This is a genomic window from Streptomyces sp. RPT161, assembly GCF_027533845.1.
Taxonomy (GTDB): domain Bacteria; phylum Actinomycetota; class Actinomycetes; order Streptomycetales; family Streptomycetaceae; genus Streptantibioticus_A; species Streptantibioticus_A silvisoli_A.
This window is the reverse complement of record NZ_JAPZVN010000001.1, coordinates 570,897-625,818: the sequence shown is the minus strand read 5'-3', so window position 1 is coordinate 625,818 and position 54,922 is coordinate 570,897. Positions and strand designations below refer to the sequence as shown.

Sequence of the window (54,922 nt, the reverse complement as noted above, 5' to 3'; positions counted from 1 at the left end):
GCGGCTGAGCCGGCCGAGGCGGTGAGCGGGGAGAATCCGCTGGCGTTGCGCCTGGAGCAGATGATCCTGGGCGCCGAACGCCACTACACGCCCTTCCAGGCGGCGCGCAGCGCCGGTGTCTCGATGGAGTTGGCGTCGCGCTTCTGGCGGGCGATGGGCTTCGCCGACATCGGCCAGGCCAAGGCGCTCACCGAGGCCGATGTGCTGGCGCTGCGGCGGCTCGCCGGTCTGGTGGAGGCCGGGCTGCTCAGCGAGTCGATGGCGGTGCAGGTGGCCCGGTCCACCGGCCAGACCACGGCCCGGTTGGCCGACTGGCAGACCGACTCCTTCCTGGAGGGTCTCACCGAGCCGCCGGAGCCGGGGATGACCCGGGCCGAGGTGGCCTACCCGCTGGTCGAACTGCTGCTGCCGGAGCTTGAGGAGTTCCTGGTCTACGTGTGGCGGCGTCAGCTCGCCGCCGCCACCAGCCGCATCGCCCGGGCCGACGACGAGGAAGCGGTCAGCCGCCGGCTGGCCGTGGGCTTCGCCGACCTGGTCGGGTTCACCCGGCTCACCCGCCGCCTGGAAGAGGAGGAACTGGGCGAGCTGGTGGAGGCGTTCGAGACCACCTCCGCGGACCTGGTGGCCGCCCACGGCGGGCGGCTGATCAAGACGCTCGGCGACGAGGTGTTGTTCGTGGCCGACGATCCCGGGGTCGCCGCCGAGATCGGGCTGCGGCTGATCGAGACCATGACCGGCGACGAGACGATGCCCGCGCTGCGGGTCGGCATGGCCTTCGGGACGGTGACGACCCGGATGGGCGATGTGTTCGGTACGACGGTGAACCTGGCGAGCAGGCTGACCTCGATAGCGCCCCGGGACGCGGTCCTGGTGGACGGCGAGTTCGCCGAGGCGCTGGGCGCCTCCGGCGAGGCGCCGGTGTCCGAGGCGGACGCGTCGGAGGACGAGAAGTACCGCTTCGCGTTGCAGCCGATGTGGCGCCGCCCGGTCCGCGGGCTCGGCGTCGTGGAGCCGTGGCTGCTGTCACGCAGGGAGTGAGGGGCGCCCGCGGCGCGCATGGGCGCGCCGCGGCTCGGTGCGTGTTCGGGGGTGACCCGCGGAGCGTTCCCTGAAATGATCCTCCCGTTTACGATCGTTAACACCTCGGGCCGGGAGGGCGGACGTATGACGGAGCAGAGGTACGGGGAATGGGTGGCCGTGCGGGCGCACGGCGCGCACGTCGCCGAGCTGGTGCTGGACCGGGTGAAGGCGATGAACGCCATCTCCACCCAGATGGCACGCAGCCTTACCGAGGCTTGCGCGGCGCTCGCCGCCGACCAGGACGTACGGGCGGTGGTGCTGACCTCCACGCATGAACGGGCGTTCTGCGTGGGCGCCGACCTGAAGGAACGCAACTCGCTCACCGACGCCGAGTTGGTCCGGCAGCGCCCGGTGGCCCGCGCCGCGTACACCGGCGTCCTTGAGCTGCCGATGCCGACGATCGCCGCGGTGCACGGCTTCGCGCTGGGCGGCGGGTTCGAACTCGCGCTGTCCTGCGATGTGATCGTGGCGGACGCGACGGCGGAGGTCGGACTTCCGGAGGTGTCGGTCGGCGTCATCCCGGGCGGCGGCGGTACACAGCTGCTTCCGCGCCGGGTCGGTGCCGCCCGCGCCGCCGAGCTGGTCTTCACCGCGCGCCGGGTGGGCGCCGAGGAGGCCGCCGCACTGGGCCTGGTCGACGTGCTGACCGAGCAGGGCAGGGACCGCGAGGACGCGCTGGCGCTGGCGGAACGCATCGCCGCGAACTCCCCGGTGGGGCTGCGCGCCGCCAAGCGCGCGCTGCGGCTGGGCCAGGGCCTCGGCCTGCGCGAGGGTCTTGAGGTGGAGGACGCGGCCTGGCGCTCGGTCGCCTTCTCCGCCGACCGCGCCGAAGGCGTCCGCGCCTTCAACGAGCGCCGTCGGCCGGAGTGGCCCGGAGCGTAGGGGCTTTTGGGGTTTACGCCCGCTCGGCCGTTCGCCGTCGGGCTTCGCCTGCCGTCGGCGCGGTTGGCTTCGGGCCGGGGCGTGCCGGGGTGTCTCCTCGCTCCGCCCGCGTTCGGGGGAACCCGGCACGCCCCCTGTCGCGGTGCGCTGCGGAAGGGGCGCGCGGATCCGCCCGCCGTGCGCAACGGCACGCCAAGGCGGAGGGAAAAGCGGGCGAGCGGTGGGTAAACCCCCAAACGCCAGCGCGAACGCGCCCGTGGCGGGAAGCAGTGCGAGGCTGGCCCCAACAAAGCCGCAACGAAGCGCACCGGACGCGGGAAGCCCCCAACGCCAGCGCGAGCGAAGAGGCGGAAGGATGGGCGAAGAGGCCAATGCCAACCACCGGTTGATGGCCGTAGTCGGGATTGCCCAGGCGGTGGCCACCGCGCAGACCCCGTTGGACGTGGCGCGCGCGTCGATAGGGCGCGCGCGCACCGCCCTGGGCGGCTCGTTCGCCGCCCTCTCGGTCTGGGAGCGCGACCCCGGCTGGCTGCGTGTCCTGGTCAACGACGGCGACCTCGCCCCCGGCGAGGAACCGCTCCCGGAGCACGAGACCTACCCCATACGCGACTTCCCGGACGTCGTCGAGTACCTGCGCCGCGAGTGGGCCAACGGGGGCGAGCCGCACGCCTGGGTGGAGACCGTCCACGGCCGGTACGCCCGCACCGGCTCTTACGAGCACCAGCGGATGGCCGACCTGAGCCGCAGGGGCCGCGGCTGCTGCATAGTCGCGCCGATCGTGCTGCACCACCGGGCCTGGGGCGAGCTGTACGTCACCCGGCACACCGACGCGCCGGTGTTCGGCCGGGCGGAAGCCGACTTCGCGACCGTGCTGGCGGCGGTGATCGCCGCCGGTGTGGCGCAGACCGAGCGCCTTGAGGAGGTGCGTCGGCTGGCCTTCACCGACCCGCTGACCGGCCTGGCCAACCGCCGCGCGGTGGACACCCGGCTGGACGAGGCGCTGGCCCGGCACCGGGAGCGGGGCGCCGTGGTGAGCCTGGTGGTCTGCGACCTCAACGGGCTGAAGCGGGTCAACGACAGCCTCGGCCACGAGGTCGGCGACCGGTTGCTGGTGGGCTTCGGCTCGGCGCTGTCGATGTGCGGCGCGCGGCTGCCCGGCAGCGTTGCCGCCCGGCTCGGCGGCGACGAGTTCTGCCTGCTGGTGGAGGGCGCCAGCGCGGCCGACGTGGAGCGGGCCGCGGAGGAGCTGTGCGCCCGGGCCCGCTGGCTGGGCCTGGGCGACGGGGTGGCCGTCGGCATCGCCTCCACGGACACCGACGCCGGTCCGGTGCGCACCGCCCGGCGGCTGTTCCGGCTGGCCGACGCGGCCCAGTACCGCGCCAAGGCGGACCGCTCCACCAAGCCCGTGGTCGCCGGGCGAGCTGTGGCCGAGCTGGCCGACGCGCCGCCCCGCACCCCCGCCGAGCGACGCAGTTTTCGCGGCCGCCGGCAGAACGACTCGTGACAGCTAGCGATTCAGTCTTTAGGGTGCATGAATATGGATATGCACAACGTGGTCTTGGGGCCGTCCGGGACAACCGCGGACGACGTGCTGGCCGTGGCCCGTGGCGCGGCCAGGGTCGAGCTGTCACAGCAGGCACTGGCCGGAATCGCCGCCTCGCGCGCGGTCGTTGACGCGCTGGCCGCCAAGCCGGATCCGGTCTACGGGGTCTCCACCGGCTTCGGCGCCCTCGCCGTCATGCACATCGGCCCCGATCTGCGGGCCCAGCTACAGCGCTCCATCGTCCGCTCGCACGCCGCGGGCATGGGCCCGCGGGTGGAGCGCGAGGTGGTACGGGCGCTGATGTTCCTGCGGCTGAAGACGCTGGCGTCCGGGCACACCGGCGTACGGCCGGTGGTTGCCGAGACGCTGGCGGCGCTGCTGAACGCGGGGATCACGCCCGTTGTCCATGAGTACGGCTCGCTGGGCTGCTCCGGCGACCTCGCGCCGCTGTCGCACTGCGCGCTCACCCTGATGGGCGAGGGCGACGCCGAGGGTCCGGACGGTGTCGTCCGGCCGTCCGGCGAACTGCTCGCGGAGCACGGCATCGAGCCGGTGGAGCTGCGTGAGAAGGAGGGCCTGGCGCTGCTCAACGGCACCGACGGCATGCTCGGCATGCTGCTGATGGCCTGCTCCGACCTGGCCGCTCTGTTCACCTCCGCCGACATCACCGCCGCCCTGTCGCTGGAGGCGCTGCTCGGCACCGACAAGGTGCTGGCACCCGAACTGCACGCTATCCGCCCGCACCCCGGGCAGGCGGCCAGCGCCGAGAACATGCGCCGCGTCCTGGCCGGTTCCGGGCTGACCGGACACCACCAGAGTGGCTTCGCCGGGGAGTCGGCGGCGCCGCGCGTGCAGGACGCGTACTCGGTGCGCTGCGCGCCGCAGGTCGCCGGTGCCGGACGGGACACCCTCGCGCACGCCCTGCTGGTGGCGGAACGGGAGTTGGCGGCCGCGGTCGACAACCCGGTCGTTCTGCCGGACGGTCGCGTGGAGTCCAACGGCAACTTCCATGGCGCGCCGGTGGGTTACGTGCTCGACTTCCTCGCGATCGCCGCGGCCGACCTGGGCTCGATAGCCGAGCGCCGAACCGACCGGCTGCTGGACAAGAACCGTTCGCACGGTCTGCCGCCGTTCCTCGCCGACGACCCGGGCGTCGACTCGGGCCTGATGATCGCCCAGTACACGCAGGCCGCGCTGGTCAGCGAGAACAAGCGGCTGGCGAACCCCGCGTCCGCCGACTCCATCCCGTCGTCGGCGATGCAGGAGGACCACGTCTCGATGGGCTGGTCCGCAGCGCGCAAGCTGCGGCACTCCATCGACAACCTCACCCGCATCCTGGCGGTCGAGCTGGTCGCGGCGACCCGCGCGATCGAACTGCGTGAGCACGCCGGTACGGGGTTGGCCGCGGCGCCCGCCTCCCGCGCGGTGGTCGCGGCCACCCGCGAGGCGGGTGTCCAGGGCCCCGGCGAAGACCGCTTCCTGGCCCCGGACCTGGCCGCCGCGGAGGCCTTCGTCCGCTCCGGCGGACTGGTCCGCGCCGCGGAGTCGGTGACCGGCCCGCTGGCGTAGTGGGCGTCGCTCGTCGTCGCGAGGGGAACCTCCTGCCGCCGCGACGACGAGCAGCCGCCGACCAGGACGAGCAGTCGCCGCTCAAGTGTCCCGGCGGTGCCGGACGCACCGCGCGGCGAAGGCCTACCCCACGGGAAGCGAAGCGGCCCGCCGCCGCGAGGCGACGAGCAGCCCCGCGCCGGCGGCGAGGAACGTCGTGCCGCCCACCAGGTACGGCGTCGTGTCGACGCTCCCGGTGTCCGCCAGGTTCATGGTGTCCGCCGACCTGCGCTCACCCAGGGCGGTGGTGTGTGCGGTGGCCACGTGATGACGCGTGACCCCCGGCCGGGCAGGCCCTGTCGCCGACGCCGAGGGGACGAAACAGAGGGCGGCGAGCAGCCCGCCCGCGACGGCCGTGGTGGTGGTGAGCGATCGGCGCGAGGCCATGGAACCCCCTTGCGAATACGGTGACTTCACCGTGGGCACCGATGGTAGTGAGATTTCCCGACCGCGGAAAAGTGCCGTGGTGATACCCGGCTCCGTTCGCCGTGTCCGACCACGCTCCGCTGCCACTCCGCCTACTCTCCGTCGCATGACTACGGAGTACGACAGCAGCGGCACCGACGAGACCCCGGCCCGGTACATCCGGCTCCAGGTGGACCTGGTCATGGAGATCACCGACAGCGAGGAGCTGACCCGGGCCGCGGTGGAGCAGATCGACGGCGACGAGTTCATGCCGGAGGACGAGCGCGCCCACGCCAGGGACGCCGTACAACGTGACGAGGCCGAGGCGCTGGCCTATCTCATCGATCCGTTCGGCCTGGTCAACGGCGTCTCCGGGATCGAGCTCGTACAGGCGTCATGGAGCAGCGCGCACACCGAGTACGACCCGGACGCCGACGACTGGGACCTGTACGAGGGGGAGATGGACGAGGAGTAGCGACCCGTTCCGGGACGGCCCCCGGGTTGTCCCGGAACGTGGCATTCCTCACAGTGCCTTGGGGGGCGGAACGGACTTAAGGGGGGTAGGTGTCTCCATTCGTACGAGACGTATTAACGGATGGAGATACGTGTGAAGTCGCCGCAGAGCGGTACCGGTGTCACCCCTGAGCAGCACCGCGGGCGCGGTGCGCGCCGTGGGCTGGCCGCGGTGTCCGTGGTGGTCGGCGGTGCGCTGCTGCTCACCGCGTGCGGGGGGTCCGGTTCCGCGGAGTCGAAGACGGCCGCGGTGGACGCGGCCGCCGCCAAGGACGCCTCGACCGCCAAGATCGCCATCTCACCCAAGGACAAGGCGACGAACGTCGGCATCAACAACGACGCCAAGGTCGCGGTGAGCGACGGCACGCTCACCAAGGTGTCCATGGCCGAGGTCAACGGCGGCAAGACGGTGCCCGGCAAGATATCCGCCGACGGCAAGAGCTGGAAGCCGGACGGCCAACTGGCCCGGGCCACCGCGTACAAGATCACGGCCGCCGCCAAGGACGCCGACAACCGCCCGGCCACCGCCAACTCGACGTTCACCACGGTCTCCCAGGCGAACAGCTTCATCGCGTACTACACGCCGGACGACAGCTCCACCGTCGGCGTGGGCATGCCGGTCTCGATCAACTTCGACAAGGCGATCACCGACAAGAAGGACGTCCAGTCCCACATCAAGGTCAGCTCCAGCAGCGGCCAGCAGGTGGTCGGCCACTGGTTCGGCGACCAGCGGTTGGACTTCCGCCCGCAGGACTACTGGAAGGCCGGTTCCACCGTCACCCTCAAGCTGGACCTGGACAACGTGCGGGGCGCCAAGGGGATCAGCGGTGTCCAGAACAAGACCGTCACGTTCAAGGTCGGTCACTCCCAGGTCTCCACGGTCGATGTGAACACCCAGACCATGACGGTGGTTCGGGACGGCAAGACCATCAAGAGCATCCCGGTGTCCACCGGCAGCCCCGAACACACCACGTACAACGGGCAGATGGTGATCTCGGAGAGGTTCGAGACGACCCGGATGGACGGCAAGACGGTCGGCTTCGGCGGTGAGTACGACATTCCGGACGTGCCGCACGCCATGCGGCTGAGCAACTCGGGCACGTTCATCCACGGCAACTACTGGTCCGACAAGTCCATCTTCGGCTCCAGTGCCACCAGCCACGGCTGCATCGGCCTCGACGACGTACGCGGCGGCGGCGACCCGGGCACGGACGCGTCGTGGTTCTACAACCACTCCCAGGTCGGCGACCTGGTCGTGGTGAAGAACTCCCACGACAGCACCATCGCCCCCGACAACGGCCTCAACGGCTGGAACATGTCCTGGTCGAACTGGAAGGCGGGCAGCGCGCTGTAGCCCTCCCGGCGGCGCCGAACGACCGCGACCGGTCGGCACCGGCGGGGCGACGCCCCGCACCCGTGCCGCCGAGGTGCCCCTGGAGCGTACGCTCCAGGGGCATTCTCATGCCTGTTTCATACGGGACTCAGAGAGCCCTAACGGCCGGTTCCTACCATTTCGCCGTCAGTCTCCCCATGTCTCCGCTCGCGGGGCGCCGACGGCGAGGGCCGGATGTTCTTCACCTACCTACGGCGTGAGCTGCGCCGCCGCGCGCGGGCGGCGTTCGCCATCGCCCTGGGGCTCGCCCTCGGCACCGGTCTGGTGGTCACCGTCTCCTCCGTCGCGACCGGTACCGGGCAGGCGAAGGGCCAGGTCGTCCAGTCGCTCTACGGCCGCGGCACCGACCTGACCGTCACCCCGGCGGCCTCCCCGCCCAAGGCCGACTTCACCGCGCACCCCGCCGGTCCGGCCGAGGGCGACGACCACGTGACGGTCCAGGGCGGCCAGTCGCTGGACTCCTCCGTGGTCAGCCGGGTGCGCGGGCAGAGCGGTGTGGCCGACGCGGCGGGCGGCCTCGGCCTGCGGATCGTCAAGGGCGGCGGCCACGACTCCCGGGGGCGCGGCCAGTCGCTCCCGGCCGGCGCCGACAGCACCGGCGAGATCAACGGCCAGCACGGCTTCGGCGGCTACGGCGGCGTCACCGCCGGGCACTCCGCCGGCGCCGCGCGGGGCGGCGGCCAGGCCACCGCCGACGACTACCGCGCGTACGGCGTCGACGTCTCCCACCCCGGCATCGGACCGCTGACCGCCGTCACGATCACCAGCGGTACGGGCTTCAGCGCCAAGCAGACCGACGACAAGGTCGCCGTGGTGGACCGCGACTACGCCCGGCGCACCAGCCTGTCCGTGGGCACGGCGCTCACCGTGCACGGCAGCACCTTCAAGGTCATCGGAATCGCCACCGCCGCGGATCCGACCGCCGATGTCTACCTACCGCTGCATCAGGCCCAGGCCCTCGCCAACGCCCCCGGCAAGGTCAGCACGGTCTACGTCAGGGCCACCGACCCCGGGCACGTCGGCACCGCCAAGTCGGCCATCCAGCACAACGTTCCGGGCATCCGTGTCACCACCTCGGCCGAACTCGCCGCCCACGTCACCGGATCGCTGTCCACCGCGTCCAACCTCGCCTCGACCGTGGGGAGTTGGCTCTCCGCGACCGTGCTGGCCGCCGCGTTCCTGGCGGCCGGACTGCTCACCTGGTCCGCGGTCGGGCGCCGGACCCGCGAGTTCGGCACGCTGCGCGCGCTGGGCTGGAGCAGCGGCCGGGTCGTCCGGCAGGTGGTGGGCGAGGCACTGGTCAACGGCCTGATCGGCGGCGCCCTCGGCATCACGCTCGGCCTGGCGGCGGCGTACGCCCTCACAACCGCCAGCCCCATGCTCACCGCCAGGGTGGGCAGCGCCGACAGGCTGCCGCACATCGCGCTGACCGCCCCCGTCAACGCCACCACCGTCATGGTCGCCGCCGCCCTCGCCGTCGGCGGCGGCCTGGTCGCGGCGGGCGTCGGCGGCTGGCGGGTCTCCCGGCTGCGGCCCGCGGACGCCCTGCACCGCGTCGAGTAACCCACCGAACCCCCACACCCCACGGAACGAGGCATGTACACACTGACCGGTGTCACCAAGCGCTACCGTCGCGGCGGCGAGACCATCGACGCCCTGACCGGCGTCGACCTGGTGATCGAGGACGGCGGTCAACTCGTCATCCAGGGACCCGCGGGCGGCGGCAAGACCACCCTGCTCCAGATGCTCGGCGGCCTGGACCGCCCCACCGAGGGCAGCGTCGAACTCGACGGCACCGACCTCGCCCTGCTGCCCGAGGCGCGGCTGACTCAACTGCGCAGCGAGAGCATCGGGTTCGTGTTCCGCACCGGCAACCTCATCCCTTCCCTCACCGCCCTGGAGAACGTCGAGACGGCCCTGGTCCCGCTGGGCCTGAGCGCGGCGCAACGCCGCCAACAGGCCACCGGGGCACTGGAGTCGGTGGGCCTGGCGGAACACCGCGGCGCCCTGCCCGCCGCGCTGTCCGGCAGCCAACGGCAACGGGTGGCGGTGGCCCGGGCGCTGGTGAAGCGGCCCAGGGTGCTGCTCGCCGACGAACCGACCGGTGATCTCGACGCGGCGGACCGGGACGAGGTGATGGGCCTGCTGGAACGGCTGTGGCGGGAGCAGGGGCTGACGTTCGTGGTGGTCACCCATGACTCGGCGGTCGCCCGCCGCGCACCCCGGCTGGCCACCATCAGGAAGGGCCGGGTGGCGGTGGAGGACCGCAGGCCAGCGGTGTGACCCCGCGCTCAGCCGGCGAGCCGGCCGATGTACAGCTCGCAGAACGCCGTGGCGGCGGCCGGGGAGTCCAGCAGCCGCCGCAGCCGTGCTTCGGCGATACGGGCCTGGAAGGGGTCGGGGTCCGTCGCCCCGTGCAGCACGTCGGCGAACCACTGCGAGAACTCCTGGTACTGCCACACCCGACGTAGGCACCGCGCCGAGTACCCGGCAAGCCCGGACCCGTCGCCGTCCCGCAGCCGCGCGGTGAGCGCCGAGCTGAGCGCGAACGCGTCATGGAGCGCGAGGTTCATGCCCTTGGCGCCGATCGGTGCCACCAGGTGCGCGCTGTCCCCGGCGAGGTGGAGCCTGCCGTACGACATCGGCTCCACGACGTAGTTGTGCATGTCGAGCACCTGCCGTTCGACGATCCGGCCCTCGGCGATCGGTGCGCCCGGCACCGCCAGCCGGGTGTGCAGTTCCCGCCAGACACGCTCGTGGCTCCAGTTCGCCGCGTCGTCACCGGACGGGCACTGGAGGTAGAAGCGGGTGATCCGCGGAGTGCGGGCCATATGGGCGGCGAAGCCGCGCGGGTGGATGCCGAAGACGACCCCCTCGGCGGAGGGCGGCGCCTCGACCAGCAGCGCCAGCCAGCCGATGCCGTAGTCACGGCTGGCGAACACGCTCTCGTGCGCCGGTATGTGGCGTCGGCAGACCCCGCGCGCACCGTCGCAACCAGCGATGTACGCGCACTCGACGCGGTGCCGCCCGCCGGTGTCCGGATCGGTGTACGTGACGAAAGGGCGCTCGGTGGTGAGGTCGTGCAGTCGCACGTCGTCGACCTCGAACCGGATGTCGCCGCCGAGCACATCGGCGTAGTGGGCGACCAGGTCGGTCACCAACTCCTGCTGCGGATAGACGAAATGGTGCTGCCCGGTCAGCCGCGCGTAGTGGATGTGGTGCCGCCGCGCATCGAAGCGGAACTCGAACGAGCCGTGCCGGCCAGCCTGTCGGAGCAGCCGCCCGGCCAGTCCGTACCGCTCCAGTTCGCGTACCGCCCACTCCTCAAGGAACCCGGCGCGTGGATGCCGCTCGATGAACTCCCGGCTGCGCGCCTCCAGCACGACGCAGTCAACGCCCCGCTGGCGCAGCAGGTTCGCCGTGCTGAGCCCGGCGGGCCCGGCACCGATGACCACGACCTGGGTACGGGTGGTTACCGTAGTCATCCGTGTGCCAGCCTTCATCCTGGTGGGGACATGTCAGCGGGGAAGTATGCCGTAGGAGGGGAAACACCGTGATGACGGGGAGTGGTCGGCGGGGCGTGCTGCGGACGCTGGGCGGTCTGCCCGCCGCGGCGACGGCGGTGACCGGTACGGTGGCGCTGTACATGGCGCTGGTGGCGTTCGGGAACATCACCGACTTCGGCACCAACCAGCAGTTCGTACGGCATGTCTTCGCGATGGACACCACGTTCCACGACAAGACGCTGATGTGGCGGGCGATCACGTCGCACGCGGTCGCGGACACCGCCTATGTGGCCATCATCGCCTGGGAGACGCTCAGCGCGGTCGTCCTGATCGCCGCAACGGCGCTGTGGACCCGCGCACTTGTGCGCGACGGCGACCTCGCCCGCGCCCGTGCCGCCAGCACGCTGGGCCTGGTGATGGTGCTGCTGCTGTTCGGCGCGGGCTTCGTCGCGATCGGCGGCGAGTGGTTCGCCATGTGGCAGTCGAAGGCCTGGAACGGCCTGGACTCCGCCGCCCGCGATATCCTCCTGGCAGGCGTCTCACTGGTCGTGGTCAGACTGCCGCACCGGGACGGCGAGTAACCGCCGGTCTCAGTCCCGCAGTTGCCACCACGTACAGCACCGGGCGGCCAGAGCGGCGACCCCACCGATCGCGGCCGAGGCCGCCAGACGCTGCCAGTCGCCGATGTCTGCGGGCAGCGCCACCGAGCCGCAGATCGAGGCGACGAGGGCCACCTTGGGAGTGTGTGATGACGGGGCGTAACGCACTGCCTTCATGAGATCACCTTAGGACGCCCCCACCGCGGCCCGGGCGGCTACCCCAGGTTCCGGGACTCGAACTCCCCGGAGTTGATGTGCCAGCTGATGACGCGTTCGGGGTGGACGCGGATGATCTCGTCGCTGAAGAAGTCCGGTGCGAGCGGCGGCTCGACACCGGTCAGCAGCTCTGCGCGGCCCCGGATCTCCACGCCCCGCCCCCAGCCCGGTTTCACGGCGCCCGGCTCGTCCGGCGTCATGTCGTCCACGACGAAGGCCACGTGTGGATTGGCCTGGGCGTTCCGCCATTTCTGGCTGCTACTCAGCCTGGGGCCGCCGATGTCGACCGTCCCGTCGGTATTGCACCGAAAACCGACCGGCCGCACCTGCGGCCCACCATCCCGTCCCACGGTGGCGAGCCTTCCCAGGCCCTGCCCCGCCAGATACGCCCGCTCCGCCTCCGTGAAAACCACCGTCCACCGCCCTACTCGCAGTACCGATCGCTGACACCCCGAACGTAGGACCTGAACCACGGTTCAGGTCAATGGCCGGACCGCCGCCCTGCCGCCTGCGGCGCAAGAGCCCGGATTTCCGATATCGCATACTCTGGGTGTTGTACGGAGCCGGTAGGCCAGAGGAAGCGAAGCCTCATGTCCGGTCTAGTCAACAAGAGCCTTGACTCACCTGACGAGGTGCGCCCCTTCGAAGAGGGCAAGGGGCAGCTGGAACTCGTCAACATCGAAGGCGGCGGCGCCGTCGGGCGGGCCACCTTCCAACCCGGCTGGCAGTGGTCCAAGCACGTCAAACCGATCGCCCAGACCGAGAGCTGCCAGGCCGCCCACACCGGATACACCATCTCGGGCCATATGAAGATCGTCATGGACGACGGCGAGGAGACGGTGATGGGTCCAGGAGACTTCACCATCATCCCGCCCGGCCACGACGCCTGGGTGGTCGGCGACGAACCCTGCGTCGTCGTGGACTGGCAGGGGTACGTCGACTACGCGAGGCGTTAGCAACTCCCTTGCCTTCATGTGGCCTGGTAACGCGGCCAGTTGGCTGGTTGCCCACGGTTCGGGCCTGGTCGAGGATCCCGCCGATTCCGGACGCGACGGGAGGCGCCGAGCCCGCGACCCGCCGCCTGTTTCGGCTGCGTCCTCCCAGCGTCCTTGCGCTCTCCGCGCACCCGTACGAACCGTCTGACGCGGGATGGCCCGTCACCTGTAGGGCGCTGTTCAACGTGAGGTGATGCTGGGCAGGCTCCCCCGGCAGTTTCCTGATCGTGTCGAGACCGAGAGGCAGCGCATGAAGCTCATCGTCCGGACAGGGGTCGCGGCAGTAGTGATCGCTGGGGCACTCGCCGCGGCCGTTGTCCCCGCTTCCGCAGCCGTGAGTGCTGAGAACGCCCCCGTGGCTGCCGGTGTGCACGCGGTGGTGGCCAACCCGCAGAGGATCAGCGCAGCCGCGTACAACCAGGCTCGCAGCATCCTGGCGCAGGCCGGAAGCCAGACGGCGGCCAAGTCACACCCCATCCACGGGCAGAAGGACGTGCCGGTCGGCTACGGCACCAGTCTGTTAGCCGCAGCACGTGACGAGTTCCGGCGGACGGACCGGAACCTCCCGGCGAAGGACAAGAAGTCCGACATGTCGATCCCGCATTACAACGCGATCCACGACGCGGCCCGGGTCATGGGCATCGACCGGTGGTGACACGGTAGGCCTCGCCGCCACACCCGGCCCCCGCACGCCCGACGGGGGTGTGGGGCCGGGTGTGGCGACCTCCCCGAAGCAGGCCCGCACGCCTCCGCGTTCGGTCGGCCCGGCCCGTCCGTCCTGCCGCGACGCACCTTCAACGCGGACTCCGCATGGTCACACGCCATGACAATCACCTTCCAGATTCCGGTGCGTTGATCTCTGCCCATACGACCTTGCCGACGCCCGCACGTGGCTCTACGCCCCACGAGTCAGCCAGCGAGGCCACCAGCGACAGACCCCGGCCGTTCACCGCATCCAGCGCTGGCGGGCGCTTTTCTGGACGCCGCTCGGATGCGTCGTGGACCTCAAGGCGCGTGCCGCGACGTGTGCGCATGAAGCGCGTCTCGATCTCTCGCCCCGGAGAGACATGGGCATGCCGCACCGCGTTCGTTAGCAACTCGGAGAGGACCAGTGTCGAGACCTCGGCGAGCTCTTCGAGCCCCCATCCGGCCAGCGTGGTACGCAACTCGGCGCGTGCCAGCCCGACGCACTGCGGTCGGCGGGACCATCGCCGTACTGCTACCGCTCCAGTGGCGTCCATCTGTCGCAACTGCATGGTCAACAGCCTCGTGGCCAACATGTGCGGCAAGTAGCCCAGCATGGTTACCCACCGTGGGTAACATCACGTGGGACAGGTCACATCGACTCGTGCGAACTGCCCGTCCCCGGAGCGCCGCTCATGCCCAAGTTCGAACCACCGCAGGAGCTTCCGGCGCGATTACTCGCCGACGCGCAGATGATCGAGGCATGCCGTCAGCGTGACTTCGCCAAGATCTTCCAGCTCGTCAAGGCACGCGCGGGCATGTATCCGTCGCTGATCGCACGACGCTGCGACATGTCACCGAGCCGGGTTGGGGAGGTGTTGTCGGGCCAACGGGTCGTGAAGGACATGACCGTGATCGAGCGCGTGGCCGACGGCCTGCGAATCCCCGGACGACTACTCGGGCTTGCCCGACGGGAGTGGGAGCCGAGCGACGGCCAACAGCCCCTCTTGCCCGTGTCCGACGTCGTCCCCACGTGGCTGCCAGGGGATACGACACCGGACAACCTGTCGGCTACGCCAATCACGGACGACGCGACCGACCCCGAATTCGTGCTGGCACTCATTGAGAGCCAGCTCCCGCAGCACTACAAGGGGGCGAACTTCTTCGGCGCGCGGCAGACCCTTCCCCTTGTGCTGCACTACGCGCAGAGCGTCGCAACCCTGTTGGAGACGGCCAACGGGTCCACGCGGAAAGGGCTGTTACGCGTCGGCTCACGGGTAGCCGAGTTCCTGGGCTGGCTGTTCCAGGATATTGGGGACTCCCGATCGGCGGCCTACTGGTCGGACCGGTCCATGGAGTGGGCGCAGGAGGCCGCCGACGACCACATGCAGTCCTACGTACTGTTCCGCAAGAGCAACCAGGCGACATCACGAATGAGCGCCGAAAGGGCCGTTGGCCTCGCACGTGCCGCGCAGCGGATCCCCGGACTGACGCCCCGGATCACCGCACTCGCCGCCCAGCAAGAAGCCCAGGGATACGCCCTCATGCGCAACCCCAGGGCCGCACTCGCCAAGTTCGACGAGGCGCACACTCTGGCCTCGGAGCCGAACCTGACAGGGCTGGCTACCGCGATCGACACGTCGTACTGCACACCCACCTACATCGAGATCCAGCGCGCGAACTGTTGGATCGACCTGGGCGAGCCGATGCGCGCGGTCAGCCTCTTCGAGAAGGAACTCGCCACCCTCCCGCAGGCCTACCGCAACGACCGGAGTGTCTACCTCGCCCGGCTGGCCCGCGCCTACGCCAGAGCCGACGAGCCAGAGCGCGGAGCCGAGGCCGCCACCAAGGCGCTGGCCATCGTCGCGCAAACAGGATCGGCACGGACATTGGCTGAACTTGCCGCAGTCGCCAAGGCGGTAGCTCACCGCCCCGACGTACCCGCAGTCGCGACCTTCACTGACCACTTTGATGTGATCCGTGACCGGTTCGCGTCATGATCAGAGCAGGAACGATGAGGGATGCTGGGATCATGGACGCTCTGATCACGCAAGCCACATCCGGCGACGAACGCCGCAGGGGAGCGGCTGTCGCCGTGCTTCCCGTGGGTAGCTTCGAGCAACACGGCGACCACCTGCCCCTGATCACCGATACCGCGATCGCCTGCTTGATAGCACGCCGTATCGCCGATGACCACGGTCTCTTCCTCCTGCCGCCGGTCACGATCTCCTGTTCCCACGAGCACGCGCCCATGGCCGGGACGGTGAGCATCAGTGCCGCCACCCTCTACGCGGTGGTCAACGACATCTGGCGATCACTCGAAGCGTCCGGCGTACCCGGCCTGATCATCGTCAACGGCCATGGCGGCAACTACGTCCTGTCCAACGTGGTCCAGGAGATCAACGTCAGCGGCCCCCGCGTCGCCCTGTTCCCCGGGCACGAGGACCGCGCCAAGGCCCGTGCGGACGCGGCACTGGAGAGCAGCAGCGCAGAGGACATGCACGGCGGAGAGTTCGAAGTCTCCCTCCTCCTCCACGGCGCCCCGCACCTTGTTCGCGAAGGCGTCGAAGGAGATGACCACTCAGCGCCGAAGCGGCCCCATCTCCTCACCTTGGGGATGGCTGGCTACACGACCAACGGGATCATCGGCCAGCCGTCACTCGCCAGCGCGACCAAGGGCAAGGCGATCCTGGACAGCTTCTCTCGCTCTGTTGAAGCGCATCTCGCCCTGATCGATCGCCCAGCCGCCGAAGGCCGTTAGTCGCTCGTCGGCGCGATCCCCGTCGGGCACGAGCCACGGTCGCCCTCGGACGGGGCACTTACTCGTGGGAGGAGCGCTTCGATGATCGCGGCTGCGTCAGCGGGCAGGGCCTCAGCCATCGGCCTTGGCCACGCCCACCGGGCAGGAGACCCCCGTCCCGCCGATGCCGCAGTAGCCTGCCGGGTTCTTGTCCAGGTACTGCTGGTGGTACGGCTCGGCCGGGTAGAAGGGGGTGGCCGGGAGGATCTCGGTGGTGATGGGGCCGTAGCCCGCGCTGGTGAGCGTGGACTGGTAGGCGTCGCGGGAGGCGGTGGCCGCGGACTGCTGGGCGGGGGAGTGGGTGTAGATCGCGGAGCGGTACTGGGTGCCGATGTCGTTGCCCTGGCGGAAGCCCTGGGTGGGGTCGTGGGACTCCCAGAAGACCTTCAGCAGTTGCTCGTAGGAGACCACGGACGGGTCGAAGACGACCCGCACGGCCTCGGTGTGGCCGGTCTGGCCGCCGCACACCTCCTCGTAGCTGGGGTTCGGGGTGTGCCCGCCCTGGTAGCCGACGAGCGTCGTCCACACGCCTGGCTGCTTCCAGAAGCGGCGCTCGGCGCCCCAGAAGCAGCCCAGGCCGAAGTCCGCCACCTCCAGGCCCTCCGGGTACGGTCCGGCCAGCGGGTTGCCCAGTACCGTGTGCCGCTCGGAGAGCGGGAACTGTGGCCGGTCGCGGCCGGGCAGGGCCTCTTCGGCGGTCGGCAGCTTGTTCTTGAAGCGGTTCAGGAACATCGGCGGATCTCCTCACTGCATGGGCTCTCCACGAGAACGTAACGGCGGACCAGGGGATTCCGGGCGAGTGCACGGGGCCCGGCGCATTACGCTCGGGCTCATGAGCGACCAGCACACCGACCGGCAGCAGAGTTTCGAGACCCTCGCCATCCACGCGGGGCAGCCCGCCGACGCGCAGACCGGCGCCGTCGTCACCCCCATCTACCAGGTGTCCACCTACAAGCAGGACGGCGTGGGCGGCCTGCGCGGCGGCTACGAGTACAGCCGTTCCGCCAACCCGACCAGGACCGCCCTGGAGGAGAACCTCGCCGCCCTGGAGGGCGGTCGACGCGGCCTCGCCTTCGCGTCCGGACTGGCCGCCGAGGACTGCCTCCTGCGCACCGTCCTGGTGCCCGGCGACCACGTGGTGATCCCCAACGACGCCTACGGCGGCACGTTCCGCCTGTTCAGCAAGGTCGTCGAGCGCTGGGGCGTGCAGTGGTCGGTGGCCGACACCTCCGACCCGGCGGCGGTGCGCGCCGAACTGCGGCCCAACACCAAGGTCGTCTGGGTCGAGACGCCCAGCAACCCGCTGCTCGGCGTGACGGACATCGCGGCGGTCGCCGACATCGCGCGTGCCGCGGGCGCGCTGCTGGTGGTGGACAACACCTTCGCCAGCCCGTACCTCCAGCAGCCGCTGGCGCTCGGCGCGGACGTGGTGGTGCACTCCACCACCAAGTACATGGGCGGGCACTCCGACGTGGTCGGCGGCGCGCTGGTCACCTCGGACGTCGAGCTGGGTGAGCGGCTGGCGTACCACCAGAACGCGATGGGCGCGGTGGCCGGGCCGTTCGACGCCTGGCTGGTGATGCGCGGCATCAAGACTCTGGCGGTGCGCATGGACCGGCACAGCGCCAACGCGGCGCGCATCGCGGAGATGCTGGTCAACCACCCCAAGGTGACCCAGGTGTTCTACCCGGGGCTTCCCGGGCACGCCGGTCACGAGGTCGCCGCCAAGCAGATGCGGGCGTTCGGCGGGATGATCTCGTTCCGGGTCACCGGCGGCGAGGAGGCGGCCGTCGAGGTGTGCAACCGGGCCAGGCTGTTCACGCTGGGCGAGTCGCTGGGCGGCGTCGAGTCGCTGATCGAGCACCCCGGCCGGATGACCCACGCCTCGGCCGCGGGCTCCGCCCTGGAGGTCCCCGCCGACCTGGTCCGGCTGTCGGTCGGCATCGAGTCGGTGGACGACCTGCTGGCCGACCTGACCGAGGCGCTGGGGTAACGGTTCACCTGGGGGCGAGCCCCCAACTCCCCAGCGGCGCCGGGGGGCTTGGCGGCGTGGGCCACCGCGCCGCCACCCACATTCCCGCGGCCACCGCCGCCGCGAGCAGCACCGCGCACAGGGCGAGCCGCAGCAGCCGTCGCCGGCGCAGCAGGCGGTGGCCCCGGTTCGCCGCGCGTGCCGCCAGGTCGGCCGGGACCGGCGGGTGCGCACCGGTGAGCATCCGCCGGACCTCGGCTTCCTTGCGGTCCGGCAGCGGGCCGCTGACCGCCCCGCTCACGCCCGGCTCCGCATCGCCGCCACCGCCCGCAGGCACAGGGTGCGCAGCCGTTCCGCGGGCAGCCCGAGCTGCGCCGCGGCCTGCTCCTCGGGCAGGCCCTCGTAGAGCCGTAGCACCAGCACCAGCCGTTCCCGGGGCGGCAGCCGGTCCAGCAGGCCGCCGCGCGGCCGCCGGTACCGCCAGGCGCGGTGCGCGAACCGGGTGGTCAGCTCCTGCCGGGTACGGTCGTACGGATCGTCGCCGCGCATCCGGAACCAGTCCGCGTAGGTCCGTGCCAGCGCCGCCACCAACAGCCGTTCGCCCTCGGCGGGGTCACCGGTCAGCAAGGTGGCGGCATGCAGCAGCCGCCCAGCCGCGCCCGCGGTGAACGCCTCGAACTCCCGGTCCCTGCGCCGCTCTTGGGCGCCGTGGCGCGCTCCCACCATGCTTCCCCCGGCCCGGGTGCCTGCACGCTTCGCACGCTATGGGACGGCACGTGGTGCGAAGTGGTCAAGAGCCGCGAGGCTGTTACGACTCCCCGCCCCCCGAGGCCGCGTGGTAGTCGGCCAGCGCGGTGTTGAAGCGGTCGAGCAGATCGGTGAACTGCTCCCGCTCGTGCTGTGACCACCCCGCGGTGACGACCTCCATCAGCGCGCACCGGGAGGCCCGCACCTCCTCCAGGCGGCCACGGCCGCGCGGGGAGAGCGCCAGTACGACGGCGCGGCCGTCCTCGGGGTGGGAGGTGCGTTTGACCAGTCCGGACTCGACCAGTGGTGCCACCTGGCGGGTCACCGTGGAGGAGTCGATTCCCATGCCCTCGGCGAGCGCCTTGACGCCCATGGGGCCTTCCCGGTCGAGCCTGTTCAGCAGCAGATAGGCCGCACGGTCCATCGAGTTGCGCGCCTTGCCCACACCACCGAGGCGGGTCTGCTCGGCGCGCCGCGCGAAGAGGGCGACCTGATGCTGAAGGCGCTCGAAAAGCGCGGCAGATGTCATGTCAACGGAGGTCGGCATGTCGGAAGGGTACGCGGACGGGGGGTTCCCCGTACCCCCGCCGCCCAAACATATCGTCCGACAGCCGGACAGCCGCTCATTCCTACCGCATTCGTCCGGGTTCCCTACTGCATCCGTACTGCGTTCGGGCACCTGGGTGCGATGCTTGGCCGCATGGTCGACAAGTCTGCTTCCGTCACTCTCGACGACGTGCGCAACGCCCAGAAGACGCTGTCGGGCGTGGCCCGGGTGACCGCGTTGGAGGGCAGCCGGCATCTGTCCGCCCTCGTCGGCGCGCCGGTCCACCTCAAGTGCGAAAACCTGCAACGAACCGGTTCGTTCAAGTTGCGCGGCGCCTATGTGCGGATCGCGGGCCTGTCGGAACAGGAACGGGCGGCCGGTGTGGTGGCGGCCAGCGCGGGCAACCACGCGCAGGGGGTGGCGCTGGCCGCCGCGCTGCTCGGGGTGCGGGCCACCGTCTTCATGCCGGTCGGCGCCCCGCTGCCGAAGGTGGCGGCCACCCGCGACTACGGCGCCGAAGTCCGGCTGCAGGGGCAGGTGGTGGACGAGACGCTGCGCGCCGCGCAGGAGTACGCGAGCGTCACCGGCGCCGTCTTCATCCATCCCTTCGACCACGCCGACGTGGTGGCCGGGCAGGGCACGGTGGGCCTGGAGATCCTGGAGCAGTGCCCGGAGGTGCGCACCATCGTGGTGGGCGTCGGCGGAGGCGGTCTGGTCGCCGGGATCGCGGTGGCGGTCAAGGCGCTGCGGCCGGACGTACGGGTGGTGGGGGTGCAGGCGGCGGGCGCGGCGGCGTATCCGCCCTCGCTGGCGGCCGGGCGGCCGGTGGCCGTCGACGCTCCGGTGACCATGGCCGACGGTATCCGGGTCGGGCGGCCGGGGGACGTGCCGTTCCGGATAGTCGGCGAACTGGTGGACGAGGTGCGCACGGTCTCCGAGGACGCGTTGTCCCGGGCGCTGCTGCTCTGCCTTGAGCGGGCGAAGCTGGTGGTGGAGCCCGCTGGGGCGAGCCCGGTGGCGGCGCTGCTCAGCGAGCCGGAGGCCTTCGAGGGGCCGGTGGTCGCGGTGCTGTCCGGCGGGAACGTGGACCCGTTGCTGATGCAGCGGATCCTGACCCACGGCATGGCGGCGGCCGGGCGGTATCTGTCGCTGCGGTTGCGACTCACCGACAGTCCGGGGGCGTTGGCGACGCTCCTGGGGGTGTTGTCAGAGGTGGACGCTAACGTCCTGGACGTGAGCCATGTGCGGACCGATCCGCGGCTGGGGCTCACGGAGGCGGAGGTGGAGCTGCATCTGGAGACGAAGGGGCCGGAGCACTGCGCGCGGGTGGCCGAGGCGCTGGGCGAGGCGGGGTACACCGTCATCGGCTGAGCTCAAGGTGGGGTCGCGTACGCGCGCCGAGAACACGATGGGTTGACGCGATATATCGCGAGCTGGAATACTCGCGATGCATCGCAATGCTGCCATGCCGGGTCGCGATGCCCGGAATTCCGGGCGATGGTGGCACATATCGCCATGGCGGCCACCGATGCCGCCGTGCGCGACGGAGCGCCCGGTTCGCCACGTACAGCGCCGAATACGTAGCCCACACCCAGGGAGTAACTCCTATGCCAGGTGCCATTTATGCCGAAGGTCTGGTGAAGACCTTCGGCGAGGTACGGGCGCTGGACGGCGTCGACCTCGACGTCCCGGAAGGCACCGTGCTCGGTCTCCTCGGCCCCAACGGCGCCGGGAAGACCACTGCCGTAAGGGTCCTGACCACGTTGCTGCGGCCGGACGGCGGCCGTGCCGAGGTGGCGGGCATCGACGTCCTCAAGCACCCCAACGAAGTGCGCCGGTCCATCGGCCTGTCCGGCCAGTTCGCCGCGGTCGACGAGTACCTCACCGGCCGGGAGAACCTCCGAATGGTCGGCCAGCTCTACCAGATGAGCGCCAAGGCCGCCAAAGTCCGCGCCGGTGAACTGCTGGACCGCTTCAACCTCTCCGACGCCGCCGACCGGCCCGCCAAGACGTACTCCGGCGGCATGCGCCGCCGGCTCGACCTGGCCGCCGCCCTCGTCGTGCAGCCGCCGGTGATGTTCATGGACGAGCCGACCACCGGCCTCGACCCGCGCAACCGCCAGCAACTGTGGGAAGTGATCAAGGAGTTGGTCTCCGGCGGGACCACGCTGCTGCTCACCACGCAGTACCTGGAGGAGGCCGACAACCTCGCGCACGACATCGCGGTGATCGACCACGGCCGGGTCATCGCACGCGGCACCTCCGACCAACTCAAGGCCCGCACCGGCGGCGAACGCGTCGAAGTCGTCGTCCAGGCACCGGAGATGATCGACCGGGCGACGGCGATCCTGCGGAAGCACAGCGCGAGGGGGCTCAACAAGGCCGAGGTCACGGTCGATCGGCACACCCGGCGGGTCACCGCCCCGGTCGCCGGCGGTGCCAAGCTCCTCGCGGAGGTCATCCGCGAACTCGACACCCACGGCATAGAGATAGACGACATAGGACTGCGCCGCCCCACCCTCGACGACGTCTTCCTCGCCCTCACCGGCCATGCCGCGCAGGACGCCGCGGCCACAGACGCCGAAGGCCCCGCCGCGCACCGAGCCGAGGAGGCCGCGAAGTGACCGCCCCCGCAGAGACCTTCAGCCACAGCCGCGCGCCGCGCCCCTCCGGCGGCCCGGCCCAGGCCGCACGCGACTCCCTGGTGGTCGCCAAGCGGAACCTGATCCGCATGGTGCGGATACCCGAGGTGGTCATCTTCGGGCTGATCCAGCCCATCATGTTCGTGGTGCTGTTCAGCTATGTTTTCGGCGGCGCGATCCCGGTGCCGGGGCATCCCGGCAACGACCCGTCCGTCTACCGCGAGTACCTGATGGCGGGCATCTTCGCGCAGACGGTGACGTTCGCCACGGCGGGCGCGGGCGCGGGCATCGCCGACGACATGCACAAGGGGCTGATCGACAGGTTCCGTTCGCTGCCGATGTCCCGTGGCGCGGTGCTCACCGGGCGCACGCTGGCGGACCTGGTGCAGACGGCGCTGACCGTGCTGGTGCTGGTCGTGGTGGCGGTCATCGTCGGCTGGCGGATCCACGACGGCTTCCCCAAGGCGCTGGCCGCGATCGGGCTGCTGCTCCTGCTCGGGTACGCGTTCTCGTGGATCGGCGCGCTGATCGGGCTTTCGGTACGGACACCGGAGGCGGCCACCTCCGGCGGGCTGATCTGGCTGTTCCCGTTGACGTTCGTCTCGAACGCGTTCGTGCCGACCAGCAACATGCCCGCGTTCCTGCGGCACGTGGCCGACTGGAACCCGTTCAGCGCCACCGTGCAGGCGGCCCGCCAACTGTTCGGCAACCCGCGGGGCGCGGTCTCGCACGCCTGGCCCATGGAGCATCCCGCGCTGGCGTCGCTGCTGTGGTCGCTGCTGATCATCGCGGTGTTCCGCACGCTCGCGGTGCGCAAGTACCGCTCGGCGACGGCCTGATCCCCTCGGGGGTTCCTTCGGGGCCGCTCAAGCGCGAAGCCCCCGGACCGCACGGGGGGTCCGGGGGCTTCGTCGTGCTCAGGAGACGCGGCTCAGGCCGCGCCGTACGGCTTGGCGGACAGGATCTTCACCGACGCCTTCCTGCCGTTCGGCAGTTCGTACTCGGCGTCGTCACCGGCCTTCTTGCCGTTGACCGCCGCGCCCAGCGGGGACTGCGGCGAGTAGGTCTCGACGTCGGAGGAGATGCCCTCGCGGGAGCCCAGCAGGAAGGTCTCGGTGTCGTCGGGGTCGCCGTCGAAGGCGATCGTGACCACCATGCCGGGCGCGACCACGCCGTTGTCCGCGGGCGCCTCGCCGACCTTCGCGTGCTGGAGCAGCTGGGTCAGCTGGCGGATCCGCAGCTCCAGCTTGCCCTGGTCCTCGCGCGCGGCGTGGTATCCGGCGTTCTCCTTCAGGTCGCCCTCCTGGCGGGCTTCCTCGATCTTGGCCACGATCTCGGCGCGGGCGGGACCCGACAGGTGCTCCAGCTCGGCCTTGAGCTGGTCGTACGCCTCCTGGGTGAGCCAGGTGACGTTGTCGCTGGTCTGGGTCACGGGTGCTCCTCGTCGGTACTCGGCTTGCTGCTTACTTGTGCTGCTTGTCTTCAGTCCTACTGCCTGGCTCCGGCTCGTTCCAGCTGGTTCCAGATGCACTTAACGCCCTTCCGACGGCCTGCGGCCGTGCGGACGGGCGAAACCACGAGCGTAACAATTACCGCCGACGACCGGGAGAAGGAAGCCGTTAAATTCCCCTCGGCGCCCTCTCGGAACCGAGGGCGTCAGTGCTGGTCAGCGGCCTTGCAGCTGAGGAGTTCCGCGGTGGTTCCGCGGGCCGTGGTGCGGATCGTCACGGTGGTGTCCACCGTGGTCGCTGAGCCGCCGACCGTCACGTCCCTGCGGCCCACCTCGGACTGGTCCGCGGCCTGCGAGCGCAGGGTGCACACGGCGGTCTGCCCGCTGTCCTTGTGGACCTCCAGATGGGCCCGCACCGCGCTGTCGGAGAGAACCTCGAAGGTGACGACCTGGCCGCTGACGGTGTTGGTGGACAGGTACCACCAGCCACCGATGCCCAGGCCGACCGCCAGCGCCCCGCCCAGCACCGCGCCGAGCAGCTTCAACCGCCGGTCGGTGGCCGCACTGTCGGCGCGCCCGTAACGCCCCTCGGGCAACCGGTCGCGCACCGCGCTCATGATCGATCCTCCAGCGAAGGGGCCACGGAATTATTCACGCCCCCGCGTCGGTCACTATAGAGGGCGTCGCTAGACCTACCGACCCCCACTCCCGTAGCCCATCCTTCACCGTAAGGACCTCTGCCTTGACCGATCAGCTGCGACTGATGGCCGTGCACGCGCATCCCGACGACGAGTCCAGCAAGGGCGCGGCGACGATGGCCAAGTACGTGTCCGAAGGCGTGGACGTGCTGGTGGCCACCTGTACCGGTGGCGAGCGCGGTTCCGTGCTGAACCCCAAGCTCCAGGGTGACCCCTACATCGAGGAGCACATCCACGAGGTTCGGGCCAAGGAGATGGACGAGGCCCGGCAGATCCTGGGCGTCAAGCAGGCCTGGCTCGGTTTCGTGGACTCCGGGCTGCCCGAGGGCGACCCGCTGCCGCCGCTGCCGGAGGGCTGCTTCGCGCTGCAGGACGTGGAGGAGGCCGCGGGCGAGCTGGTCAAGCTGATCCGTGAGTTCCGGCCGCATGTGATCACCACATATGACGAGAACGGGGGTTACCCGCACCCCGACCACATCATGACCCACAAGATCTCGATGGTGGCCTTCGACGCGGCCGGGGATCCGGAGCGCTACCCGGACGCGGGTGAGCCGTGGACGCCGCTGAAGCTCTACTACAACCAGGGTTTCAACCGGGCTCGTACCGTCGCCCTGCACGAGGGGCTGCTGGCCCGCGGCCTGGAGTCGCCGTACGGGGAGTGGCTGGAGCGGTGGGAGAAGATGGACCGGCCGGACCGGGAGATCACCACCTACGTGCCGTGCGCCGACTTCTTCGAGATCCGGGACAAGGCGCTGCTGGCGCACGCCACGCAGATCGACCCCGACGGGTTCTGGTTCCACGTGCCGATGGACGCGCAGAAGGAGATCTGGCCGACCGAGGACTACGAGCTGGCGCGGTCCCGGGTGGACACCACATTGCCGGAATCGGACCTCTTTGCGGGCGTCCGCGAGGCGGGGTAGACAATGGCTCTCGTGAACGCTTCCTTGGCTCCGGCGGCCGCGCATCTGACGCAGCTCGCCGACTTCGACCAGAACAAGGTGACGCCGGGCCTGATCGGGTTCGTCGTCTTCGCGGCGATCGGGACGGCCGTGTGGCTGCTGATGAAGAGCATGAACAAGCAGTTCCAGAAGATTGACTTCGAGGAGGCGCCCTCCTCGAAGCAGCAGGACTAGGCCCGGGGGGCCAGGCCCCCCGGACCCCCTGCGGGGCTGCGCCCCGGACCCCCGCGCGGGGCCGCGCCCCAGACCCCGGCGGGGCTGCGCCCCAGACCCCCTCGGCGTGGCGGGGCTGTGGCCCGGGCTCCCTCGCGCGGTGGGGCTGCGCTCCGGACCCTGCGTCGGCGCTGGGTTTCTCGGACCCTGCGTGGGCTGCGACGCGGACTCCTTCGCTTGGCGGGGCTGCGCCCCGAACCCCCTGCGTGGGCGCCGGGTTTCTCGGACCGCCTCGCACGGCGGGGTTGCGCCCCGGACCCTCTCGCGCGTGACGGGGCTGCGCCCCGAACCCCCTGCGTGGGCGCTGGGTTTCTCGGACCGCCTCGCACGGCGGGGCTCACCCCAGGCCCCCTGCGCGGGGCTGCACCCCCGGACGCCTGCGTGGGCGCTGGGCCTTTCGGACCGCCTCGCGCGGCGAGGTGCGATCCGGACCCTCGCGTGGGGCTGCGCCCCGGACCCCTGCGTGGACGCTGGGCTTCTCGGTCCGCCTCGCGCGGCGGGGTTGCGCCCGGACCCTCGTGTGGGGCTGCGCCCCGGACCCCCTGCGTGGACGCTGAGCTTCTCGGACCGCCTCGCGCGGGACTGCGCCTCGGACCCTCGCGCGGTGGGGCTGCGCCCCGGACCCCCGCGTCGGCGCCGGGCTTTTGGACCTACCGAGCCGGGGGCTGCGCCTGTCGACTCCACTTGCCCGGGGCTGCGCGCCCCGGGCCTCCCTGCGCAGGGGGCCGCGCCCCCGGGCCTCCTTACGCCGGGGGCCGCGCCCCCTGCGCCTTCCCGTGCAGGGGGCCCCGCGCTCGTACTACGCCGTTGGGGTCAGGGACAAGCGGTCGCGGGATGCGCGGGTCGGGGTCATGCCCAGGCGCCAGACTTCCCAGGGCTCGCCTGGGTGGAGGCCGCGTTGCAGGATCAGGGCCCAGGCCTGGGCGTACTCCTCCAGGTCGGGGTCGCGGCCCTCGTGGGTTGTGGACAGGAGGGTGGCCAGGTCGTCCTGGGCGGCCTTCGAGCCGGACTCGGACAGCAGCGGCAGCAGCGTGCAGCGCAGGAAGCGGGCCCAGTCCTCGCCCCGGCGGTCCCCGATGGTGACGAACAGCCGCCCGGCCTCCTCGGTCAGCTCCAGCGCCTCCGGGATCCGGCCGTTACCGGCGTCGATCACCGCGAGCTCCAGGCAGGACCACGCCTCGCCGTGCGGGACGCCCACCTTGTGGAAGTCCTGCCTGGCGTCCTGCAACAGCTGCCGGGCGAAGCCGCTGTTGCGCAGGTTGCCGACCTGCTTGGCGCGCTGGTCGCGGGTGAGCCGGGCGGAGTGGTGGCGGGCGCAGGCCAGCCCGTACACGTCGCGCATCCGGTTGAACATGGTGCGGGCCCGCTCCAGCGAGCGCAGTGCCGCGTCCGCGTCGTCCGCCTCCTCCTGAGCCTGGCCCAGGTAGTACAGCGTCCACGCCTCGCCGCGCGCGTCCTCGTTCTCCCGGTGCCTGCCCAGCGCCTCGTGCAGCGCCTGTACGGCCTCCGCCGCCGCGCCCCGCACCAGCAGGGCGCGGGCCAGCTGGGTCAACGTCCAGGCGGTGCCGCGCTGGTCGTGGGTGACCTCGTACTCCCGTAGCGCCTCGTGCAGCGCCTCCTCCGCGCGGTCCACGTCACCGAGTTGCAGATAGGCCTGCCCGAGCTGCATGTGCGCCCACGCCTGCCCGTGCACGCTCTCGCTCTCCTGGTGCAACTCCAGTGCGGTCAGCAGCAGTTCACGTGCCTCCTCGACCTGGCCCTGGTCGCGCAGCACAGCCGCCAGGGCGTGCTGGGTCCAGGCGCGGTCGCCGCGCAGCGCGTCGGTGTTCTGCAACTCCAGCGCCTCGCCGAGCTTGGCCGCCGCCTCCCGCAGGTTGCCCTGGTGGTGCAGGGTGATGCCGAGGCTGCACAGGGCGCGGGCGGCGCCCGCCGGATGCTGGGCCTCGAAGTACAGGTTGACCACCGACGTCAGGGTGGAGCGCGCCCGGTCCAGCTCACCGAGCTGCCGGGCCGCGATACCGGTCCGCCACTGCACCGAGCGCACCAGCAGCCCCTGGTCGACCTCCTGCGTCAACTCGCTGATCTCGCCCAGCCGGTAGAGGTCGCCGCGCAGCAGGCAGTAGTCGCACAGTGCGCCCAGCAGATGCAGCACCGCCGCCTGGTCCACGCCCTCCGCGCCGCGCACCGTCGCCGTGATGAAACCGGACTCGTCGTCCAGCCAGCGCAGCGCCTGGTCCAGCGAGCGGAAGCCGTGCGAGCCGACCGCGCCCTTGACGAACGAGTCGGCGCGGGTGGAGGTCTTGCCGTCGACCAGCCGGATCACCGAGTCGGCCAGCTCCGAGTAGGTGCGGATCAGCCTCTCCTGCGCGGCGCTGTGCTCGCCCGGTTCCTCCTCGTCCAGCAGCCTGGCCTGCGCGAAGCCGCGCACCATGTCGTGCAGCCGGTAGCGGCCGCCCCGCACGTGCTCGATCAGCCCGGCGTGGGCCAACTCCTCAAGCCTGCGCGCTGCTTCCTTCTCGTCGGTGGCCAGCAGCGCGCCGGCGGCCGCCGCGCCCAGGCTGGCCCTTCCGGCGAGCGCCAGGCGGCGCAGCAGACGGCGGGAGACCTCGGACAGGTCGTGGTAGCGCAGCGCGAGCGCCCGCTCCAGCGGATCGACCGGCCCGTACGCGTCGAGGTCGTCGGCGAGCCCGCGCAGCGTCCGCGCGCCCAGCGAGGAACCGGCGATGGTCAGTGCCAGCGGCAACCCGCCGCACAACTGCCACACCCGTTCGGCGGATTGCGGGTCGTCCGGAACGCCGTCACCCGCCAACTCCCGCAGCAGTTCCCGGGCGTCCGGCTCGTCCAGCGCCTCGACCGGCAGGGTGTGCACCCGAGCGGAGGTGGAACCGAGGTCCAGCGGCGCGGCCGAGGTCACCAGGATCAGGCTCTCGGAGCGCTCCGGGATGAGCGTGCGCACCTGTTCGGCGTCGGAGGCGTCATCGAGGATGATCACCGCGGGTACGTCGGTGAGGTGCTTCTGGTACTGCTCGCTCAACCGGCGCAGGTGCTGCTCCTGGTTGGGCCGCTCGCGGAACAGCAGCTGCTCGCGGGGCGCGCCGAGCCGGTTGAGGATGTGCAGCAGCGCTTCCCTGGTGGTCAGCGGCGGTGCGTCCACCGCGCCGCCGCGCAGCGGGACCAGGCACGCACCCCGGAACTGGTCCTTCAACTGCTGGGCGGCGCGCACCGCGAGCGCGCTGCGGCCGGAGCCCGTCGGGCCGCAGAGCATCACCACCGTCGGCTTGGTCTCGATGGCGGCGCGGGCCTGCTGCACCCACTGGCTGATCTGCGAGAGATGGCCGCGCCGTCCGGTGAACGGCCCTTCGCCCTGCGGCAGCAGGTCGAACGACTGGGCGAGCAGGGAGCGTTGCCGGGCGGCGGCGCTGCGGTCGCTCCGCTTGGCCTGTGCTGGTACGGGGGACTTTGCGGTCTTCTTCAGTATCGGTGTGGCGGGCGGCGCCACCCGCTGCTGCTCCAGGAACGGTCGCACCCCGCGTCGCTCCAGCGCCACCAGCCACTGCTGCCGCAACTGCTCGACGTCGGCGGCCTGCTCGCCACCGCGCCCCTGGACGAACGACCTGGCACCGCTGGCCACTCCCGCCGCCACGGCCACCGCGACCCCGGTCACCAGAGAGGCGCCCGCCGACAGCCCCTGCCCGAGGTCGACGGCGAACGCGGTGGCCCCGCCCACGCCGGCCAGCAGCGCGGGCGCCCCCGCAGTGCCGGAGCGTGGTGCGGCGGGCCCGGCCTCGGTGGCGCGCCGGTACGCGGCGTACTCCTCGGCGGCGTTCGCCGCGATGTCGTCGAGCGCGGCCCGCCCGCGCTCCAGCAGCGCGCCGGCATCCACCTGGCGCTTGGAGCGGGTGGCGCGCTGGGTCTCCTCGGTGACGGCGCGCTGGAGCAGCCGCTCGGCCTCCGCGCGGTCCGGTGCGCTGAGCGCGGGCGGTCCCCCGGCGGTCGGTGTGGGTTGGTTCACCGTTCTTCCCCCTTTTTGGTGTGCGTATCGCTCGGCGTCCGCCTGCGCGCCTGGTCGCGCGCCTGAGCGCGGCGGGATGTGTGAGGGTGGGTACATGGCCAATCGACTCAGCCGCTCGACCTCTCCCTACCTCCTTCAGCACGCCGACAACCCTGTTGATTGGTGGCCGTGGACCGAGGAGGCCTTCGCCGAGGCCCGACGGCGCGGCGTGCCGGTGCTGCTCAGCGTGGGGTACTCGAGCTGCCACTGGTGCCATGTGATGGCCGCCGAGTCGTTCGAGGACGAGCGGACCGCGGCGATGCTGAACGAGCACTTCGTCCCGGTGAAGGTGGACCGGGAGGAGCGGCCGGACGTCGACGCGGTCTACATGGAGGCCGTACAGGCGGCGACCGGGCAGGGCGGTTGGCCGATGACGGTGTTCCTGACACCGGACGGCGAGCCGTTCTACTTCGGCACCTACTTCCCGCCCGAGCCCCGGCACGGCATGCCCGGCTTCCGGCAGGTGCTGGAGGGCGTACGGGCCGCGTGGCGGGACCGGCGGGACGAGGTCGGCGAGGTCGCGGCGCGGATCGTACGGGAGTTGTCTGGACGTCAGCTCGACTACGGCAGGGCACCCGCGCCCGGGGAGGCCGAGCTGCACGCCGCGCTGCTGGAGCTGACCCGGGAGTACGACGCCACGTACGGCGGGTTCGGCGGCGCGCCGAAGTTCCCGCCGTCCATGGTGCTGGAGTTCCTGCTGCGGCACCACGCGCGCACCGGTTCCGAGGCCGCGTTGCAGATGGCGGCCGACACCTGCGAGGCGATGGCGCGCGGCGGGATCTACGACCAACTCGGCGGGGGATTCGCCCGCTACGCGGTCGACCGTACGTTCACCGTGCCGCACTTCGAGAAGATGCTGTACGACAACGCGCTGCTGTGCCGGGTCTACGCCCATCTGTGGCGGGCGACCGGCTCCGACCTGGCGCGCCGGGTGGCGCTGGAGACCGCCGACTTCCTGGTCGGTGAACTGCGCACCCAGGAGGGCGGGTTCGCCTCCGCGCTGGACGCGGACAGCGCCCGCGCCGACGGCACGCACGGCGAAGGCGCCTACTACGTGTGGACCGTTGACGAACTGCGTGAGGTGCTGGGCGAGGAGGACGCCGAGTTCGCCGCCCGGTACTACGGGGTGACGCCGGAGGGCAGTTTCGAGGAGGGCGCGTCCGTACTGCGGCTGGTGGACGGCGAGTTGGCGTCCGGGGAGCGGATCGCCACCATCCGGGAGCGGCTGTCGGCGGCGCGGGCGCGGCGGCCCCGGCCCGGCCGGGACGACAAGGTGGTGGCCGCCTGGAACGGTCTGGCCGTCGCCGCCCTCGCCGAGACCGGCGCCTACTTCGACCGCCCTGACCTGGTGGCGGCCGCGCTGGACGCGGCTGACCTCCTGGTGCGGGTGCACATGGACGCGCACGGGCGGCTGGCCCGCACTTCGCGGGACGGGGCGGCCGGGGCGAACGCGGGCGTCCTGGAGGACTACGCGGACGTCTCCGAGGGCTTCCTCGCCCTGGCCGCGGTGACCGGCGAGGGGGTGTGGCTGGAGTTCGCCGGTCTGCTGCTGGACACCGTGCTACGGCACTTCACGGGCGGTGACGGCACGCTCTACGACACCGCGGACGACGCGGAGACGCTGATCCGCAGGCCGCAGGACCCCACGGACAGCGCGGCGCCCTCCGGCTGGACGGCGGCGGCCGGTGCGCTGCTGTCGTACGCCGCGTACACCGGCTCGGCGGAGCACCGGACGGCCGCCGAGCGGACGTTGGGCGTGGTGGGCGCGTTGGCGGCGCGGGCGCCGCGGTTCATCGGCTGGGGCCTGGCGGTCGCTGAGGCAGCCCTGGACGGCCCCCGCGAGGTGGCGGTGGTGGGGCCGACGCGGTCCTCGGCCACCCGCGACCTGCACCGCGCCGCGCTGGTGGGCACCGCGCCGGGCGCCGTGGTGGCCTGCGGCGAGCCGGGCGGCGAGGAGTTCCCACTGCTGCGCGACCGCCCACTCGTGGACGGCCGCCCGGCGGCGTACGTCTGCCGCAGGTTCGTCTGCGAGGCCCCGACGACGGACCCGTCCCGGCTGAGCGAACAACTCCGCTGACGCGGCTGCGGGCCGCGGTTGGACCGGCTCCGCCGCCGCGGGCTCGCCGAACCGACCGCGACCTGGCCCGCACGGCCCTACGCGCCGGAACCGCCCAGGCCATCCGCCAGGATGGCCAAGGTCCGTCCCAGCAGATCCGGCAGGTCCTCCTGGCTGTCGTTCTCGACCCAGTGCATCAGCGCCTCCTGCCAGGCGCCGACCACCGCGCCGACCATGACGCGGATCTCCAGGTCCTTCGGGTCGCGGCCGCGCCGCTTGGCCAGCACGGCCCCCATCGTCTGGCAGCTGTCGGACAGGTTCTCGCTCATCCGAGCGCGGATGGCCGGTACCTCGCGGCTCAGCCGCAGGCGTTGCAGGATCTCCTCGCGGTCCCGGCCGCCCTCCGCGAACATCTGGCGGAGCAGGCCGACGGTGGCGTGCCGCAGCGACTCCAGGACGGGTTCGTCGGCGGGCCGCTCAAGCAGCGCCGCCTCCATCAGCGGCTCGTACTCGTCGGTGAGTACGACGTCCTCCTTCGTCGGGAAGTACCGGAAGAACGTGCTGGGTGAGACCTCGGCGGCGGCCGCGATCTGCTCGACGGTGGTCGCGTCGTACCCCTGCTGCCCGAAGAGACGGTAGGCGGCGTGCCGGATCGCCTGACGGGTCTTGGTCTTCTTGCGCTCACGCAGGCTGGGCTGGGCGGCGGCAGGGGTCGTTGCGGGTGCCATGCGGCTCATTGTCGGGCATCCACGCTGCCCAGGGCCATGTCCCGAACGGACGCTTCCGTTCGCTGCGCGCCCGGCGGGAACGCCGCGACCAGCAGCGCCACCCCGATCGCGCCACCGGTCCGGGCCAAGTGGTAACTGCTCTCAAAAGGGAGTAGCCACCTTTCCAGGCATGCGAAAGCCCCCGGTGCGGAAGGCCGTACCGGGGGCCGGGTGGTGTGTCGTAGCGGACTTACGAGTGCGTGTACGCCACCAGTGAGATGCCTACGTAGTGGACGATGAACGCGGCCAGCGTGAACGAGTGGAAGACCTCGTGGAAGCCGAACCAGCGGGGCGACGGGTTGGGCCGCTTGATCCCGTAGATCACCCCGCCCGCGCTGTAGAGCAGGCCGCCGACCGTGACGCAGACCAGGACCGCGACGCCGCCGGTGCGCAGGAAGTCGGGCAGGAAGAAGATCGCGGCCCAGCCGAGCGCCAGGTAGCAGGGCAGATAGAGCCAGCGTGGCGCGCTCACCCAGAAGACCCGGAAGAGTATCCCGGCCAGCGCGCCCGCCCAGACGAACCACAGCAGCGCGGTCGCCGTTCCGTTGGGCAGCAGCAGGATCGCCAGCGGGGTGTAGGTGCCCGCGATGATCAGGAAGATGTTGGCGTGGTCGAGTCGGCGCAGTACCGCCGACACCCTCGGCGTCCAGTCGCCCCGGTGGTAGAGCGCGCTGACCCCGAACAGCAGACACGCGGTCAGGGTGTAGACCGCGCAGGCGATCCGCCCGCGCGGGCTGTCGGCGAGCGCGGTGAGCGTCACGCCCGCGACGAGTGTCGCCGGGAACATCCCGGCGTGCAGCCAGCCACGCAACTTCGGCTTGATGGCTGGGAGATGGGGACCCTTGGCCGCCGGTACGGCGGTGCTGGTCTCATCGGCGGCGGTCATGGCCGCCATGCTACCTACGGGACCGTAGGTTACGCCCAGGTAATAAAACGGACTGGAAGTGGCAATGCTCACTACTGGAGCCCTGGACAGATCACCGGTCACGCGCGGACACTCATATGAGTGCGGTCGGCACCGGATGAGCAGGCGTCCGGGTCGCAGCCCCCAAGGGGCCCAACTCCACAACCCTCAACATCTGACGCTGGACGTGTGCGCGTCCGGCGGAACGGAGCGATCGTGGCGCGCGGCAATGCGGCTCCCACCGAACACCAGGAACTGATCGCATGGGTCGGCGAGATCGCCGCCCTCACCGAACCCGACGAGATCGTGTGGTGCGACGGCTCCGAGCAGGAGTACCAGCGCCTGTGCGGCGAACTCGTCGCCAAGGGAACGTTCAAGCGGCTCGACCCGGTCAAGCGCCCCAACTCGTACTACGCGGCCTCCGACCCGACCGACGTCGCCCGTGTCGAGGACCGGACCTTCATCTGCTCCGAGAACGAGGAGGACGCCGGTCCGACCAACCACTGGAAGGACCCCGCCGAGATGCGGGAGATCTTCCAGGGTGACCAGGGGCTGTTCCGCGGCTCGATGCGCGGCCGAACGATGTACGTCGTCCCGTTCTGCATGGGCCCGCTCGGCTCGCCGCTGTCCGCACTCGGCGTGGAGATCACCGACTCCGCCTACGTCGCCGTCTCCATGCGCACCATGACCCGCATGGGCCAAGCCGTGCTGGACGAACTCGGCGAGGACGGCTTCTTCGTCAAGGCCGTGCACACCCTCGGCGCCCCGCTGGAGCCGGGCCAGGCCGACGTGCCGTGGCCGTGCAACCCCACCAAGTACATCTCGCACTTCCCCGAGTCCCGCGAGATCTGGTCCTACGGCTCCGGCTACGGCGGCAACGCGCTGCTGGGCAAGAAGTGCTACGCGCTGCGCATCGCCTCGGTCATGGCCCGGGACGAGGGCTGGCTGGCCGAGCACATGCTGATCCTCAAGCTCACCCCGCCGAAGGGCCAGCCGAAGTACGTGGCCGCCGCGTTCCCGAGCGCCTGCGGCAAGACCAACCTCGCCATGCTGGAGCCGACGATCCCCGGCTGGACGGTGGAGACCATCGGCGACGACATCGCCTGGATGCGGTTCGGCGAGGACGGCCGCCTCTACGCGATCAACCCCGAGGCGGGCTTCTTCGGCGTCGCACCCGGCACCGGCGAGCACACCAACGCCAACGCCATGAAGACCATGTACGGCAACTCGGTCTTCACCAACGTCGCGCTCACCGACGACGGCGACGTGTGGTGGGAGGGCATGACCGAGGAGGCCCCCGCCCACCTCACCGACTGGAAGGGCAACGCCTGGACGCCGGAGTCCGGCACCCCGGCCGCGCACCCCAACGCCCGCTTCACGGTGCCCGCTTCGCAGTGCCCGATCATCGCGCCCGAGTGGGAGGACCCCAAGGGCGTGCCGATCTCGGCGATCCTCTTCGGCGGCCGCCGCGCGTCCGCCGTACCGCTGGTGACCGAGTCGTTCGACTGGCAGCACGGTGTCTTCCTGGGCGCCAACGTGGCCTCCGAGAAGACCGCCGCCGCCGAGGGCAAGGTCGGCGAGCTGCGCCGCGACCCGTTCGCGATGCTGCCGTTCTGCGGCTACAACATGGGCGACTACTTCGGCCACTGGGTCAAGGTCGGCCAGACGCACGACGCGGACAAGCTGCCGAAGATCTACTACGTCAACTGGTTCCGCAAGGACGCCGACGGCAAGTTCGTCTGGCCGGGCTTCGGTGAGAACAGCCGGGTGCTGAAGTGGATCGTCGAGCGGCTGAACGGTGAGGCCGAGGGCGTCGAGACCCCGATCGGCGTGCTGCCGACCAAGGCGGCCCTGGACACCGAGGGTCTGAAGATCTCCGACGCCGACCTCGACCTGCTGCTCACCGTGGACGCCGAAGTGTGGCGCGAGGAGGCCGGGCTGATCCCGCAGCACCTGGAGACCTTCGGAGACCACACGCCGAAGGAGCTGTGGGACGAGTACCGGGCGCTGGTACAGCGCCTCGGGTAACGCTCCGAAGGGGCGCGGGGAACTGCGCGACCAGCCACGACGAACCTGTCGTTGGCCACCGGCCAGGGGACCTACGGTCGATTTTCGACCGCCCGCCGGTGGGGGCTGAGCGCGCAGTTCCCCGCGCCCCTCAACGTCTCAGTGCTGGCCGTAGCCGTCGAGGAAACGCCCGATGCGTTCGATCGCATCCGTCAGGTCCTCGGCGCGCGGCAGTGTGACGATGCGGAAGTGGTCGGGCTCAGGCCAGTTGAAGCCCGACCCGTGCACGATCATGATCTTCTCGGCCCGCAGCAGGTCGAGGACCATCTGCCGGTCGTCCTTGATCTTGTAGACCTTGGGGTCGAGCTTCGGGAACGCGTACAGCGCGCCCTTCGGCTTCACGCAGGTCACGCCCGGGATCGCGGTGAGCGCCTGGTACGCCGCGTCGCGCTGGGCGAGCAGCCGGCCGCCGGGCAGCACCAGCGAGTTGATCGACTGGTGGCCGCCGAGCGCGGTGGCGATGGCGTGCTGGGCGGGCATGTTGGCGCACAGCCGCATGTTCGCCAGGATCGTCAGGCCCTCGATGTAGCTCTCGGCGTGCCCCTTGGGACCGCACACCGCCATCCAGCCGCTGCGGTAGCCCGCCACCCGGTACGCCTTGGACAGACCGTTGAAGGTCAGCGTCAGCAGGTCGGGTGCGATGGCGGCGGTCGGGGTGTGGGTGGCGCCGTCGTAGAGGATCTTGTCGTAGATCTCGTCGGAGCAGATGATCAGTCGGTGGCGGCGGGCGATGTCGGTGATGCCGCGCATCAGCTCGTCGTCGTAGACCGCGCCGGTCGGGTTGTTCGGGTTGATCACCACGATCGCCTTGGTGCGGTCGGTGACCTTGCGCTCGATGTCGGCCAGGTCCGGCATCCAGTCGGCCTGCTCGTCGCAGCGGTAGTGCACGGCCGTGCCGCCCGCCAGCGATACGGAGGCGGTCCACAGCGGGTAGTCCGGAGCCGGGACCAGCACCTCGTCGCCGTCGTCCAGCAGCGCCTGCATGGACATCTGGATCAGTTCGGAGACGCCGTTGCCGAGGTAGACGTCCTCGACGTCGAGCTGAATGCCCTTGGTCTGGTAGTGCTGCATCACCGCGCGCCGCGCGGACAGCAGGCCCTTGGCGTCGCCGTAGCCGTGCGCGTCGCCGAGCGAGCGCAGCATGTCCTCAAGGATCTCCGGCGGGCACTCGAAGCCGAACGGCGCCGGGTTGCCGGTGTTGAGCTTGAGGATGCGGTGACCCGCCGCCTCAAGCCGCATCGCCTCTTCGAGAACCGGTCCCCGGATCTCGTAACAGACATTCGCGAGCTTCGTCGACTGGATCACCTGCATGTCGGTCACCCTACGACCACCCTTCACCGCCCGCTCGGTGTTTTTCGCCACGTCGACGTACCGAACGGCCCGCCAGCACATCTGTCCTGCGGCCCTCCCTGATCACGAACCGGCCGTCCACCAGCACATGGGGGATGCCGGTCGGCAGTGTCCTCGGGCGGTCGAACGTGGCGCCCGCGGCCACCGTCTGCGGGTCGAAGAGGACCAGGTCAGCGCGGTACCCCTGACGGACCAGGCCGCGGTCGGGCAGACCGAGCCGGGCGGCCGGGCGGCCGGTCAGATGGGCCACGCACTCCTGGAGCGAGAGCACCCCCAGCTCCCGCACGTACCGCCCCAGGTAGTGCGGGAACGTGCCGTACGCGCGCGGATGCGGCTTGTCGCCCATCAGGATGCCGTCGCTGCCGCCCGTGTGGATCCGGTGCCTCATGATCGTCCGGACGTTCTCCTCGTCGCCGACGTGCTGGAGGACCGTGGTCCCCAGCCGGTCGGCGAGCAGCAGCTCACGGGCCGTGGTGAACGGGGCCTCGCCGCGCAGCCGGGCGGTGTGCGCGATGGTCCGGCCGACGTGCCCGGACAGCGCGGGATCCGACACCCCGGAGACCTCGACGCGGTCCCAGTCGATCGGCACCCCGTGGCAGCCGTCCGAGCCCTCCCGCTCCAGGGCGTGCCGGATCCGCGCCGAGGCCGTCTCGTCGCGCAGCCGCCGCAGGGTGGCCCCCGGGCCGCCCTCGCTCGCCCAACTCGGCAGCAACGCCACCAGGGTGGTGCAGCCCGGCAGGTACGGATAGCTGTCCAGCGTGATGTCGGCGCCCTCGGCCAGCGCGGCGTCCAGCAGTGCCAGCAGTTCGGCGGCGCGGCCCTTGTTGACGTCGAAGTTCATGGTGGCGTGGGCGAGATGGAGCGCACAGCCCGCCTCCCGGCACAGCGCGACCATCTCCGCGTACGCCTCCAGGGCGCCCGCGCCGTAACTGCGGTGGTGCGGGCAGTAGTAGCCGCCGAACCCGGCCACCACCCGACACAGTTCGGTGAGTTCGCTCGTCGGCGCGTACATCCCCGGCGTGTACGTCAGCCCCGACGACATGCCCATCGCGCCCTGCGCCATGCCGTCGGCCACCAGCCGTCGCATCTCGGCCAGTTCGGCCGGGGCGGCCGGACGGTCCTCCCAACCGACCGCAAGCATACGGACGGTGCCCTGCGGGACGAGGTACGCGGCGTTGACCGCGATGCCCCGGTCCAGGCGGTCCAGGTACTCGCCGACGGTGCGCCAGTCGAAGTCGACGCCGGATCCGTCGCCGTTCCAGCCGGTGATCTGCCGTCTGACCTCGTCGAGGGTGCGGTCGTCCACCGGGGCGTACGACAGGCCGTCCTGGCCGAGGACTTCGAGGGTCACGCCCTGGGCGGCCTTCGCGGTGTGCTCCGGGTCGCGCAGCAGGGCGAGGTCGCTGTGCGCGTGCATGTCGATGAAGCCGGGGGCGAGGGCGAGGCCCCCGCCTTCCACGACGGTTCGGGCCGAGGGGCGGGTTCCGGCCGCCCGCTCCCGGTGGATCTCCGCGATGCGGCCTTCGGCCAGGGCAACGTCGGCGCGGTACGGGGCACTTCCGGTGCCGTCTATGACGGTGACGTCGCGGAGTACGGTGTCCACTTCGGCCTTCCGCTCGTCGATGGTTTACGGCTCGCCCGGCCGGCTGCGGCGGGGGAGAACCTCCTAGAAGAACGTGCGGACGAAGTCCACGACCGTCCCGTCCTGTTCGACCAGCGGAATCAGCTGCCACTTGTCGAACGTGGTGCACGGATGCGACAGCCCCAGCCCCACCCAGTCCCCGACCTCGACCCGCGCGCCCTCCTCCAGGGCGACGAACGCGTGCTGGTCGGCCAGTCTGGTCACCCGCATCCCGGTCGCGGCACGCTCCACCCCGGACGCCGTCCGCACCACCTGGGGTTCCGGCAGGTCCAGGTCGTAGGGCACGTCGCGCTTGCCCGCGTTGACCACCGCCAGCCCCGGTTCCGGCTGGGACACCACCTGCGCCCACAGCCGGAACGCGGGCCGCAGCGAGCCCTCGACCCGGCCGTGGAACGGCGTGATCCGCCGGTAGTGGCCGTCGTCGTGGGTCACGTACGCGCCCGAGCGCAGCAGCTTCAGCACCGGCCGGGAGAAGTCGTCGGCCGCGACCGTCGAGAAGACCTCCGCCACCGAGTCGAACCACGCGCTGCCGCCCGCGCTCAGCACGATCTCGTCCGCCTGGGCGAACCGCCCCCGCGCGTCCAGCTCCCGGGCCAGCGCCACCAGCTGGCGCAGCCACGCCGTCACCGTCTCCTCGGTCTTGTCCGGGAGTTCGCCCTCGTAACCGGCCACCCCGACCAGCCGCAGATGGCGGGCCGCGGCCACCGCCTCGGCGACCTGGTGCGCCGCGGGTTCGTCGCGCACTCCGGTGCGGGCCCCCGGCGCGCCCAACTCGACCACCACGTCGACCCGGTGCGTCAGCGCGGCGTCCATCAGCTCCACGCCGCGTACCGAGTCCACATACGCGACGAAGCGGAAGTCGGGGTCGGCGGCCAGCTCGCCGGACAGCCAGCGCAGCGCCGCCGCGTCCACCAACTCGTTGGCCAGGAAGATCCGTTGCACCCCGAACGCCCGGTACACCCGTACATGGCTCGGGGTCGCCGCAGTGATCCCCCAGGAACCGCGGTCGAGTTGGCGGGCGAACAGCTGCGGTGCCATCGAGGTCTTGCCGTGCGGGGCGAACGCCAGGCCGTGCTTGTCGGAGTACTCCTCCAACTGCGCCAGGTTGTGCTCCAGCGCGGGCGCCGAGAGGGTGAGGACCGGGGTGGTGAATCCGCCGTCGAAGACGGAGCGGCGCTCGGCCGCCAACTCGCCGACCGTGAGCCCCTCGGCGTCCGGCGGCAGCCCTTTGAAGCGGTGGTCGATCCGCTCCTCGGACAACTCCTCGACGTGCATCCGCCCTCCCGGAGGTGCTGTTGCACAATGTGCAACGGTCGTTGCGGCCTGTGTTTCGTGCTGTCTAACATCCCGGCAAGCATCGGGTCAACGGTGTACGACAGGGTAAGAAGCGGGGCGATGGTGACCTTCGACGTGGTGTGCCTGGGGGAGTCCATGGTCACCCTGGTGCCCGCACGGCCCGGGCGCCTCGCCGACGTGGCGGTGTTCCACCGCGGCATCGGCGGCGCCGAGTCCAACGTCGCCTGCGCGCTGGCCCGCCTCGGCCACCGCACGCGGTGGATCAGCCGGGTGGGCGCCGACGGGTTCGGCGACCACCTGCTGGCCGAGATCGCCGCCGCGGGCGTGGACGTCGGCGCCGTGCGGCGCGACGGCACCCGGCCCACCGGCATCTACTTCAAGGAACGGCTCGCCGACCGCACCGCGGTGCTCTACTACCGCTCCGGCTCGGCCGCCGCCACCATGTCACCGCGCAACCTCGACCGCGCGGCGGTGCGCTCCGGGCGGCTGCTGCACCTGTCGGGCATCACGGCCGCGCTCTCCGCGCAGTGCCACGCCCTGATGACCGAGCTGACCCGGCCCTGGCCCGGACGGCCACAGGTCTGCTTCGACGTCAACTTCCGCCCGGCGCTGTGGCGTTCCCGCGACCCGGCGGAACTGGTCGAGTTGGCGCGCGGCTGCGACATCGTCTTCGTCGGTGAGGACGAGGCCAAGGGCGCCTGGGGACTGCCGGACGCCGCCGCGATCCGCGCCGCGCTGCCCGAGCCCGCCGTCCTCGTCGTCAAACGGGGAGCGGACGGCGCGGTGGCCTTCCACGACGGTACGGCCACCTCGGCTGACGCGGCCCGGGTGGACGTCGTCGAACCGGTGGGCGCCGGGGACGCGTTCGCCGCCGGATTCCTCTCCGGCACGCTGCGTGGGCTGCCGGTGCGCGAGCGGCTGCGGCACGGCCATCTGCTGGCCGCCGCCGCGCTCACCGTTCCGGGCGACCTCGGCACCCCGCCGCCCCGGGAGCGGGCCGACGCCCTCGCGGGGCTCAGCGACGAGGCGTGGGGCAGACTGCGACTCGGACCCGGATGGACCGCCGAGGCCGCGGAGGTGGCCACGCCATGAGTCAGACCGTCGATCGCGCACTGAGCATCCTGCCGCTGCTCGCCGAGGGGCCGGCCAACCTGGAGCAGGTCGCCACCCGGCTCGGCGTCCACAAGTCGACGGCGCTGCGGCTGCTGCGCACCCTGCACGAGCACGGCATGGTCTACCGCCAGCGGGACCAGCGCTACCGGCTGGGCGCCCGGCTGTTCGCCCTGGCCCAGGAGGCGATGGAGCAACTGGACGTACGGGACATCGCCCATCCGCACCTCGTGGCGCTCAACGAGGCGTGCGGGCACACCGTGCATCTCGCCGTCCACGAGGAGGGCGAGGTCGTCTACATCGACAAGGTGGAGAGCCGCTATCCGGTGCGGATGCACTCGCGGATCGGCAAACCCGTCGCCATCACCGTCGCCGCCGTCGCCAAACTCCTGCTCGCCGATCTGCCCGAGGCCGAGCGGCGCGCGGTCGCCGAGCGCCTCGACTACCCCGCGTACACCGCCCGTTCGACGCCCAACGCGAACGCTTACCTCGCCGAGTTGGCCCGGGTCCGCGAACAGGGCTGGGCCAGCGATCTCGGCGGCCACGAGGAGTCCATCAACTGCCTGGGCGCACCCATCCGCGGCGCGGACGGCCGGGTCGGCGCCGCCCTGTCGGTCTCCGCGCCGAACGTCGTGGTCTCCGCCGAGGAACTCCTCGCCCTGCGCCCTCTGGTGCTGCGCACCGCCGATGCGATCAGCCGGGAGTACTGCGGCAGACCGCCGGTCGACGACCCCGAACCCCTGGTGAGAACAAGAGTGGAAAGGCACCCATGAGCGAGAAGATCGCGATCACCCCGGTCACCCACACCCAGCCCCCGGCCCGGTTCTCGCACGGAGTGAAGAAGGGGAACATCCTCCAGGTAGCCGGCCAGGTCGGCTTCCTCCCGGCGGAACCCGGCCAGCCGCCCACCGTCGCCGGCCCCACGCTGCGCGAGCAGACCCTGCGCACCCTCGCCAACGTCCAGGCGGCCCTCGAAGAGGGCGGTGCCACCTGGGAGGACGTGGTGATGGTGCGGGTCTACCTCACGGACACCGCGCACTTCGCGGAGTTCAACGGCATCTACGACGAGTACTTCGCCGACCTCAAGGGCGCCCCGGCCGCACGGACGACGGTGTATGTGGGGCTGCCCCAGGGGCTGTTGGTCGAGATCGACGCGCTGGCGGTACTCGGCTAGGGCCGCTCGCGCGGCGGCGGTCAGGCGTTCGGGGTGTGCACCCGGCCCGCCAACCAGGACAGCGCGTCGGAGAAGGCCGTCCCGGCGAACTGCCAAGTGTGGCCGCCCGGCTCGTAGTTCAGCGTGCAGGCGATCCCCTTCTTCTTCGCGGCGGCGCACAACTGCTGTGCGTCCGCGGCCTGGTTGCCCATGCCGTCACCGGGGATGTCGCGTCCGCCGAAGCCCATGGGGCCGGAGCGGGTCATGCTGCCGCCGCCGTGCCAGTGCTTTCCGCCGTGCCCGCCACGGCCGTTGCGGTTGCGGCCGCCGCCCCAGCCGCCGCCCGGAAAGCCGGTGCCGCCGCCGGGCGGATTGTTGTCGAAGCGGCCCGCGGTGCCGGTGTACGCGGCGTGGTTCGCCAGTACCGTCATCGGGTCGAACCGCGCCCACGCGACGGCGTCGCCCCCGTACAGATCCTTGATCGTGGTCTGCTTGTCGCCGACGATCGGGCCCTGGTCACCGGCGATGTCCTGGAAGGTGCCGAACAGTTCGGGGTGCATCACGGCGAGGTCGACCGCGCAAGTGCCGCCCATGGAGTAGCCGACGACGCCCCAGTCGGCCGGGTCGGACGAGGCGCCGAAGTGGGAGACGACGTACGGCCGCACGTCCTTGGTGAGATGGTCGGCGGCGTTGCCGCGCGGACCGTTGACGCACTCGGTGTCGTTGTTGAAGCTGCCGCCGGAGTCCACGAACACCAGGATCGGCGCCTCGCCGTGGTGGGACCTGGCGTACGCGTCGATGGTGCTGATCGCGCCGCCGGTACGGATCCAGTCGGCGGGGGTGTTGAACTCGCCGCCGATCATCATCAGCACCGGCAGTCGCGGATGGTGGGCGCCCGCGAACCAGGCGGGCGGCAGGTACACGTACTCCTCGCGGTGCGTGAAGTGGCTCGCGGTGTCGGGGATGTTGACGCCGACCACGCGGCCGGTGCTCATGGTGCTCGCCTTCCCCTGGAGGGCCGCCAGTTGCGAGGCGTCCACCTGGTCGGGGAGCGGTCCGGCCGTGATCTGGGCCCAGGCCTCCTGCACGGTGGGGAAGTACCCCACCCACTGGTTGAGCACCAGCCCCGTGCACAGCAGCCCCAACGGGATCACCGGCACCGACAACACCCTTCGCCACCAGCGTGCTCCCCGCCAGCCCAGCACGGCGACGGCCAACGCGCCCGCGGTGACCCCGATCCACACCCACAACGAGGTCGGCGCCGGATCGGTCGCCAGCGCGTTGGCGTCCACGTACCACCGCACGACCAGCGCACCGAGCACCCCGACCGCCGCCGCGACCGGCAGCCACAGGAGTCTCCACCGCCTGGTACGCCAACCGACGACCACGACGAGCAGCACCACCGTGACGATCTGCGCCGTCAGCGGCAGCCACCCGTTCAACAGCGATACGCCAGTGCGCCAGGGCGCCGCGGGCGGGTTTCCGTACGAGGAGGCAGAGAGATACACGATCGCCCACCCTGCCCGCGCGTTCGAACGCGGCACCATATTCACCGGATGAGGAAGTGCTGAGAATTCCCTTAGCGGGGCCGGTGTCAGAACTGCACGTCGGAGCAGGCGTAGAAGGCGTTGCCGGTGTCCGCGATGTTCCACACCGCGAGGATGAGGTGCCTGCCGGTGAGACCGGCGGGGATGGTGCCCTGCTGGGTGACGGTGCCACTGGACGGCGGCCTGCCGCCGTACGGGACGGTCAGGAAGGGCCGCGGTTGGAGTTCCGCCCGGGTCAGCGGCTGGGTGGGATCGTAGCTGTCGTTGGTGATGAAGTACTCGAAGTCAGTGGTGGCGTGCCGGGCGGTGAACGTCCAGGTGAAGTCGTAGGTCTGTCCGCCGGTGAGCTGGGTGGCGGGCCACTGGCCGCCGCGCGGGTCGTCGAGCTGTGCGAAGCGGCTGTTGCCGCCACTGCATATGGCGCCGTCCGGCGGCCCCGCCTGCGGGAATCCCTTCGGTCCTTCGACGCTCTGGGGTTCGTACTGGATGTCGCCGCAGTCGTCCACGGTGCCGTCGGCGCACAGCGCCTGACGGCTCGGCGGCTGGCTTGTGTACCCATGGCTACTGGCACTGCCGGTGGCGAGCACGGAGGCCCCGAGGACACCGAGGCCGACGATCACCACACCGAGCTTTCCGCGCATGGCTCACTCCTGAGGAACGTGGGGGATTCAGGGTCGATGTGAGCGCCCAGGCTTGGTCTGGACCAATAGCCACGGTAGGTCTGACGACGGGTCATGTCCATAGGGGTTCTCTTCTCGGCCGCGCGATCCGACAATGTGCATGCCAATTCCGGAAGCGCTCCGGTACGGAGAGGATCCCCCCACATGAAAAGACCTCTCATCGCCGCCCTGTCGGCAGCATCTCTCGCCCTCGTCACGTTCCTCGGTGCCACCGCGGCACCGGCCGGTGCCGCGACCCGGCCCGCGGACGCGCAGGTCGGCTTCGCCGGGACGGTGGCGTTGGACGACTGTTCCGGGTCGGTCGTCAGGGCGCCCGCCGCGGCGGACGACGACCCGGCGATGGTCATGACCAACGGGCACTGCCTGGAGAGCGGGATGCCCGCCGCGGGCCAGGTCATCACCGACCAGCCGTCCAGCCGGACGTTCACTCTGCTGGACGCAGCCGGTGACCAGGTCGGGACGTTGCAGGCCAGCAAGGTGCTGTACGCGACGATGACCGACACCGACATCACGCTGTACCAACTGAGCAGCACCTACGCCCAGATCCGCCAGCAGTACCAGATCGAGGCGCTGCCGCTGGCCACCAGCCACCCGGTCCAAGGGGACTCCATCGAGGTGGTCTCCGGGTACTGGCAGTCCACCTACTCCTGCGCGATCGACGGCTTCGCCTACGAGGTGAAGGAGGCCGACTGGACCTGGAAGGACTCCGTCCGGTACACCCCCGACTGCCATGTCATCGGCGGCACCTCCGGTTCACCGGTCATCGACACCTCGACCGGCCAGGTGGTCGCGGTCAACAACACCACCAACGAGAACGGCGAGCAGTGCACCCTGGACAACCCCTGCGAGGTGGACCAGAGCGGCAACGTCACCATCCACCAGGGCATCGGCTACGCCGAGGAGACCTATCTGATCGCCCCCTGCGTGGGCACCGGCAACACCGTCGACCTCACCCTGCCGGACTGCACGCTCCCCAAGCCGTAACCAACCGACAGAACGCCCTGGCACCGCGCCCGCCAGGGCGTTCGGCTGCGAGGTGCGCGGCACGGAGTGGGAACCCACGCGCCGAGCCCGCGCGTGACTCCGTGCGCCCTTGATGGTGTCGCTACGCAGAGAGATGCTCTGCAACAGGTTGCAACCGGCCCGTCAAGGGAGGCAGGCATGGCCCTACGGTTCATCGGGATCGATCCCAACACCGGAGACAATCAGTGCCCGACCGTGTGGTTTGACGAAGACCACCAAGAGTTCGTGTTTCAGGGCTGGCTCGCGGACGAGGAGCTTCGAGCCGACTGTCTGAAGGCTGGTTCCATCCCCGAGACCGAGGCCGTGGTCCGGCTCCCGGCCCGGATGGCACAGATGATCAGGGAGGCATGTGATGTCGCAGACCGTGCCCAGCTTTGAGGAGCTGCTGGACTCGGCCACGCACTCGGCGGTGCATCTTGAGATGCGGGACTCTTACGCCGTGGACTACGAGCGGTCGGGGTTCGCGGCGTGGAGGGAGGGGCACCGATTGGATCCGAACCACCGGGAGTCCTGGTGGCGTCCGTGGCTGGACCTGGTTTCCCGTACTGTCGGTCGGGGCGTGGTGATGCGTCGAGCCCGGATCGTCTCCGAACCGGTGAGCGAGTACATCCAGTTCGAGCACAGCGGAACGTTCACCAACATTGCGGCGGGCGAGCAGGTCCGCTGGTTGCCGAGGAGGCAGGCATCGGACATCGCCTTGCCAGGCAACGATTTCTGGATCTTCGATGACCGTTTGGTGGAGTTCAACCACTTCACGGGCGACGGCGACGGCGCGGGATACGAACTGTCGGAGGACCCGGCCGTGGTGAAACTTTGCTCTACGGCGTTCGAGACCGTGTGGGACCGGGGTATCGACCACGAGGAATACCGGGTCTGACGCCAGACGCCACCGGACAGTCAGCACATGCCCACATCACCGTCGTCCAGCGCGGAAGCCGCCCGTGAAGCCATCGCTGGGCGGCTCAGGGAAATCCGGCTGGACGCGGGCCTGACCGGTCACGATCTGGCTGTCCGGTGTGGCTGGCACAAGGCGAAGTCCTCGCGCATCGAGAACGCCAAGACGGCGCCGTCCGATACCGACATCCGAGTGTGGTGCCTCGCGTGCGGCGCGGAGGATCAGGTCGACGATCTCGTAGCGGCCAACAGGGCAGCGGAATCCCTGTACATGCAGTGGAAGCGCCTGCACCGGACCGGACTGCGTCGACTGCAGGAGTCCTATGTGCCGTTGTACGAGCGGACTCGCCATTTCCGCGTGTACTGCTCCAACTTGGTGCCCGGATTTCTTCAGACCCACGGTTACGCATCCGCCGTGCTGTCTTCGGTCGCTGCCTTCCGGGAGACTCCGGATGACGTCGCTGACGCCGTGGCCGCGAGGTTGGCCCGCTCACGCGTGCTGCGCGAGGGCGATCACCGCTTCGCCATGTTGGTCGAAGAGGCGGTTTTGCGGTTCCAGTTCGGAGACTCCGAGGCGATGGCCGGGCAGTTGGGACACCTGCTGGCCGTGATGTCGCTGCCTTCGGTGAGCCTGGGGGTGATTCCGTCCGTTGCGCCCAGGAGTGTATGGGCCATGGAGACGTTCAACGTGTTCGATGACGCTCGGGTGCATGTGGAACTGCTGACAGCGCAGGTGACGGTGACGGCGCCGGGTGAGGTGGCCATGTACCTGAAGGCATTCGCCGAACTGCAGCAGATGGCTGTCTACGGGGTCAAGGCGCGAGCGCTGATCACTGCCGCGATCGACGCCCTGGGGTGAACCTCTGCAACCGGCTGCAACTTCGTGGACCGCCAACTTGCCCTACTTCTACCGTCATTGACATGGCAGCCCTAACCAACACCACTGATCGGGCAGTAGCGAAGCTACGGGATGCCCTCGCGGCAGCGGGAATCACCCTGCCGTCCCTCGGCGCCGATGCCGCGTCCCCTTACCTGAGCCTGATCCAGCTTGGACGAGTCAACGCCGATGTCGCGCTCAAGCTGGCGGACGTCATCAGCCGGGGCGCACGGTGAGCGTCGGCAAAGTCGTGTACCGGTTCGTGGACCACACGATCACCGAGCACCCGGACACCGACGTCACCCTGGAGGCCCAGTGCCTCCACTGTGCGGACGAGTCCGGACCGCAGACCGCCACCGAGCCCGTTGACATCTGGTGCCTGCGGCACGCCGGCCGTACCGGCCATGCTGGATTCCGTCGACTGCGGACCTCGTTCGCCATGGTCGTCCGCAACGAGCCGGGCTGATCCGTCGTATGCAAGGCGGCAGGCGCCCCCAAGCCGTAACGCCGGGGTCCGGGCGGCAACGCCGCCCGGACCCCGGCGTCGAGGGTTACGGCAGTGCGTGCACGTGGGTGCCCACGCCGTTGGCGAAGGAGTTCCCGTTGGACGCGTCCCAGTTGGTGGACCACGTCATCGCGCCGCGCAGCGTCGGCCAGGTCTGCGGCGGCTTGAAGGAACCGCAGTTGGTGCCCTGGGTCAGGCAGTCCAGCGCGCTGTTCACCACCGACGGCGAGACATAGCCGCTGCCCGCCGCGCTGCTGGAGGCCGGAACGCCGATCCCCACCTGTGACGGGTCCAGGCCGCCCCGCAGTTGGGTGCAGGCCAGCGCGGTGATGAAGTCCACCGAGCCTTCCGAGTAGACGTTTCCGTCACAGCCGTTCATCGAACCCGAGTTGTAGAACTGGGTGTTGACGACGGTGAGGATGTCCTTGATGTCGAGCGCCGTCGCGAAGTAGTCGCTGGACGGCGAGAGCATGTCGATGGTCTGCGGGGCCATGGTGATGATCAGGCCCGGTCCCGCCTTCGCCGACAGGGCGTGCAGCGCCTGGCTCATGTACGTGGGGTTCAGCCCGTTCTCCAGGTCGATGTCCACGCCGTCGAAGCCGTAGTTCTGCATCAGCGTGTAGACGCTGTTGGCGAAGTTCGTCGCCGAGGTGCTGTCGGAGACCGAGATCGTGCCGTTCTGGCCGCCGACGGAGATGACCACCTTCCTGCCCGCCGCCTGCGCCGCCTTGATGTCGGACTTGAACTGCGCGTCGGTGTAGTTCAGACAGGGGTCGACGGAGAAGTCCACCGCTCCGGGCGTGGACGTGGCGTTGGCGAACGCCACCGCGATGATGTCGTACTGGCTGTTGACGTCGGAGAGCTTCTGGACGGTGGCGCCGTTGCAGAAGTCCTGCCAGTAGCCGGTCACCGCGTGCTTGGGCAGGCCGGAGGAGTTGCTGGGCGGGGTGGGCGTCGGCGTCGGCGTGGGGGTCGGCGTGGGGGTGGGGGTCGGTGTGGGCGTGCCGCCGCTGCCCGCGGGCCCGGTCAGGCTCACGTCGTCCGCGTAGTACGCGGGCTGCCCGTACCAGCCGTGCAGGTAGACGGTGACCGAGGTGGTGTTCGCGCCGGTGGTGAAGCTGGTGCTGAGCTGCTGGTACGAGGAGGCCGACGGGGTCCAGGTGGACGGGTCGGTGCCGCCGGTGCCGGTCGCGCCGAGGTAGACGTAGCTGCCCTGCACCCAGGCGCTCAGCGAGTAGCTGGAGTTCGGCCGCACGCTGACCACCTGCGAGCACTGGGCGTCGTCGGAGGCGGTCGGCGTCGCCTTGAGCGCGGAACTTCCACTGCGCACCGGGCTGTTGACCGTCGTCCCGCTGTTGGCGGTGCAGGTCCAGCCGGACAGCCCGGACTCGAAGCCGGGGTTGGCGGCCAGGTTGGCGTCCGCGGCGTGGGCGGTGGACATGGTGGCGCCCAGCCCGAGCCCGGCGGCGCTCAGGGCGGCGGCGGTGAGCAGGGGCAGGATGCGCCGCGGTCGGCGGCGGTCCGGATCCGAACCGGGGATTCTATGGCGTGAACCTGACATTTTGGCCTCCTGGGGGCGACGCCCGCGCGTCGGGAGGTTGAAGGGGGGTTGGTGCAGACCAAAAGTGGTCCAGACCAGTACCAGTGTCAAGAGGAGCGGCAGCAGTCCTCAGGGTTGCTGAGCGTTGCGGTTGGGTAGCACAAGGCCCTGCTCATCCCGTAAATCCTGGATAGGCTGCGCACGTTGAGAGGTGGGAACCGCAGTGGCTGGGGGTCCGCGGGCCATGTCGACCGTCATCGGCGTCACCAGCGAGGACATGCTGTTGCCTGCCCTCGCCCAGCACTCCCCGTCGGCCGTCGTGCTGCCCGCGCCCGGTCAGCAGCCGCTGGAACAGGCGCTGACCGAGACCTGGGCCGCGCTGGAGGCGGTCGGGCACCTCGTCGTGGTGGTGCCCGCGTCGCTGCCGGCCGAGCACCGGATACGGCTGCACTCGTTACGTTCGCTGCTGGAGAGCGACCGGATGGCACTGGTCGAGGTCGACCTGCCACCGCTGGCCCTGGCACTGCTCGCCCACCAGTTGCGGCAGATAGCCCAGTACGACCTGGGGCCCGGGGTGATCGCCTCGGCCGCCCGGCTGCTCGCCCACTACCTCCACGCCGGTGCGGTACTGGGCAGCGTCGCCCGACTCGACCGGGTCGAGGTGGGCCTCGGCTCGCATCTGAAGTCCTGGATGCCGGGCGCCCGGTTCGCCGTGCTGGCCACCCCCGAGGCACGGCTTGAGCCACTCACCGACGCTCTGCGGTTGCCAGGACCCAACTACGCCACCCATCTCGCCTTCGGCTCGCACGGATTCGCCGACGACTGGGTACGCGGCAGACTCGGCCAGGACTGGAACTGCCAGTACGTGTGCGAGGTGCCGCTGCCCGCCCAGTCCGCACGCTGGTGGGGCACCGGCAAACTCGCCGAGTTCACCGCGTACATCGCCGACGTCGGCGTCCTGTACCAACTGGTGTCCTCGGCACACCGCGAACCCTGCCGCTGGTGCGGCCTCGAACTCGTCGGTGACCGCTGCGCGTTCTGCGAGGCCGGGCCCGCGCCCGCGGCCGACCAGGACACGAGGCGCACCGGTTGAAGCCGACTTCGCCCCTTCCTCCCAACGAGATTGGTCCTGTCGATGAACTCACGTCAGCGGCGCGGCGTCATCCTGCTCGTGCTGTCCGGCCTGTGCGCCCTCACGGCCTTCTTCGGGGTGCTGGCACTGGTCAACGATGTGGATTCCAAGGTCGGTCCCGAGGCCTTCGCCTATGAGCTGAGGCAGGACGTGGCCGCGTACTCGACACTGACCGCCGACCAGTTCGACAGGGTCTCGATGCCGCAGCGCTGGCTGCCGCCGACCGCGGTCACCGACCTGAACGCCATCAACGGCAAGATCGCCGCCACCGGACTGGCCAAGGGCTCGCTGCTGCAACGGGACATGCTCTCCGACCAGCCGCAACTCAAGTCCGGCGAACAGGAGATCGCCATCATGGTGGACGCCGAGACCGGGGTGGCGGGCGAGATCCACGCCGGGAACACCGTCAACATCTTCGCCACCTTCCCCGCCAGCGGGCAGAACCAGCACAACGAGTCCCGGATCATCGTCGCCGGCGCCCGGGTGCTGAAGATCGGCAGCCAGACCCCGATCAACAAGACCAGCGACCAGCCCGACGCCCGCCGCAGCACCCAGGCGGTGCCGATCACCTTCGCCCTGGACACCGAGGACGCCCAGCGCGTCGCCTACGCCGAGGCCTTCGCCACCCATGTCCGGCTGGCCCTCGTCGCCCCCGGAAGTGACTCCTCCATCCCGTCCGCCGACCGGACGTACACCCTCGAAGGCGACAAGTGAGACCGGCATGAACCTGCGCATCCTCCCCGCCATCGCCGACCCTGACACCGCCCGGGCCACCGCCACGCTGCTCAGCCAACTGCCCGGCGCCGAACCCGCGGTTGCGGTGCCCGACTCCACCGCGCTGCTGAACACCCTGGGCTCGCTGGCCGCCTCCGGCGTCGAGGAACTGCCCGAGGTGGTACTGGTCCACGAGGACATAGGCCCGGTTCCGGCACTGGAACTGGTGCGGGAGGTCGCGCTGCGCTTCCCGGCCGTCGGCGTGGTGCTGCTGTGCGCCGACCACGGCCCGGCGCTGTACTCGGCGGCGATGGACGCGGGAGCGCGCGGAGTGATCGCACTGCCGCTGTCCTACGACGAGTTGGCCCCCCGGGTGCAGACCGCGGCCACCTGGGCGACCGGGGTACGCCGTCATCTGGGCGCGGGGGAGGAGACGTTCACCGGCGGCACGGTGGTCACCGTCTCCGGAGCGAAGGGCGGAGTGGGCGCCACCGTCACCGCCGTCCAACTGGCGCTGGCCGCCCGGGCCTCCGGCAGGTCGGTGGCGCTGGCCGACATGGACCTGCAGACCGGGGACATCGCCTCCTACCTCGACGTGCGGTTCCGCCGGTCGATCGCCGACCTCGCCGAGATCAACGACATCTCGGCACGGGTGCTGGCGGACGCGATGTTCACCCACAGCAGCGGGATCGCCCTGCTGCTCAGCCCCGCCGAGGGCGAACAGGGCGAGGCGGTCACCGACCGGGCCGCCCGGCAGATCGTCACCGCACTGCGCGCCCGGTACGACGTCGTGGTGGTCGACTGCGGCAGCCAGCTGAGCGGCGCCAGCGCGGTCGCCGTCGAGGCGGCCGACACAGCGCTGCTGGTCACCACCCCCGATGTGGTCGCGGTACGGGCGGCCAAGCGCATGGTGCGGCTGTGGGACCGGCTCCAGGTGCGCAAGCCGCAGGACACCTGTGTGGTGGTCAACCGGTACTCCCGGCACACCGAGATCCAACCCGCGCTGATCGAGCGGATCACCGGCACCAGGGCCGCCAGGTCCACCGTCCCGGCCGCCTTCAAGGAGTTGCAGTCGGTGGTGGACAGCGGCCGAATGCACGAGCTCGACGGCCGCAGCACCGTCAAGCAGGCGCTCTGGTCACTCGCCGCCGAACTGGGCATCGTGGGCGAGGCGGGCCGCGGCGGCCCCGCGGCGGCCGAACGCACCCCGCACCGGCTCGGCCGCCGCGCGGAACGCCGCGCCATCGGCAGGGGCACGGACAACACGGCGTCCAGCGGCGGGAGTCGAACGTGAGGATCCAGGCACCGCGGTTACCGGACCGGGGACAGGTCAGCGTGGAACTGCTCGGCATCACCCCGCTGATCCTCCTCGTGCTGCTGCTCGTCTGGCAGTTCGTGCTGGTGGGCTACACCTACACGCTCGCTGGAAACGCCGCCGACGAGGCCGCCCGCGCCGCGGCCGTCGGCGCCGACCCGCAGACCGCCGCGCAACGGGATCTGCCGGGGGCCTGGTCGGACGGCGTCACGACCTCGGTGTCCACCGGCTCGAACGTGGTGACCGCCCGGGTCGTGCTGCACGTCCCGATGCTGGTGCCCGGGTTCCTCGACCTTCCAGCGCTCACCGTCAACGGTGAGTCCGGCGCGGCGCGGGAGCAGCGGCGATGAGGCGGCGCGGAGCGGACCGCGGCTCGGCGTCCATCGAGTTCCTCGGCTTCCTGCCGATCCTGCTGCTGGTCGCGCTGGCGGGCGTACAGCTGGGTCTGGTCGCCTACGTGGGCACGCAGGCCGGAACGGCCGCCCGTACCGCGGCGCGTACCGACGACCCGGGCGCGGGCACGGCGGCGGTCAGCGGTTGGTTGCGCGGCGGCACGCACGTCGCGGTCTCGGACGGTGGTGACGCGGTCCAGGCCACCGCCACCATCCCGATCCCGTCGGTGTTCCCCGGGGTCAGCCTGTTCGGTCCGGTGACGCGCAGCGCCACCATGCCCAGGGACGGTGCGCCATGAGCAGTCTGCGAGCCCGGATCGCGGTGCCCGAGGAGAACGGCGGTCGGCACCAGGAGGCCCAACTCATCGCCGTCTACCGGGCGAAGCTGCTGGAGGAGATCGACCTCGCGGAGATGTCGGCGCTGGCGATGGCCGAGCGGCGGTCCCGGCTCGAACGGGTGCTGGGGCACATCATCAGCCGTGAGGGGCCGGTGCTGTCCACCCGGGAGCGGACCTCGCTGATCCGGCGCGTGGTGGACGAGGCGCTGGGCCTCGGTGTGCTGGAGCCGCTGCTGGAGGACGCCTCCATCACCGAGATCATGGTCAACGGCCCGGACCAGGTCTACGTGGAGCGGGCCGGGCGGGTGGAGCTGGTGGGCGCGCGGTTCGCCAGCACCGAGCAGTTGATGCAGACCATCGAGCGCATCGTGTCGACCGTCAACCGGCGGGTGGACGAGTCCAACCCGATGGTGGACGCGCGGCTGCCGTCCGGCGAGCGGGTCAACGTCATCATCCCGCCGCTGTCGCTGACCGGGCCCACCCTGACCATTCGCCGCTTCCCGCGCAGCTACACGCTGGGCGAACTGCTCGAACTCGGCTCGCTGGACGAGCAGATGGTTCTGCTGCTGTCCGGGCTGGTCAGGGCCAGGTTCAACGTGATCGTCTCCGGCGCCACCGGCTCGGGCAAGACGACGCTGCTCAACGCGCTGTCCGGGCTGATCCCGGGCGGAGAGCGGATCATCACCGTGGAGGACGCGGCGGAGCTCCAGCTCCAGCAGGAGCATGTGATCCGGTTGGAGAGCCGTCCGCCGAACGTGGAGGGCAAGGGCCAGATCACCATTCGCGACCTGGTGCGCAACTCGCTGCGGATGCGGCCGGATCGGATCATCGTCGGTGAGGTGCGTGGCGGGGAGACACTGGACATGCTCCAGGCGATGTCCACCGGGCACGACGGTTCGCTGGCCACCGTGCACGCCAACTCGGCGGAGGACGCGCTGATGCGGTTGCAGACACTGGCGTCGATGAGCGAGGTGAAGGTCCCGTTCGAGGCCCTGCGGGACCAGATCAACAGCGCGGTGGACGTGATCGTCCAGCTCACCCGCAGCCCCGACGGGGCGCGGCGGGTCACCGAGATCGCCATGCTGGGGTCCCGCTCGCGGGAGGCCTACCAGCTCGCGACGGTCTCCCGCTTCCAGGCCGAGCCGATGGCCGCGGACCGGGTGGTCCGTGGCCGCTTCAGCCACTTCCCGCTGCCGCGGCGGGTGGCGGACCGCCTGCACCTCGCCGGTGAGGCGATCCCACCCGCGTTCGGCGTCGCGACGACGGAGGACCACCTGACGGTGAGGAGCGTGCAGGGATGAGCGTTCTTTCCCTGGGGGGCTCCGCCCTCCAAACCCCCCTGATCAGATGGGTGGTCCTCGGGTGCGCGCTGAGCGCCTGCGCGCTGGGCGTGTGGGGCCTGCACGCGTGGGCGGCCGGGCGGGCCGCGCGGCAGGCGGTCATCGAGCGGCTCACCGCACAGGAAGAGGCCGTTGTCGCGCGGCGCGTGCGGTTCGCCGGGCTTGACGCGGCCGTGCGGCGGACCCGGGGCGGGCGGTGGCTTGAGCGGCGGCTCGCCGCTACCGGGCTCGGCGTCAGCGCGGGCGAGTTCAGCCTCTGCCTCGCCGCCGCGGTGGTGGGCTTGTGGCTGCTGGCGGCCACGGCCCTCGCACCGTTCTTCGGGCCGATCGCCGGTGCGGTCGCGGTGTGGTCCGCGTACGCCTTTCTCGCCTGGCGGCGGCAGAAGCGGATCGAACGGTTCATCGGGCAGCTGCCGGAACTCTCCCGCCTGCTGGCCAACGGGTCCCAGGCGGGGCTGGCGCTGCGCACCGCCATCGGCATGGCCGCCGACGAGCTGGACTCCCCGGCCGGCGAGGAGCTGACCCGGGTGGCGGACGCGCTGGCCGTCGGCCATCCGCTGGAGGACGCGCTGAACGACCTCAAGGAGCGCCTGCCGTCAAGGGAGTTGGCGGTACTCGTCACCACACTGGTGCTTTCCAGCCGCGCGGGCGGCACCCTGGTGGAGTCACTGCGCAATCTGACCACGACGTTGGAGGAGCGCAAGGAGACCCGGCGTGAGGTGCGCACCACGCTCAGCCAGGTCACCATCACCTCCTACGCCGTGCCGGCGATCGGCC

The 54,922-nt window shown here is 70.8% G+C and carries 57 protein-coding genes (2 of these 57 only partly in view); 37 read left to right on the top strand and 20 right to left on the bottom strand.

The features are described 5' to 3' along the window. The 4 genes from O5O46_RS02805 to hutH form a co-directional block, all read left to right on the top strand. Nucleotides 1-1,038, top strand: partial view of an adenylate/guanylate cyclase domain-containing protein gene (locus O5O46_RS02805; protein WP_269853570.1) — the 3' portion only. The gene continues 204 nt to the left of window position 1, outside the view; 1,038 of the gene's 1,242 nt are visible here — the last part of the coding sequence; its start codon lies off the left edge, out of view; its stop codon occupies nt 1,036-1,038. Between the two features lie 126 nt (nt 1,039-1,164). After that, nucleotides 1,165-1,962, top strand: a complete 798-nt coding sequence (locus O5O46_RS02800; protein WP_269853569.1) for an enoyl-CoA hydratase/isomerase family protein — start codon at nt 1,165-1,167, stop codon at nt 1,960-1,962. 355 nt (nt 1,963-2,317) lie between these two features. Then, a complete protein-coding gene (locus tag O5O46_RS02795) occupies nt 2,318-3,466 on the top strand; it encodes a GGDEF domain-containing protein (RefSeq protein WP_269853568.1) in 1,149 nt (382 codons plus the stop codon). 33 nt (nt 3,467-3,499) lie between these two features. Next, nucleotides 3,500-5,074, top strand: coding sequence for a histidine ammonia-lyase (gene hutH, locus O5O46_RS02790; protein WP_269853567.1), 1,575 nt, complete (start codon nt 3,500-3,502; stop codon nt 5,072-5,074). A 123-nt stretch (nt 5,075-5,197) separates the two neighbouring features. Here the strand turns inward: hutH and O5O46_RS02785 are convergent, their stop codons facing one another. Beyond that, nucleotides 5,198-5,500 (bottom strand): LAETG motif-containing sortase-dependent surface protein, encoded by a 303-nt coding sequence (locus O5O46_RS02785; RefSeq protein WP_269853566.1) that lies wholly within the window; start codon nt 5,498-5,500, stop codon nt 5,198-5,200. Between the two features lie 145 nt (nt 5,501-5,645). Between O5O46_RS02785 and O5O46_RS02780 the strand changes: the two genes are divergently transcribed. From O5O46_RS02780 to O5O46_RS02765, 4 genes are all read left to right on the top strand, one after another. Next, nucleotides 5,646-5,993 carry a hypothetical protein gene (locus O5O46_RS02780; RefSeq protein ID WP_269853565.1) on the top strand — a complete coding sequence of 116 codons (348 nt, stop codon included), beginning with the start codon at nt 5,646-5,648 and terminating at the stop codon, nt 5,991-5,993. A 132-nt stretch (nt 5,994-6,125) separates the two neighbouring features. Beyond that, on the top strand, nt 6,126-7,385 hold the full coding sequence (locus O5O46_RS02775) for a L,D-transpeptidase (RefSeq protein ID WP_269853564.1): 1,260 nt from the start codon (nt 6,126-6,128) through the stop codon (nt 7,383-7,385). A 213-nt stretch (nt 7,386-7,598) separates the two neighbouring features. Further along, the gene (locus tag O5O46_RS02770; protein ID WP_269853563.1) at nt 7,599-8,987 is read left to right on the top strand and encodes an ABC transporter permease; all 1,389 of its coding nucleotides are present in this window, start codon (nt 7,599-7,601) and stop codon (nt 8,985-8,987) included. 33 nt (nt 8,988-9,020) lie between these two features. Continuing rightward, nucleotides 9,021-9,707, top strand: a complete 687-nt coding sequence (locus O5O46_RS02765) for an ABC transporter ATP-binding protein (RefSeq protein WP_269853562.1) — start codon at nt 9,021-9,023, stop codon at nt 9,705-9,707. Between the two features lie 8 nt (nt 9,708-9,715). On the opposite strand, the gene O5O46_RS02760 is transcribed toward O5O46_RS02765, so the two are convergent. Continuing rightward, entirely contained in the window at nt 9,716-10,909 is a 1,194-nt protein-coding gene (locus O5O46_RS02760) for a 4-hydroxybenzoate 3-monooxygenase (RefSeq protein ID WP_269853561.1), read from the bottom strand. A gap of 71 nt (nt 10,910-10,980) precedes the next feature. Here O5O46_RS02760 and O5O46_RS02755 point away from each other — a divergent pair, with 71 nt between their 5' ends. Beyond that, nucleotides 10,981-11,511, top strand: a complete 531-nt coding sequence (locus tag O5O46_RS02755; RefSeq protein WP_269853560.1) for a DUF2165 domain-containing protein — start codon at nt 10,981-10,983, stop codon at nt 11,509-11,511. A 9-nt stretch (nt 11,512-11,520) separates the two neighbouring features. On the opposite strand, the gene O5O46_RS02750 is transcribed toward O5O46_RS02755, so the two are convergent. Both O5O46_RS02750 and O5O46_RS02745 read right to left on the bottom strand, forming a co-directional pair. Continuing rightward, nucleotides 11,521-11,706: a hypothetical protein gene (locus tag O5O46_RS02750; protein ID WP_269853559.1), complete on the bottom strand. Its 186-nt coding sequence runs from the start codon at nt 11,704-11,706 to the stop codon at nt 11,521-11,523. 38 nt (nt 11,707-11,744) lie between these two features. Then, complete coding sequence (locus O5O46_RS02745) at nt 11,745-12,158, bottom strand: PPOX class F420-dependent oxidoreductase (protein WP_269853558.1); 414 nt, start codon at nt 12,156-12,158, stop codon at nt 11,745-11,747. A gap of 177 nt (nt 12,159-12,335) precedes the next feature. On the opposite strand from O5O46_RS02745, the gene O5O46_RS02740 reads away from it, so the two are divergent. Next, nucleotides 12,336-12,701 carry a cupin domain-containing protein gene (locus O5O46_RS02740; protein WP_269853557.1) on the top strand — a complete coding sequence of 122 codons (366 nt, stop codon included), beginning with the start codon at nt 12,336-12,338 and terminating at the stop codon, nt 12,699-12,701. Between the two features lie 373 nt (nt 12,702-13,074). Beyond that, nucleotides 13,075-13,395 (top strand): hypothetical protein, encoded by a 321-nt coding sequence (locus O5O46_RS02735; RefSeq protein ID WP_269853556.1) that lies wholly within the window; start codon nt 13,075-13,077, stop codon nt 13,393-13,395. A 175-nt stretch (nt 13,396-13,570) separates the two neighbouring features. On the opposite strand, the gene O5O46_RS02730 is transcribed toward O5O46_RS02735, so the two are convergent. Then, on the bottom strand, nt 13,571-14,041 hold the full coding sequence (locus tag O5O46_RS02730) for an ATP-binding protein (RefSeq protein ID WP_269853555.1): 471 nt from the start codon (nt 14,039-14,041) through the stop codon (nt 13,571-13,573). 78 nt (nt 14,042-14,119) lie between these two features. Between O5O46_RS02730 and O5O46_RS02725 the strand changes: the two genes are divergently transcribed. Further along, nucleotides 14,120-15,424, top strand: coding sequence for a hypothetical protein (locus O5O46_RS02725; protein WP_269853554.1), 1,305 nt, complete (start codon nt 14,120-14,122; stop codon nt 15,422-15,424). Nucleotides 15,425-15,456: 32 nt separating this feature from the next. Further along, nucleotides 15,457-16,185 (top strand): creatininase family protein, encoded by a 729-nt coding sequence (locus tag O5O46_RS02720; RefSeq protein WP_269853553.1) that lies wholly within the window; start codon nt 15,457-15,459, stop codon nt 16,183-16,185. Between the two features lie 111 nt (nt 16,186-16,296). Here O5O46_RS02720 and msrA read toward each other — a convergent pair whose 3' ends face one another. Continuing rightward, the gene (msrA, locus tag O5O46_RS02715; protein WP_269853552.1) at nt 16,297-16,956 is read right to left on the bottom strand and encodes a peptide-methionine (S)-S-oxide reductase MsrA; all 660 of its coding nucleotides are present in this window, start codon (nt 16,954-16,956) and stop codon (nt 16,297-16,299) included. 100 nt (nt 16,957-17,056) lie between these two features. Between msrA and O5O46_RS02710 the strand changes: the two genes are divergently transcribed. Continuing rightward, complete coding sequence (locus O5O46_RS02710) at nt 17,057-18,217, top strand: cystathionine gamma-synthase (RefSeq protein WP_269853551.1); 1,161 nt, start codon at nt 17,057-17,059, stop codon at nt 18,215-18,217. Nucleotides 18,218-18,221: 4 nt separating this feature from the next. Here the strand turns inward: O5O46_RS02710 and O5O46_RS02705 are convergent, their stop codons facing one another. The 3 genes from O5O46_RS02705 to O5O46_RS02695 form a co-directional block, all read right to left on the bottom strand. Continuing rightward, nucleotides 18,222-18,497 (bottom strand): hypothetical protein, encoded by a 276-nt coding sequence (locus O5O46_RS02705; RefSeq protein ID WP_443072358.1) that lies wholly within the window; start codon nt 18,495-18,497, stop codon nt 18,222-18,224. Then, a complete protein-coding gene (locus O5O46_RS02700; RefSeq protein WP_269853550.1) occupies nt 18,494-18,922 on the bottom strand; it encodes a sigma factor-like helix-turn-helix DNA-binding protein in 429 nt (142 codons plus the stop codon). Before O5O46_RS02700 ends, O5O46_RS02705 begins: the two co-directional genes overlap by 4 nt. Nucleotides 18,923-19,004: 82 nt before the next feature. Next, nucleotides 19,005-19,490: a MarR family winged helix-turn-helix transcriptional regulator gene (locus O5O46_RS02695; protein WP_269853549.1), complete on the bottom strand. Its 486-nt coding sequence runs from the start codon at nt 19,488-19,490 to the stop codon at nt 19,005-19,007. Nucleotides 19,491-19,643: 153 nt separating this feature from the next. Between O5O46_RS02695 and ilvA the strand changes: the two genes are divergently transcribed. From ilvA to O5O46_RS02680, 3 genes are all read left to right on the top strand, one after another. After that, a complete protein-coding gene (gene ilvA / locus O5O46_RS02690; RefSeq protein WP_269853548.1) occupies nt 19,644-20,861 on the top strand; it encodes a threonine ammonia-lyase in 1,218 nt (405 codons plus the stop codon). 236 nt (nt 20,862-21,097) lie between these two features. Continuing rightward, on the top strand, nt 21,098-22,114 hold the full coding sequence (locus tag O5O46_RS02685) for an ATP-binding cassette domain-containing protein (protein WP_269853547.1): 1,017 nt from the start codon (nt 21,098-21,100) through the stop codon (nt 22,112-22,114). Beyond that, a complete protein-coding gene (locus O5O46_RS02680) occupies nt 22,111-22,971 on the top strand; it encodes an ABC transporter permease (RefSeq protein ID WP_269853546.1) in 861 nt (286 codons plus the stop codon). Before O5O46_RS02685 ends, O5O46_RS02680 begins: the two co-directional genes overlap by 4 nt. 92 nt (nt 22,972-23,063) lie before the next feature. On the opposite strand, the gene greA is transcribed toward O5O46_RS02680, so the two are convergent. After that, a complete protein-coding gene (gene greA / locus O5O46_RS02675) occupies nt 23,064-23,564 on the bottom strand; it encodes a transcription elongation factor GreA (RefSeq protein ID WP_269853545.1) in 501 nt (166 codons plus the stop codon). 224 nt (nt 23,565-23,788) lie between these two features. Further along, nucleotides 23,789-24,199, bottom strand: a complete 411-nt coding sequence (locus O5O46_RS02670) for a DUF4307 domain-containing protein (protein WP_269853544.1) — start codon at nt 24,197-24,199, stop codon at nt 23,789-23,791. A 125-nt stretch (nt 24,200-24,324) separates the two neighbouring features. Here O5O46_RS02670 and mca point away from each other — a divergent pair, with 125 nt between their 5' ends. Together mca and O5O46_RS02660 are read left to right on the top strand one after the other, a co-directional pair. Then, nucleotides 24,325-25,200 (top strand): mycothiol conjugate amidase Mca, encoded by an 876-nt coding sequence (gene mca / locus O5O46_RS02665; RefSeq protein WP_269853543.1) that lies wholly within the window; start codon nt 24,325-24,327, stop codon nt 25,198-25,200. A gap of 3 nt (nt 25,201-25,203) precedes the next feature. Further along, entirely contained in the window at nt 25,204-25,413 is a 210-nt protein-coding gene (locus O5O46_RS02660; RefSeq protein WP_269853542.1) for a hypothetical protein, read from the top strand. A gap of 838 nt (nt 25,414-26,251) precedes the next feature. On the opposite strand, the gene O5O46_RS02655 is transcribed toward O5O46_RS02660, so the two are convergent. Next, complete coding sequence (locus O5O46_RS02655; protein ID WP_269853541.1) at nt 26,252-29,464, bottom strand: tetratricopeptide repeat protein; 3,213 nt, start codon at nt 29,462-29,464, stop codon at nt 26,252-26,254. Nucleotides 29,465-29,558: 94 nt separating this feature from the next. Between O5O46_RS02655 and O5O46_RS02650 the strand changes: the two genes are divergently transcribed. Beyond that, nucleotides 29,559-31,580 carry a thioredoxin domain-containing protein gene (locus O5O46_RS02650; RefSeq protein ID WP_269853540.1) on the top strand — a complete coding sequence of 674 codons (2,022 nt, stop codon included), beginning with the start codon at nt 29,559-29,561 and terminating at the stop codon, nt 31,578-31,580. A 77-nt stretch (nt 31,581-31,657) separates the two neighbouring features. Here O5O46_RS02650 and O5O46_RS02645 read toward each other — a convergent pair whose 3' ends face one another. Together O5O46_RS02645 and trhA are read right to left on the bottom strand one after the other, a co-directional pair. Then, nucleotides 31,658-32,287: an acyl-CoA-like ligand-binding transcription factor gene (locus O5O46_RS02645; protein WP_269853539.1), complete on the bottom strand. Its 630-nt coding sequence runs from the start codon at nt 32,285-32,287 to the stop codon at nt 31,658-31,660. Between the two features lie 229 nt (nt 32,288-32,516). Then, entirely contained in the window at nt 32,517-33,212 is a 696-nt protein-coding gene (gene trhA, locus O5O46_RS02640) for a PAQR family membrane homeostasis protein TrhA (protein ID WP_269853538.1), read from the bottom strand. Nucleotides 33,213-33,446: 234 nt separating this feature from the next. On the opposite strand from trhA, the gene O5O46_RS02635 reads away from it, so the two are divergent. Then, the gene (locus O5O46_RS02635; RefSeq protein ID WP_269853537.1) at nt 33,447-35,258 is read left to right on the top strand and encodes a phosphoenolpyruvate carboxykinase (GTP); all 1,812 of its coding nucleotides are present in this window, start codon (nt 33,447-33,449) and stop codon (nt 35,256-35,258) included. A gap of 138 nt (nt 35,259-35,396) precedes the next feature. Here O5O46_RS02635 and O5O46_RS02630 read toward each other — a convergent pair whose 3' ends face one another. The 3 genes from O5O46_RS02630 to O5O46_RS02620 form a co-directional block, all read right to left on the bottom strand. Further along, entirely contained in the window at nt 35,397-36,608 is a 1,212-nt protein-coding gene (locus O5O46_RS02630) for a pyridoxal phosphate-dependent aminotransferase (protein WP_269853901.1), read from the bottom strand. A gap of 10 nt (nt 36,609-36,618) precedes the next feature. Continuing rightward, nucleotides 36,619-38,250 carry an N-acyl-D-amino-acid deacylase family protein gene (locus O5O46_RS02625; protein WP_269853536.1) on the bottom strand — a complete coding sequence of 544 codons (1,632 nt, stop codon included), beginning with the start codon at nt 38,248-38,250 and terminating at the stop codon, nt 36,619-36,621. 63 nt (nt 38,251-38,313) lie between these two features. After that, entirely contained in the window at nt 38,314-39,564 is a 1,251-nt protein-coding gene (locus tag O5O46_RS02620; protein ID WP_269853535.1) for an amino acid deaminase, read from the bottom strand. Nucleotides 39,565-39,684: 120 nt separating this feature from the next. Between O5O46_RS02620 and O5O46_RS02615 the strand changes: the two genes are divergently transcribed. Genes O5O46_RS02615 through O5O46_RS02605 form a run of 3 tightly spaced genes read left to right on the top strand, consistent with a single transcriptional unit; the run spans nt 39,685 to nt 41,869 of the window. Continuing rightward, nucleotides 39,685-40,677 carry a sugar kinase gene (locus O5O46_RS02615; RefSeq protein ID WP_269853534.1) on the top strand — a complete coding sequence of 331 codons (993 nt, stop codon included), beginning with the start codon at nt 39,685-39,687 and terminating at the stop codon, nt 40,675-40,677. Next, nucleotides 40,674-41,468 carry an IclR family transcriptional regulator gene (locus O5O46_RS02610; protein ID WP_269853533.1) on the top strand — a complete coding sequence of 265 codons (795 nt, stop codon included), beginning with the start codon at nt 40,674-40,676 and terminating at the stop codon, nt 41,466-41,468. The genes O5O46_RS02615 and O5O46_RS02610 overlap by 4 nt, the downstream gene beginning before the upstream one ends. Then, the gene (locus O5O46_RS02605) at nt 41,465-41,869 is read left to right on the top strand and encodes a RidA family protein (protein ID WP_269853532.1); all 405 of its coding nucleotides are present in this window, start codon (nt 41,465-41,467) and stop codon (nt 41,867-41,869) included. The genes O5O46_RS02610 and O5O46_RS02605 overlap by 4 nt, the downstream gene beginning before the upstream one ends. Nucleotides 41,870-41,889: 20 nt before the next feature. Here the strand turns inward: O5O46_RS02605 and O5O46_RS02600 are convergent, their stop codons facing one another. Both O5O46_RS02600 and O5O46_RS02595 read right to left on the bottom strand, forming a co-directional pair. Further along, nucleotides 41,890-43,356, bottom strand: a complete 1,467-nt coding sequence (locus O5O46_RS02600) for an alpha/beta hydrolase (protein WP_269853531.1) — start codon at nt 43,354-43,356, stop codon at nt 41,890-41,892. A gap of 86 nt (nt 43,357-43,442) precedes the next feature. Then, complete coding sequence (locus O5O46_RS02595; protein ID WP_269853530.1) at nt 43,443-44,036, bottom strand: lytic polysaccharide monooxygenase auxiliary activity family 9 protein; 594 nt, start codon at nt 44,034-44,036, stop codon at nt 43,443-43,445. Between the two features lie 183 nt (nt 44,037-44,219). Between O5O46_RS02595 and O5O46_RS02590 the strand changes: the two genes are divergently transcribed. The 6 genes from O5O46_RS02590 (at nt 44,220) to O5O46_RS02565 (ending at nt 47,335) form a co-directional block, all read left to right on the top strand. Further along, entirely contained in the window at nt 44,220-45,059 is an 840-nt protein-coding gene (locus tag O5O46_RS02590) for a S1 family peptidase (RefSeq protein WP_269853529.1), read from the top strand. A 177-nt stretch (nt 45,060-45,236) separates the two neighbouring features. Then, nucleotides 45,237-45,476 (top strand): hypothetical protein, encoded by a 240-nt coding sequence (locus O5O46_RS02585; RefSeq protein ID WP_269853528.1) that lies wholly within the window; start codon nt 45,237-45,239, stop codon nt 45,474-45,476. Then, on the top strand, nt 45,451-45,975 hold the full coding sequence (locus tag O5O46_RS02580; protein ID WP_269853527.1) for a DUF6879 family protein: 525 nt from the start codon (nt 45,451-45,453) through the stop codon (nt 45,973-45,975). Before O5O46_RS02585 ends, O5O46_RS02580 begins: the two co-directional genes overlap by 26 nt. Nucleotides 45,976-46,002: 27 nt before the next feature. Further along, the gene (locus O5O46_RS02575) at nt 46,003-46,851 is read left to right on the top strand and encodes a helix-turn-helix domain-containing protein (RefSeq protein ID WP_269853526.1); all 849 of its coding nucleotides are present in this window, start codon (nt 46,003-46,005) and stop codon (nt 46,849-46,851) included. A 62-nt stretch (nt 46,852-46,913) separates the two neighbouring features. Next, nucleotides 46,914-47,105 (top strand): hypothetical protein, encoded by a 192-nt coding sequence (locus O5O46_RS02570; RefSeq protein ID WP_269853525.1) that lies wholly within the window; start codon nt 46,914-46,916, stop codon nt 47,103-47,105. Further along, complete coding sequence (locus O5O46_RS02565; RefSeq protein ID WP_269853524.1) at nt 47,102-47,335, top strand: DUF7848 domain-containing protein; 234 nt, start codon at nt 47,102-47,104, stop codon at nt 47,333-47,335. The genes O5O46_RS02570 and O5O46_RS02565 overlap by 4 nt, the downstream gene beginning before the upstream one ends. An 85-nt stretch (nt 47,336-47,420) precedes the next feature. On the opposite strand, the gene O5O46_RS02560 is transcribed toward O5O46_RS02565, so the two are convergent. Then, entirely contained in the window at nt 47,421-48,935 is a 1,515-nt protein-coding gene (locus O5O46_RS02560; protein ID WP_269853523.1) for a chitinase, read from the bottom strand. Nucleotides 48,936-49,158: 223 nt separating this feature from the next. Between O5O46_RS02560 and O5O46_RS02555 the strand changes: the two genes are divergently transcribed. The 7 genes in view from O5O46_RS02555 to O5O46_RS02525 are tightly spaced (at most 42 nt apart) and all read left to right on the top strand, a layout consistent with a single transcriptional unit that may run on beyond the window. Continuing rightward, on the top strand, nt 49,159-50,007 hold the full coding sequence (locus tag O5O46_RS02555; protein WP_269853522.1) for a hypothetical protein: 849 nt from the start codon (nt 49,159-49,161) through the stop codon (nt 50,005-50,007). A gap of 42 nt (nt 50,008-50,049) precedes the next feature. Next, nucleotides 50,050-50,760 carry a Flp pilus assembly protein CpaB gene (cpaB, locus tag O5O46_RS02550; protein WP_269853521.1) on the top strand — a complete coding sequence of 237 codons (711 nt, stop codon included), beginning with the start codon at nt 50,050-50,052 and terminating at the stop codon, nt 50,758-50,760. 7 nt (nt 50,761-50,767) lie between these two features. Then, nucleotides 50,768-52,054 carry an AAA family ATPase gene (locus tag O5O46_RS02545; RefSeq protein WP_269853520.1) on the top strand — a complete coding sequence of 429 codons (1,287 nt, stop codon included), beginning with the start codon at nt 50,768-50,770 and terminating at the stop codon, nt 52,052-52,054. After that, the gene (locus O5O46_RS02540) at nt 52,051-52,425 is read left to right on the top strand and encodes a TadE/TadG family type IV pilus assembly protein (RefSeq protein WP_269853519.1); all 375 of its coding nucleotides are present in this window, start codon (nt 52,051-52,053) and stop codon (nt 52,423-52,425) included. The genes O5O46_RS02545 and O5O46_RS02540 overlap by 4 nt, the downstream gene beginning before the upstream one ends. After that, entirely contained in the window at nt 52,422-52,766 is a 345-nt protein-coding gene (locus tag O5O46_RS02535) for a TadE/TadG family type IV pilus assembly protein (protein ID WP_269853518.1), read from the top strand. The genes O5O46_RS02540 and O5O46_RS02535 overlap by 4 nt, the downstream gene beginning before the upstream one ends. After that, on the top strand, nt 52,763-54,106 hold the full coding sequence (locus O5O46_RS02530; RefSeq protein ID WP_269853517.1) for a CpaF family protein: 1,344 nt from the start codon (nt 52,763-52,765) through the stop codon (nt 54,104-54,106). Before O5O46_RS02535 ends, O5O46_RS02530 begins: the two co-directional genes overlap by 4 nt. Continuing rightward, nucleotides 54,103-54,922, top strand: the 5' portion of a protein-coding gene (locus tag O5O46_RS02525) for a type II secretion system F family protein (protein WP_269853516.1). It continues 152 nt past the right edge of the window; only the first 820 of its 972 coding nucleotides appear in the window; it begins with the start codon at nt 54,103-54,105; its stop codon lies off the right edge, out of view. The genes O5O46_RS02530 and O5O46_RS02525 overlap by 4 nt, the downstream gene beginning before the upstream one ends.

Excerpts from the sequence above, each read along its gene's own strand:
- O5O46_RS02800 (WP_269853569.1), top strand. The coding sequence starts at position 1,165 with ATGACGGAGCAGAGGTACGGGGAATGGGTGGCCGTGCGGGCGCACGGC.
- O5O46_RS02795 (WP_269853568.1), top strand. The coding sequence starts at position 2,318 with ATGGGCGAAGAGGCCAATGCCAACCACCGGTTGATGGCCGTAGTCGGG.
- hutH (WP_269853567.1), top strand. The coding sequence starts at position 3,500 with ATGGATATGCACAACGTGGTCTTGGGGCCGTCCGGGACAACCGCGGAC.
- O5O46_RS02785 (WP_269853566.1), bottom strand. The coding sequence starts at position 5,500 with ATGGCCTCGCGCCGATCGCTCACCACCACCACGGCCGTCGCGGGCGGG.
- O5O46_RS02780 (WP_269853565.1), top strand. The coding sequence starts at position 5,646 with ATGACTACGGAGTACGACAGCAGCGGCACCGACGAGACCCCGGCCCGG.
- O5O46_RS02770 (WP_269853563.1), top strand. The coding sequence starts at position 7,599 with ATGTTCTTCACCTACCTACGGCGTGAGCTGCGCCGCCGCGCGCGGGCG.
- O5O46_RS02765 (WP_269853562.1), top strand. The coding sequence starts at position 9,021 with ATGTACACACTGACCGGTGTCACCAAGCGCTACCGTCGCGGCGGCGAG.
- O5O46_RS02760 (WP_269853561.1), bottom strand. The coding sequence starts at position 10,909 with ATGACTACGGTAACCACCCGTACCCAGGTCGTGGTCATCGGTGCCGGG.
- O5O46_RS02755 (WP_269853560.1), top strand. The coding sequence starts at position 10,981 with ATGACGGGGAGTGGTCGGCGGGGCGTGCTGCGGACGCTGGGCGGTCTG.
- O5O46_RS02750 (WP_269853559.1), bottom strand. The coding sequence starts at position 11,706 with ATGAAGGCAGTGCGTTACGCCCCGTCATCACACACTCCCAAGGTGGCC.
- O5O46_RS02740 (WP_269853557.1), top strand. The coding sequence starts at position 12,336 with ATGTCCGGTCTAGTCAACAAGAGCCTTGACTCACCTGACGAGGTGCGC.
- O5O46_RS02730 (WP_269853555.1), bottom strand. The coding sequence starts at position 14,041 with ATGCTGGGCTACTTGCCGCACATGTTGGCCACGAGGCTGTTGACCATG.
- O5O46_RS02725 (WP_269853554.1), top strand. The coding sequence starts at position 14,120 with ATGCCCAAGTTCGAACCACCGCAGGAGCTTCCGGCGCGATTACTCGCC.
- O5O46_RS02720 (WP_269853553.1), top strand. The coding sequence starts at position 15,457 with ATGGACGCTCTGATCACGCAAGCCACATCCGGCGACGAACGCCGCAGG.
- msrA (WP_269853552.1), bottom strand. The coding sequence starts at position 16,956 with ATGTTCCTGAACCGCTTCAAGAACAAGCTGCCGACCGCCGAAGAGGCC.
- O5O46_RS02710 (WP_269853551.1), top strand. The coding sequence starts at position 17,057 with ATGAGCGACCAGCACACCGACCGGCAGCAGAGTTTCGAGACCCTCGCC.
- O5O46_RS02700 (WP_269853550.1), bottom strand. The coding sequence starts at position 18,922 with ATGGTGGGAGCGCGCCACGGCGCCCAAGAGCGGCGCAGGGACCGGGAG.
- O5O46_RS02695 (WP_269853549.1), bottom strand. The coding sequence starts at position 19,490 with ATGCCGACCTCCGTTGACATGACATCTGCCGCGCTTTTCGAGCGCCTT.
- ilvA (WP_269853548.1), top strand. The coding sequence starts at position 19,644 with ATGGTCGACAAGTCTGCTTCCGTCACTCTCGACGACGTGCGCAACGCC.
- O5O46_RS02685 (WP_269853547.1), top strand. The coding sequence starts at position 21,098 with ATGCCAGGTGCCATTTATGCCGAAGGTCTGGTGAAGACCTTCGGCGAG.
- O5O46_RS02670 (WP_269853544.1), bottom strand. The coding sequence starts at position 24,199 with ATGAGCGCGGTGCGCGACCGGTTGCCCGAGGGGCGTTACGGGCGCGCC.
- O5O46_RS02660 (WP_269853542.1), top strand. The coding sequence starts at position 25,204 with ATGGCTCTCGTGAACGCTTCCTTGGCTCCGGCGGCCGCGCATCTGACG.
- O5O46_RS02650 (WP_269853540.1), top strand. The coding sequence starts at position 29,559 with ATGGCCAATCGACTCAGCCGCTCGACCTCTCCCTACCTCCTTCAGCAC.
- O5O46_RS02645 (WP_269853539.1), bottom strand. The coding sequence starts at position 32,287 with ATGGCACCCGCAACGACCCCTGCCGCCGCCCAGCCCAGCCTGCGTGAG.
- trhA (WP_269853538.1), bottom strand. The coding sequence starts at position 33,212 with ATGACCGCCGCCGATGAGACCAGCACCGCCGTACCGGCGGCCAAGGGT.
- O5O46_RS02630 (WP_269853901.1), bottom strand. The coding sequence starts at position 36,608 with ATGCAGGTGATCCAGTCGACGAAGCTCGCGAATGTCTGTTACGAGATC.
- O5O46_RS02620 (WP_269853535.1), bottom strand. The coding sequence starts at position 39,564 with ATGCACGTCGAGGAGTTGTCCGAGGAGCGGATCGACCACCGCTTCAAA.
- O5O46_RS02615 (WP_269853534.1), top strand. The coding sequence starts at position 39,685 with ATGGTGACCTTCGACGTGGTGTGCCTGGGGGAGTCCATGGTCACCCTG.
- O5O46_RS02610 (WP_269853533.1), top strand. The coding sequence starts at position 40,674 with ATGAGTCAGACCGTCGATCGCGCACTGAGCATCCTGCCGCTGCTCGCC.
- O5O46_RS02605 (WP_269853532.1), top strand. The coding sequence starts at position 41,465 with ATGAGCGAGAAGATCGCGATCACCCCGGTCACCCACACCCAGCCCCCG.
- O5O46_RS02595 (WP_269853530.1), bottom strand. The coding sequence starts at position 44,036 with ATGCGCGGAAAGCTCGGTGTGGTGATCGTCGGCCTCGGTGTCCTCGGG.
- O5O46_RS02590 (WP_269853529.1), top strand. The coding sequence starts at position 44,220 with ATGAAAAGACCTCTCATCGCCGCCCTGTCGGCAGCATCTCTCGCCCTC.
- O5O46_RS02585 (WP_269853528.1), top strand. The coding sequence starts at position 45,237 with ATGGCCCTACGGTTCATCGGGATCGATCCCAACACCGGAGACAATCAG.
- O5O46_RS02580 (WP_269853527.1), top strand. The coding sequence starts at position 45,451 with ATGTCGCAGACCGTGCCCAGCTTTGAGGAGCTGCTGGACTCGGCCACG.
- O5O46_RS02575 (WP_269853526.1), top strand. The coding sequence starts at position 46,003 with ATGCCCACATCACCGTCGTCCAGCGCGGAAGCCGCCCGTGAAGCCATC.
- O5O46_RS02570 (WP_269853525.1), top strand. The coding sequence starts at position 46,914 with ATGGCAGCCCTAACCAACACCACTGATCGGGCAGTAGCGAAGCTACGG.
- O5O46_RS02560 (WP_269853523.1), bottom strand. The coding sequence starts at position 48,935 with ATGTCAGGTTCACGCCATAGAATCCCCGGTTCGGATCCGGACCGCCGC.
- O5O46_RS02555 (WP_269853522.1), top strand. The coding sequence starts at position 49,159 with ATGTCGACCGTCATCGGCGTCACCAGCGAGGACATGCTGTTGCCTGCC.
- cpaB (WP_269853521.1), top strand. The coding sequence starts at position 50,050 with ATGAACTCACGTCAGCGGCGCGGCGTCATCCTGCTCGTGCTGTCCGGC.
- O5O46_RS02545 (WP_269853520.1), top strand. The coding sequence starts at position 50,768 with ATGAACCTGCGCATCCTCCCCGCCATCGCCGACCCTGACACCGCCCGG.
- O5O46_RS02535 (WP_269853518.1), top strand. The coding sequence starts at position 52,422 with ATGAGGCGGCGCGGAGCGGACCGCGGCTCGGCGTCCATCGAGTTCCTC.
- O5O46_RS02530 (WP_269853517.1), top strand. The coding sequence starts at position 52,763 with ATGAGCAGTCTGCGAGCCCGGATCGCGGTGCCCGAGGAGAACGGCGGT.